The organism is Kitasatospora sp. NPDC058046, assembly GCF_042885595.1.
Classification (GTDB): domain Bacteria; phylum Actinomycetota; class Actinomycetes; order Streptomycetales; family Streptomycetaceae; genus Kitasatospora.
Window position 1 is genome coordinate 165,595 of sequence record NZ_JBHVRS010000019.1, and the last position, 52,584, is coordinate 218,178.

General features: G+C 75.2%; 51 protein-coding genes, 2 tRNA genes, 1 pseudogene and 1 riboswitch. Of the genes and pseudogenes, 25 read left to right on the forward strand and 29 right to left on the reverse strand.

What is annotated here, in order from left to right:
• Positions 1-706: hypothetical protein (locus ACFVU7_RS31995; RefSeq protein ID WP_388048536.1), on the reverse strand; the 706-nt coding region annotated here is incomplete at its 3' end.
• Between ACFVU7_RS31995 and ACFVU7_RS32000 the strand changes: the two genes are divergently transcribed.
• Complete coding sequence (locus ACFVU7_RS32000) at positions 705-1,544, forward strand: TIGR02452 family protein (RefSeq protein ID WP_388048538.1); 840 nt, start codon at positions 705-707, stop codon at positions 1,542-1,544. The genes ACFVU7_RS31995 and ACFVU7_RS32000 overlap by 2 nt on opposite strands.
• 7 nt (positions 1,545-1,551) lie before the next feature.
• Here ACFVU7_RS32000 and ACFVU7_RS32005 read toward each other — a convergent pair whose 3' ends face one another.
• Positions 1,552-1,887, reverse strand: coding sequence for a hypothetical protein (locus tag ACFVU7_RS32005; protein ID WP_387828310.1), 336 nt, complete (start codon positions 1,885-1,887; stop codon positions 1,552-1,554).
• Positions 1,888-1,993: 106 nt separating this feature from the next.
• Entirely contained in the window at positions 1,994-3,088 is a 1,095-nt protein-coding gene (locus ACFVU7_RS32010; protein ID WP_388048540.1) for a hypothetical protein, read from the reverse strand.
• A 146-nt stretch (positions 3,089-3,234) separates the two neighbouring features.
• On the opposite strand from ACFVU7_RS32010, the pseudogene ACFVU7_RS32015 reads away from it, so the two are divergent.
• Positions 3,235-3,693 (forward strand): annotated as a pseudogene (locus tag ACFVU7_RS32015) (RICIN domain-containing protein); the annotation flags it as partial.
• Positions 3,694-3,700: 7 nt separating this feature from the next.
• On the opposite strand, the gene ACFVU7_RS32020 reads toward ACFVU7_RS32015, so the two are convergent.
• Together ACFVU7_RS32020 and ACFVU7_RS32025 are read right to left on the reverse strand one after the other, a co-directional pair.
• A complete protein-coding gene (locus tag ACFVU7_RS32020; protein WP_049651763.1) occupies positions 3,701-4,396 on the reverse strand; it encodes a tyrosine-protein phosphatase in 696 nt (231 codons plus the stop codon).
• 112 nt (positions 4,397-4,508) lie between these two features.
• Positions 4,509-5,270 carry an SDR family oxidoreductase gene (locus ACFVU7_RS32025; RefSeq protein WP_387974352.1) on the reverse strand — a complete coding sequence of 254 codons (762 nt, stop codon included), beginning with the start codon at positions 5,268-5,270 and terminating at the stop codon, positions 4,509-4,511.
• A gap of 193 nt (positions 5,271-5,463) precedes the next feature.
• Between ACFVU7_RS32025 and ACFVU7_RS32030 the strand changes: the two genes are divergently transcribed.
• The 10 genes from ACFVU7_RS32030 to ACFVU7_RS32075 all read left to right on the forward strand — a co-directional run bounded on the left by ACFVU7_RS32030 (position 5,464) and on the right by ACFVU7_RS32075 (position 16,476).
• On the forward strand, positions 5,464-6,243 hold the full coding sequence (locus ACFVU7_RS32030) for a DNA polymerase beta superfamily protein (protein WP_388048543.1): 780 nt from the start codon (positions 5,464-5,466) through the stop codon (positions 6,241-6,243).
• A 47-nt stretch (positions 6,244-6,290) separates the two neighbouring features.
• Positions 6,291-6,363 (forward strand) — tRNA-Lys (locus ACFVU7_RS32035).
• 586 nt (positions 6,364-6,949) lie between these two features.
• Positions 6,950-8,671: an LCP family protein gene (locus ACFVU7_RS32040; RefSeq protein WP_380780994.1), complete on the forward strand. Its 1,722-nt coding sequence runs from the start codon at positions 6,950-6,952 to the stop codon at positions 8,669-8,671.
• Between the two features lie 132 nt (positions 8,672-8,803).
• The gene (locus ACFVU7_RS32045) at positions 8,804-9,295 is read left to right on the forward strand and encodes an SRPBCC domain-containing protein (RefSeq protein WP_049651766.1); all 492 of its coding nucleotides are present in this window, start codon (positions 8,804-8,806) and stop codon (positions 9,293-9,295) included.
• 274 nt (positions 9,296-9,569) lie between these two features.
• Complete coding sequence (locus tag ACFVU7_RS32050; protein ID WP_049651767.1) at positions 9,570-10,370, forward strand: VOC family protein; 801 nt, start codon at positions 9,570-9,572, stop codon at positions 10,368-10,370.
• 132 nt (positions 10,371-10,502) lie between these two features.
• Positions 10,503-11,252 (forward strand): HAD family hydrolase, encoded by a 750-nt coding sequence (locus ACFVU7_RS32055; protein ID WP_388048546.1) that lies wholly within the window; start codon positions 10,503-10,505, stop codon positions 11,250-11,252.
• On the forward strand, positions 11,249-13,657 hold the full coding sequence (locus ACFVU7_RS32060; RefSeq protein ID WP_074002068.1) for a glycoside hydrolase family 65 protein: 2,409 nt from the start codon (positions 11,249-11,251) through the stop codon (positions 13,655-13,657). Before ACFVU7_RS32055 ends, ACFVU7_RS32060 begins: the two co-directional genes overlap by 4 nt.
• A 139-nt stretch (positions 13,658-13,796) precedes the next feature.
• Positions 13,797-15,509 carry a pyruvate dehydrogenase gene (locus tag ACFVU7_RS32065; protein WP_388048580.1) on the forward strand — a complete coding sequence of 571 codons (1,713 nt, stop codon included), beginning with the start codon at positions 13,797-13,799 and terminating at the stop codon, positions 15,507-15,509.
• 89 nt (positions 15,510-15,598) lie between these two features.
• A complete protein-coding gene (locus tag ACFVU7_RS32070) occupies positions 15,599-16,234 on the forward strand; it encodes a helix-turn-helix domain-containing protein (protein WP_049651770.1) in 636 nt (211 codons plus the stop codon).
• A 32-nt stretch (positions 16,235-16,266) separates the two neighbouring features.
• Positions 16,267-16,476 carry a DUF6126 family protein gene (locus tag ACFVU7_RS32075; RefSeq protein ID WP_049651771.1) on the forward strand — a complete coding sequence of 70 codons (210 nt, stop codon included), beginning with the start codon at positions 16,267-16,269 and terminating at the stop codon, positions 16,474-16,476.
• A 98-nt stretch (positions 16,477-16,574) separates the two neighbouring features.
• Here ACFVU7_RS32075 and ACFVU7_RS32080 read toward each other — a convergent pair whose 3' ends face one another.
• On the reverse strand, positions 16,575-18,017 hold the full coding sequence (locus ACFVU7_RS32080) for a PLP-dependent aminotransferase family protein (protein WP_388048548.1): 1,443 nt from the start codon (positions 18,015-18,017) through the stop codon (positions 16,575-16,577).
• A 201-nt stretch (positions 18,018-18,218) separates the two neighbouring features.
• Between ACFVU7_RS32080 and ACFVU7_RS32085 the strand changes: the two genes are divergently transcribed.
• Positions 18,219-19,097, forward strand: a complete 879-nt coding sequence (locus ACFVU7_RS32085; RefSeq protein WP_388048582.1) for a sigma-70 family RNA polymerase sigma factor — start codon at positions 18,219-18,221, stop codon at positions 19,095-19,097.
• A 115-nt stretch (positions 19,098-19,212) separates the two neighbouring features.
• Complete coding sequence (locus ACFVU7_RS32090) at positions 19,213-19,965, forward strand: alpha/beta fold hydrolase (protein WP_380739966.1); 753 nt, start codon at positions 19,213-19,215, stop codon at positions 19,963-19,965.
• On the opposite strand, the gene ACFVU7_RS32095 is transcribed toward ACFVU7_RS32090, so the two are convergent.
• The 3 genes from ACFVU7_RS32095 to ACFVU7_RS32105 all read right to left on the reverse strand — a co-directional run bounded on the left by ACFVU7_RS32095 (position 19,950) and on the right by ACFVU7_RS32105 (position 22,077).
• Positions 19,950-20,873, reverse strand: a complete 924-nt coding sequence (locus ACFVU7_RS32095) for an undecaprenyl-diphosphate phosphatase (protein WP_388048550.1) — start codon at positions 20,871-20,873, stop codon at positions 19,950-19,952. The two genes, ACFVU7_RS32090 and ACFVU7_RS32095, sit on opposite strands and share 16 nt — an antisense overlap.
• Before the next feature lie 98 nt (positions 20,874-20,971).
• Positions 20,972-21,187: a hypothetical protein gene (locus tag ACFVU7_RS32100; RefSeq protein WP_074002072.1), complete on the reverse strand. Its 216-nt coding sequence runs from the start codon at positions 21,185-21,187 to the stop codon at positions 20,972-20,974.
• Between the two features lie 107 nt (positions 21,188-21,294).
• Entirely contained in the window at positions 21,295-22,077 is a 783-nt protein-coding gene (locus tag ACFVU7_RS32105) for an NRDE family protein (RefSeq protein ID WP_388048552.1), read from the reverse strand.
• Positions 22,078-22,232: 155 nt separating this feature from the next.
• Between ACFVU7_RS32105 and ACFVU7_RS32110 the strand changes: the two genes are divergently transcribed.
• Together ACFVU7_RS32110 and ACFVU7_RS32115 are read left to right on the forward strand one after the other, a co-directional pair.
• Positions 22,233-22,745 (forward strand): carboxymuconolactone decarboxylase family protein, encoded by a 513-nt coding sequence (locus tag ACFVU7_RS32110; RefSeq protein ID WP_387828346.1) that lies wholly within the window; start codon positions 22,233-22,235, stop codon positions 22,743-22,745.
• Positions 22,742-23,566, forward strand: coding sequence for an isocitrate lyase/phosphoenolpyruvate mutase family protein (locus ACFVU7_RS32115; RefSeq protein WP_375876779.1), 825 nt, complete (start codon positions 22,742-22,744; stop codon positions 23,564-23,566). Before ACFVU7_RS32110 ends, ACFVU7_RS32115 begins: the two co-directional genes overlap by 4 nt.
• A 112-nt stretch (positions 23,567-23,678) precedes the next feature.
• Here the strand turns inward: ACFVU7_RS32115 and ACFVU7_RS32120 are convergent, their stop codons facing one another.
• The 11 genes from ACFVU7_RS32120 to ACFVU7_RS32170 form a co-directional block, all read right to left on the reverse strand.
• The gene (locus ACFVU7_RS32120; RefSeq protein ID WP_049653159.1) at positions 23,679-23,939 is read right to left on the reverse strand and encodes a hypothetical protein; all 261 of its coding nucleotides are present in this window, start codon (positions 23,937-23,939) and stop codon (positions 23,679-23,681) included.
• Between the two features lie 43 nt (positions 23,940-23,982).
• Complete coding sequence (locus ACFVU7_RS32125) at positions 23,983-25,068, reverse strand: cytochrome P450 (protein ID WP_234348443.1); 1,086 nt, start codon at positions 25,066-25,068, stop codon at positions 23,983-23,985.
• The gene (locus ACFVU7_RS32130) at positions 25,053-26,516 is read right to left on the reverse strand and encodes a cytochrome P450 (protein WP_241852825.1); all 1,464 of its coding nucleotides are present in this window, start codon (positions 26,514-26,516) and stop codon (positions 25,053-25,055) included. Before ACFVU7_RS32130 ends, ACFVU7_RS32125 begins: the two co-directional genes overlap by 16 nt.
• Positions 26,513-27,082: an ATP/GTP-binding protein gene (locus ACFVU7_RS32135; protein ID WP_049653188.1), complete on the reverse strand. Its 570-nt coding sequence runs from the start codon at positions 27,080-27,082 to the stop codon at positions 26,513-26,515. The genes ACFVU7_RS32130 and ACFVU7_RS32135 overlap by 4 nt, the downstream gene beginning before the upstream one ends.
• Positions 27,083-27,152: 70 nt before the next feature.
• The gene (locus tag ACFVU7_RS32140; RefSeq protein WP_049653167.1) at positions 27,153-27,518 is read right to left on the reverse strand and encodes a DUF742 domain-containing protein; all 366 of its coding nucleotides are present in this window, start codon (positions 27,516-27,518) and stop codon (positions 27,153-27,155) included.
• On the reverse strand, positions 27,515-27,928 hold the full coding sequence (locus tag ACFVU7_RS32145) for a roadblock/LC7 domain-containing protein (RefSeq protein WP_049653168.1): 414 nt from the start codon (positions 27,926-27,928) through the stop codon (positions 27,515-27,517). Before ACFVU7_RS32145 ends, ACFVU7_RS32140 begins: the two co-directional genes overlap by 4 nt.
• The gene (locus ACFVU7_RS32150) at positions 27,912-29,171 is read right to left on the reverse strand and encodes a sensor histidine kinase (protein ID WP_074002076.1); all 1,260 of its coding nucleotides are present in this window, start codon (positions 29,169-29,171) and stop codon (positions 27,912-27,914) included. The genes ACFVU7_RS32145 and ACFVU7_RS32150 overlap by 17 nt, the downstream gene beginning before the upstream one ends.
• 232 nt (positions 29,172-29,403) lie before the next feature.
• Positions 29,404-31,623, reverse strand: a complete 2,220-nt coding sequence (locus ACFVU7_RS32155) for a SpoIIE family protein phosphatase (protein WP_388048554.1) — start codon at positions 31,621-31,623, stop codon at positions 29,404-29,406.
• A 125-nt stretch (positions 31,624-31,748) separates the two neighbouring features.
• Complete coding sequence (locus ACFVU7_RS32160) at positions 31,749-32,315, reverse strand: TetR/AcrR family transcriptional regulator (RefSeq protein WP_074002078.1); 567 nt, start codon at positions 32,313-32,315, stop codon at positions 31,749-31,751.
• Positions 32,316-32,374: 59 nt separating this feature from the next.
• Complete coding sequence (locus tag ACFVU7_RS32165) at positions 32,375-33,256, reverse strand: alpha/beta fold hydrolase (protein WP_198959332.1); 882 nt, start codon at positions 33,254-33,256, stop codon at positions 32,375-32,377.
• Between the two features lie 73 nt (positions 33,257-33,329).
• A complete protein-coding gene (locus ACFVU7_RS32170) occupies positions 33,330-33,620 on the reverse strand; it encodes a YiaA/YiaB family inner membrane protein (RefSeq protein WP_049653176.1) in 291 nt (96 codons plus the stop codon).
• 195 nt (positions 33,621-33,815) lie between these two features.
• Positions 33,816-33,974: riboswitch (cyclic di-AMP (ydaO/yuaA leader) on the forward strand.
• 12 nt (positions 33,975-33,986) lie between these two features.
• On the opposite strand from ACFVU7_RS32170, the gene ACFVU7_RS32175 reads away from it, so the two are divergent.
• Positions 33,987-34,835 (forward strand): M23 family metallopeptidase, encoded by an 849-nt coding sequence (locus ACFVU7_RS32175; protein WP_053112130.1) that lies wholly within the window; start codon positions 33,987-33,989, stop codon positions 34,833-34,835.
• A 93-nt stretch (positions 34,836-34,928) separates the two neighbouring features.
• Here the strand turns inward: ACFVU7_RS32175 and ACFVU7_RS32180 are convergent, their stop codons facing one another.
• The gene (locus ACFVU7_RS32180; protein ID WP_049653179.1) at positions 34,929-35,804 is read right to left on the reverse strand and encodes a hypothetical protein; all 876 of its coding nucleotides are present in this window, start codon (positions 35,802-35,804) and stop codon (positions 34,929-34,931) included.
• A 42-nt stretch (positions 35,805-35,846) separates the two neighbouring features.
• On the opposite strand from ACFVU7_RS32180, the gene ACFVU7_RS32185 reads away from it, so the two are divergent.
• From ACFVU7_RS32185 to ACFVU7_RS32200, 4 genes are all read left to right on the forward strand, one after another.
• Positions 35,847-36,416, forward strand: a complete 570-nt coding sequence (locus tag ACFVU7_RS32185; RefSeq protein WP_388048557.1) for a GNAT family N-acetyltransferase — start codon at positions 35,847-35,849, stop codon at positions 36,414-36,416.
• A gap of 120 nt (positions 36,417-36,536) precedes the next feature.
• Positions 36,537-37,277: a sensor domain-containing protein gene (locus ACFVU7_RS32190; protein ID WP_053112132.1), complete on the forward strand. Its 741-nt coding sequence runs from the start codon at positions 36,537-36,539 to the stop codon at positions 37,275-37,277.
• Between the two features lie 90 nt (positions 37,278-37,367).
• Positions 37,368-38,111 (forward strand): class I SAM-dependent methyltransferase, encoded by a 744-nt coding sequence (locus tag ACFVU7_RS32195; protein ID WP_388048559.1) that lies wholly within the window; start codon positions 37,368-37,370, stop codon positions 38,109-38,111.
• A 36-nt stretch (positions 38,112-38,147) separates the two neighbouring features.
• Complete coding sequence (locus ACFVU7_RS32200; RefSeq protein WP_387828364.1) at positions 38,148-38,597, forward strand: GNAT family N-acetyltransferase; 450 nt, start codon at positions 38,148-38,150, stop codon at positions 38,595-38,597.
• A gap of 9 nt (positions 38,598-38,606) precedes the next feature.
• On the opposite strand, the gene ACFVU7_RS32205 is transcribed toward ACFVU7_RS32200, so the two are convergent.
• The 7 genes from ACFVU7_RS32205 to ACFVU7_RS32235 form a co-directional block, all read right to left on the reverse strand.
• The gene (locus tag ACFVU7_RS32205) at positions 38,607-39,746 is read right to left on the reverse strand and encodes a hypothetical protein (protein WP_388048561.1); all 1,140 of its coding nucleotides are present in this window, start codon (positions 39,744-39,746) and stop codon (positions 38,607-38,609) included.
• Positions 39,747-40,171: 425 nt separating this feature from the next.
• Positions 40,172-40,945, reverse strand: coding sequence for a hypothetical protein (locus ACFVU7_RS32210; protein WP_380739942.1), 774 nt, complete (start codon positions 40,943-40,945; stop codon positions 40,172-40,174).
• Between the two features lie 193 nt (positions 40,946-41,138).
• Positions 41,139-41,212 (reverse strand) — tRNA-Met (locus ACFVU7_RS32215).
• 98 nt (positions 41,213-41,310) lie between these two features.
• Entirely contained in the window at positions 41,311-42,669 is a 1,359-nt protein-coding gene (locus ACFVU7_RS32220) for a PrsW family intramembrane metalloprotease (protein WP_388048563.1), read from the reverse strand.
• Between the two features lie 115 nt (positions 42,670-42,784).
• Positions 42,785-43,615, reverse strand: coding sequence for a tRNA (guanosine(46)-N7)-methyltransferase TrmB (gene trmB / locus ACFVU7_RS32225; RefSeq protein ID WP_388048565.1), 831 nt, complete (start codon positions 43,613-43,615; stop codon positions 42,785-42,787).
• A gap of 123 nt (positions 43,616-43,738) precedes the next feature.
• On the reverse strand, positions 43,739-45,316 hold the full coding sequence (locus tag ACFVU7_RS32230; RefSeq protein ID WP_388048567.1) for a TROVE domain-containing protein: 1,578 nt from the start codon (positions 45,314-45,316) through the stop codon (positions 43,739-43,741).
• Between the two features lie 491 nt (positions 45,317-45,807).
• Positions 45,808-47,235: a hypothetical protein gene (locus ACFVU7_RS32235; RefSeq protein ID WP_049658584.1), complete on the reverse strand. Its 1,428-nt coding sequence runs from the start codon at positions 47,233-47,235 to the stop codon at positions 45,808-45,810.
• 832 nt (positions 47,236-48,067) lie between these two features.
• Here ACFVU7_RS32235 and ACFVU7_RS32240 point away from each other — a divergent pair.
• The 3 genes from ACFVU7_RS32240 (at position 48,068) to ACFVU7_RS32250 (ending at position 51,688) form a co-directional block, all read left to right on the forward strand.
• Positions 48,068-50,236, forward strand: a complete 2,169-nt coding sequence (locus ACFVU7_RS32240; RefSeq protein WP_388048569.1) for an asparagine synthase-related protein — start codon at positions 48,068-48,070, stop codon at positions 50,234-50,236.
• A gap of 115 nt (positions 50,237-50,351) precedes the next feature.
• Positions 50,352-50,873: a universal stress protein gene (locus tag ACFVU7_RS32245; protein ID WP_074002090.1), complete on the forward strand. Its 522-nt coding sequence runs from the start codon at positions 50,352-50,354 to the stop codon at positions 50,871-50,873.
• Positions 50,874-50,983: 110 nt separating this feature from the next.
• Entirely contained in the window at positions 50,984-51,688 is a 705-nt protein-coding gene (locus ACFVU7_RS32250; protein WP_375876791.1) for a DsbA family oxidoreductase, read from the forward strand.
• A 122-nt stretch (positions 51,689-51,810) separates the two neighbouring features.
• Here ACFVU7_RS32250 and ACFVU7_RS32255 read toward each other — a convergent pair whose 3' ends face one another.
• A complete protein-coding gene (locus ACFVU7_RS32255; RefSeq protein ID WP_049660457.1) occupies positions 51,811-52,377 on the reverse strand; it encodes an NPCBM/NEW2 domain-containing protein in 567 nt (188 codons plus the stop codon).
• A gap of 7 nt (positions 52,378-52,384) precedes the next feature.
• Between ACFVU7_RS32255 and ACFVU7_RS32260 the strand changes: the two genes are divergently transcribed.
• Positions 52,385-52,584, forward strand: a 200-nt coding sequence (locus tag ACFVU7_RS32260; RefSeq protein ID WP_388048571.1) for a hypothetical protein, incomplete at its 3' end; no start/stop codon positions are given.

Sequence of the window (52,584 nt, forward strand, 5' to 3'; positions counted from 1 at the left end):
GGGCTTCGGCGGCGGTCGTGACCGTGACGACCGTGGTGGCCGTTCGGGTGGCTTCGGTGGCGGCGACCGCGAGCGCGGTGGCTTCAACCGCGACCGTGGCGGCTTCGGCGGCGGTCGTGACCGTGACGACCGTGGTGGCCGTTCGGGTGGCTTCGGTGGCGGCGACCGCGAGCGCGGTGGCTTCAACCGCGACCGCGACGACCGCGGCGGCCGTTCGGGTGGCTTCGGCGGCGGCGACCGTCCGGCCCGCTCCTTCGGCGACCGTCCGTCCTTCGGCCGGGACCGTGACGAGCGCGGCGGCAGCAGCCGTCCGTTCTCGCGCCGCGACGACCACCGCTCCGGTGGCCGTCCGCAGTCCGACCGCGGTGGCTTCAACCGTGACCGTGGCGGCTTCGGCGGTGGCCGTGACCGTGACGACCGCGGCGGCCGTTCGGGTGGCTTCGGTGGCGGCGACGACCGCAAGCCGCGCTGGAAGAACTGACGCCGCACCGGCGGTGACCGACCGCCGGCCGGGCTGAACGTGCGGCCGGGCCGACCACACGGCCGGGCCGACCGCGTGAAACGCACGAAGGGCCCGCTCCTCCCCTGGAGCGGGCCCTTCGCGTTTCCCCCACGCGGACACCCCGCCATCCCCCCGGGGTGTTGTTCTGGAAGTGAGAATAACCTGTGGCGCACGGGCGCGGTAGTCCCGTAGCGTCGCGGCCATGAGCAGCAGACTGCACGACGTGGCACGGGTGAACGAGGAGATCGCCGAGCGCGGGAGCTACCGGACGGCCGGGGGCGAACTCGTGCGGGTGGGGGAGGAGTTGGCGGCGGCGAAGGCCGGCACGGTGTCGTACGCGCCGGAGCGGCTGGACGCGCTGCTGGCGGAGGGCGGCCGCGGGCCGGGGCCGGCGGCCGGGCGGATCGAGGTCACGGCCGAGGGGAGCGTCCAGGCCGCCAGCCGGCTGGTCGACGCCGGGGCGGGGCCGGTCGGGGTGCTGAACTTCGCCTCCGCGCGCAACCCCGGCGGCGGCTACCTGCGCGGCGCCCGCGCCCAGGAGGAGGACCTGTGCCGCAGCGCGCTGCTGTACAGCTGCCTGCTGGAGGCATCGGACTACTACGAGGCGCACCGGGCCTCCACCGACCTCCGGTACAGCCACCGGGTGATCGTCTCGCCGGCGGTGCCGGTGATCCGGGACGGGCGCGGCGAGCTGCTGGCGCGGCCGTACCCGGTCTCCTTCCTGACCTCGCCCGCGCCCAACGCCGGTCAGCTGGAACGGCGTTCACCCGGTACGGACGTCCGCGGCGTGCTCGCCGAGCGGGCCGTGCGGGTGCTCGCCGCGGCCGCCCGGCACGAGCTGCGCACGCTGGTGCTCGGCGCCTGGGGCTGCGGGGTGTTCGGCAACGACCCGGCGCAGGTCGCCGAGGCCTTCGAGGGGGCGCTGGCCCGGTACGGGGCGGCCTTCGACCGGGTGGTGTTCGCGGTCTGGGACCGCGCGCCGGTCTCGGCGAACCGGGCCGCCTTCGAGGCCCGGTTCGGTGCGGAGCGCGCGGTCCGGTGAGGGCCGGCTAGCGCTTGCGGGCGGAGAGCGCCGTCGCGGCCGTGGAGGCCGCCGCGACCACGCCGGTCACCGCGAACACGGACGGCCAGGCGCCGATCTTCTTCGCCAGCGGGTGCGAGCCGCCGAAGGCCGCCACGTACAGGCCGGTCAGCGCCGCCGCGGTGCCCGTGCCCGAGCTCCGGCGCCACTGCGCGGCCGCTCCGGCGCCGGCCACCGCCAGCACCGCGCCGCCCAGTTCGCGCCGGCCGCTCCAGCGGGCGACGCCGTAACCGCCGACCAGACCGCTCGCCGCGGTCAGCGCGGCGGGCGCGGCGGCCGCGAGCACGTTCGGGACCTTCGCCATCGTCGACTCCACTCGTAGGGGGCTGTGTCGGCTTCCGACCCTAACCCGGTGAACGGGCGGGGCCGTCGGGGCCTCCCGGAAACGGGCTTCGGCGGAGCGCCCCGGGCTACCGGAACGCCTCGGCGGGCGTCTGCCCCGGCACCGTGGCGGCCAGCCGACGGGCGGCCTCCACCGGGTCGAGCACCCGCTCCAGCCGCAGGTCGCCCGGAACCTCCTGGATGAACCGCCCGGCCGACCAGCTGCGCTCGTACGGCAGCGGCTCCAGCACCAGGGTGCGCACGCCGTCCACCACCGGGATATCGCCCGGCGTCCCCTCGTTCCAGATCCAGGAGCCGTCCGGCGCGACCAGGTTGAAGGCACCGGTGGCGATCACCCGGCGGCCGTCCAGGAACGCCGTCCGGGCCAGCTCCACCACCTCCCGCTCCTGCGGGGTGCCGGGCAGGTGGCCGCCGCCGATCAGCACGTCCGCGAGCAGGGTGTGCAGCTGGAAGGTGTCGCTCAGGCCGCTCATCCGCAGCAGGTAGCCGGTGCCGGTGGGGCGGTCGAGCACCAGCAGCGGCTCGTCGTCCAGCATCAGTGCCAGGTGGACCAGGCCCTTGAAGTCGTGCTGCTCGCCCTGGTAGCGGTCGAACAGCTCCAGGAGCACCTCGGTCACGCCCGAGGCGCGGGCCTCGGCCCGGACCTCCGCGTGCGCGTACACCGCCCAGGCCGCCTGCTGCCACAGGTGCAGCGTCCACCAGGCGACCACGGCCAGGTGCGCGTGCCACTCGTCCAGGTGCGCCGGGTCGGCGATCCGCTCGTGCGCCTCGGCCGGATCGTCCTCCTCCGCGCTGGGCAGCGGGCCGCCGCCGGTGGAGACCCAGCGCCGGACCAGCAGCTGCGCGCCGGTCAGCGCCCCGCGCAGGCCGGCCAGCACCGGGCCGGAGCAGGCCACCGGGTCGGCGCCGTGCTCCACGCAGGCGCCCACCACCATGGCCAGGTGCGCGCGGGGGAAGGGCGGGGCGTCCGGCAGCAGCGCGGCCAGCCGGGGGCCGGCCGCCACCCGCTCCGCCGGGTCGGCCGCGCCGAACAGCCCGCCGACCAGGCCGAGGGCGGGCCCGAACCGCTCGTCGTCCCCGGCCGCGAGCACGGCCTCCAGGGCGGCCACGGCTTCGGAGAAGGTGGGCTGTTGACGGTGCGACGGTATCTGCTCGGTGGACATTCGCCGCAGCATAGGGGGCGGGGCCGGTCCGGCGGAAACTCCTCCGCGCCCCCGGCTCGGAGCCCTCGGCCGGCGGCCCGCACGGTGGCCCGCACGGTGGCCCGTACGGCGGTGCGGGACGGCCTGTCGGTGCCCGGTGGCAGACTGCGGTCGTGACAGACTCCGCGATCACCGACGGCAGCTACCTCGTCCGCAACGTCGGCAGCGGCCTGCTGCTGCGGGTCGCCGACGGCTCCCGGCGCAGCGGCGCCCGGATCGTCCTCGGCGCGGACGACGGCAGCGACGCCCGGCTCTGGCGGCTCACCGCCGTCCACCCGGGCGGCGCGCTGTTCCACATCGAGAACGTCGGCAGCGGGAAGCGCCTGGACGTCGCCGGCGCCTCGACGGAGGACGGCGTCCGGATCCAGCAGTGGTCGGCCAACGCCTTCGGCGCCCAGGAGTGGCTGCTGGAGGCCCACGTCGACGCCCCGGGCACCTACACGGTGACCAGCTTCATCAGCGGCAAGCCCCTGACGGCGGGCGACACCCCGGAGGCCGACGTCCACCAGCGGGAGGACGCCGACGCCCCGGCGCAGTGGTGGCGCTTCGAGCGCCGGGAGGGCTGACGGCCGGTCAGTCCGAGAGCTTGGCGCGGACGGCGTCGAGTTCGGCGTCCGTCGTGCCGTGGTGGCGCAGGTAGTCGGGGACGGTGCCGTGGTGGTCGTGGATCCAGGCCAGCGAGGAGGCGAGGTGCCCGGCGTCGACCGGGCGGGAGATCCGCTCGGTGCCGGTCTCGTCGACGTACGGGGTGGGGCCCTTGTCGAGGCCGAGGCCGACGTTGGAGCGCAGGAAGTCGGTGGTGATCTCGGCCTCGGAGGCGCCCAGCAGGGACTGGAGGACGGCGATGGTCAGGCCGGTGCGGTCCTTGCCGACGGCGCAGTGGACGACGGCGGCCAGTGAGTCCGGCGCGGCGAGGCGGCGGACCACGGCGGCCAGCGAGGGGCCGGCCGTCTCGGCCATGAAGGGGTAGAGGGCCGCCTGGTCCTCGGGCCAGGGCCGGTCGACGTCCTTGCGGTCGGCGGGCAGGGTCGGCAGGTTGAGGGACTCGTGGTCGAGGCCGTGCCGCTGGTCCGGCCAGGTCTGCAGCTCGAACGCGCTGCGCAGGTCGAACACCGTCCGCAGGCCGAGCGCCTTGAGCCGCCGGGCGCCCTCCTCGGTGAGGGTGTGGAAGGACCCGGAGCGGTACAGCACGCCCCGGCGGAGGGCGCCGATCCCGCCCGCGTCACGGAAGTTGCGCACACCGGGGATGTCGATGAAGGCGTCGGTCATGGCCACCACCGTACGGGCGGGGGCGGACGGGCGGAAGGAAACCGGAGGGGGCCGCTCGGTGGCGGGACGGCGCTGGCCGAAACCGGCCCCCTCCGGTACGGAACCGGGCTGTTCAGCGCCCGCCCGAGACCTCCAGGAACGCCCCCGTGGTGTACGAGGCCGCCGGGGAGAGCAGGAAGAGGACCGCCTCGGCGACCTCCTCCGGCTGCCCGCCGCGGCGCATCGGCAGGTTGGGCGCGACCCGGTCGACCCGGCCGGGCTCGCCGCCGAGCGCGTGGATGCCGGTGTGGATCAGCCCCGGTCGCACCGTGTTGACCCGGATGCCCTCGGCGGCGACCTCCAGGGCCAGGCCGCGGGTCATCGAGTCCACCGCGCCCTTGGCGGCCGCGTAGTCGACGTACTCGTTCGGCGAGCCGATCCGGGAGGCCGCCGAGCCGACGTTGACGATGGCGCCGCCGCGCCCGCCGTACCGGGTGGACATCCGGCGGACGGCCTGGGCCGCGCAGAGGAACGGGCCGGTGATGTTGGCGGCCCAGATCCGGTTCAGCCGGTCCTCGTCGATCTCCTCCAGCCGGCACTGCTTCTCCAGCGTGCCGGCGTTGTTCACCAGCCCGGTGAGCGGGCCGAGTTCGGCGTCCACGGTGGTGAACAGCCGCTCGACCTCGGCGGTGCGGCTGACATCGGCGCGGACCGCGAGGGCGGTTCCGCCGTCGGCCCGGATCTTCTCCACGACGGCGGCCGCGTTGGCCTCGTCCGTACGGTAGTTGACGCAGACCCGGTAGCCGCGGCGGGCGGCCAGCAGGGCGGTGGCGGCACCGATGCCGCGGCTGGCGCCGGTGACGATCAGGACCTCATCGGTCGGGGTGGTCGACATGGCCCGTACGCTACCCGGCGGCCCGGCCGGGGACACCCGCCGCGGCCGCCCGCGGGGCCGCGATCCTCGGGGCCCGGTATCGGCGGCCGGGCCGGCGCCGGAGCGGAATTCGCTCGCCCGGCGCGGCCCGCTCCGGCGAGGATGCCCGGACGAGGATGCGGTGCCCGCCCGTCCGTACGAGAGGAGTCCGCCGATGTCCGCCGTTCCCGCTGCTCCCGTCCCTCCGTCCGTCCCCGGCACGGTGCTGCTCTCCGGCATCGTCGGCTCCACCGCGTACGGCTTTGCCCACGCCGGCTCCGACCTCGACCGGCTGGGCCTGTTCGCCACCCCCACCGAGGAGTTGCACGGCCTGCACCGCCCGGCCGAGTCCCAGGTGACCACCGCGCCGGACCTCACCCTGCACGAGGCCGCCAAGTGGTGCCGGCTGGCGCTGGGCTGCAACCCGACCGCCTCCGAGCTGGTCTGGCTGCCGGACGGGCTCTACGAGGTCCGCACCCCGCTCGGCGACGAACTGGTCGGGCTGCGCACGGCCTTCCTCAGCGCACCGGCCGTACGGAAGGCCTACCTCGGCTACGCCGACCAGCAGTTCCGCAAGCTGCTGACCCGCGACACCACCGACCCGGCCACCCGCCGCCGGGCCGCCAAGCACGCCCGGCACCTGGTCCGGCTGGTCGGGCAGGCCGTCCGCCTGCACGAGACCGGCCGCAACCCGATCCGGCTGCCCGACCCCGAACGCATCCGCGAACTGGGCGAACGCATCGCCGACCGCCCCACCCTCGCGGAGGGCCTGCTGGCCGACGCCGCCGACCGCCTCGCCGGCCCCGGCGTCCTGCCCGCCGCGCCCGACCCGCGCCCCGTCGAGGCCTGGCTCCGCCGGGTCCGCGCCGCCCACTACACACCGCCTCAAGACCCGCTCCACAACCCCGGCACGCCCGCGCAATCCACTGGCGGAGCCCTGGGCCCCACCGGGTAGGATCGCCGTGGTCCTCCCACCCGGAACCCCGGGTGTTCCAGGGCCGCGGGGCGCTAGCTCAATTGGCAGAGCTGCGGACTTTTAATCCGTAGGTTCAGGGTTCGAGCCCCTGGCGCCCCACCGCACCGAGGCCGGATCGGGATGTTCTCCGATCCGGCCTCCGTCGTTCCCGGGCGTGGGCGTTCCGCCGCCCGGAGCCGCGCGCCGTCGCGGGCCGCGGCCGGTCCTGGCGGAAGCCGCCCGGGCCTGCCCCGCGTGCCCAACTCCGGTGCGTGCGAGGGCGTTGGGGTGCCTGGTCCGGGGGTGGGCCGATCCGCTGCCGTCCGTGGCCGGTTCGCGCCCCGCGGCCGGTGCCGATCGCGTGGCGCCCCACCTGCCGTGCCGGTGGCTGGAATTCGGCGTGGACGGGGACCGGTGGAGTGGCATGGGTCACGTCGGAATCGGGCGTTTTCGACTGTTCTGCGGTGGTGTTGCCCGTCGGTCGGCGGGGTTGTCCGAGGGCCGAGGGTCGGTGATCGTGTCGGGCCTAAATATGATCGGAAGCCACGATCGTCGGTTAGTGGTGACGGTCGTATGTGCAACCTGGGAACGGTTCGGGCCGTCTCTCTGTGTGCGGTGCGCCGGATCGTCAGGGGCGTCGCTTCCGTCGGTGAAAGGTACGCGCATGTCAGGTCGGAGGGGCGAGAGCCCGGCTCGGGGCGAGGACATGCCCACGACGGAAGGTGCGGAGAGTTCAGTGCCCGGTCCGCGCAGCGGTGGCCGGGCGGAGGCCCGCCGTGCCGCGCAGGGCAAGGGTGGCGGTTCGGCCACCGCGGGTGCCGCGGCCGCCGCGGGTGGCGGCCGGGCCGCGGCGCGCAAGAGCGCCAAGCCCAAGAAGAACGTGAAGAAGATCGTCGCCTGGTCGACGGCGGGCGTGCTGGTGGTCATCGCCGGTGTCGGCGGCGCGATCTACCTCAAGCTGAACGCCAACATCAAGTCCTTCGACGCCGACGCCATAGCCCGCAACCGCCCCCCGGAGGCGAAGGCCGACGCGGACGGCAACAGGCCGGTCAACGTGCTGCTGATCGGCTCGGACAGCCGCGGCAAGAACAACTCCGACCTCGGCGGCGGCGCCGACGACGGCGGCGCCCGCTCGGACACCACGATCCTGCTGCACGTCTACGCCGACCACAAGCACGCCGTCGGCATCTCGATACCGCGCAACGCCAAGGTCGAGCTGCCGTCCTGCAAGCTGCCCAACGGCAAGTGGACCAAGGGCGGCAACACCGACCTGTTCAACGCCGCGTTCTCGATGGGCGGCAGCGACGACGGCAACCCGGCCTGCACCCAGAACACGGTGGAGAAGCTCACCGGAATCCGCGTCGACCACACCCTGGTCGTCGACTTCAACGGCTTCGCCGCGATGACCAAGGCCGTGAACGGCGTGGACATCTGCCTGCCGAAGCCGATCTACGAGGGGGACATCAACCCCAACCTGAAGAGGAAGGGCGACCTCGTCCTCCCGCAGGGCAAGCAGACCGTCGAGGGCCAGCAGGCGCTCGACTACGTCCGGCTGCGGCACGGCATCGGCGACGGCTCGGACATCGGCCGGATGAAGCGCCAGCAGGCCTTCCTCGGCTCGCTCGCCACCAAGATCAAGAAGGAGGGGATGAACCCCACCACCCTCCTGCCGCTGGCCGACGCCGCGACCAAGTCCCTGGTCGTCGACCCGGGCCTGGACTCGGCCGACAAGCTGGCCTCCTTCGGCCTGTCGCTGAAGAACATCGACATGCACGACCTGAAGTTCGTGACGGCACCCTGGCGCTTCCGCACCCAGGACAAGGACCTCGACCTGGTCCAGCCGGACGCCAACAAGCTCTGGGAGACCCTCAAGGCCGACCAGACCATCGACGGCCAGAACGCCACCGGCCAGCAGCCGGACGCCCCGGCGGACGGCACCGGCCCGGCCCCGCAGCAGCCCGCCGCGCCCACCACCCCGGCCGCCCCGGCCGCGGACACGTCCAACTCGGCGATCAGGGTGGCGGTCTACAACGGGACGATGACCAACGGCCTGGCCGGCAAGGCGACCGAACTGCTGAAGGGCGCCAAGTTCACCGCCAGCACGGCGGGCCAGGCGGCGAGCACCAAGTACAAGACCACCACGATCGAGTACGGCTCCGGGCAGAAGGCGAACGCCGAGAAGGTCGCCGCGCTGTTCCCCGGCGCCAGCCTGGAGTCCAGCACCGCCCGGGGCATCTCGGTGATCACCGGCCAGGACTTCGCGGCCGCGATGGGGATGTCGACCGGTGCCCCCGCCGGCGGCGGCGCGACGGCCGCCACCCCGGGTGTCCCGGCGCCCCCGCAGCCGCTGCCGACCACCATCACCAACGACGCCCGCTCGGCGGACGACGACATCTGCGCGAACACCAGTTACGGCAGCGGCGGCTGACCGCACCGGAACGACCGCACCCACCGGAACGACGGGGACGACCCCCGGGCCGGCGCCCTCCGGGGCGCGCGGGCCCGGGGGTCGTGCCATGGTGGGCGTAAGGGAATCCGGCGGCCACCGAAAGGCGGACCCATGCCCGAGATCGCCCTCCAGCTCGACATCGCCGCGCCCCGGGACGTGGTGCTCGCCGCACTCACCACGCACGACGGGCTGACCGCCTGGTGGACCACCGGCGTGGACCGGGACGGCGACGTCCTGCTGTTCGACTTCCCCGACGTCCCCGAGCCGTTCCGGCTGCGGGTGGAGCGGGCCGACCGGGACCGGGTGGTGTGGACCAACGCCGGGTCCTTCCCGCCGCACTGGGCCGGCACCTGGATCAGCTGGGAACTGTCCGACCAGCCCGTCGCCCCCGACGAGCCCACCGCCTCCGAGCCCGACCGGCCCGCCGCGCCCGGGCGCACCCGGCTGCTGTTTCGGCACGGCGGCTGGCAGCCGGGCAGCGAGGACGGCGTCCCGGCGGTGGCCGGCACCTGGGCCGAACTGCTGGTCCGGCTCAAGGACTACGCGCAGAGCGGCAAGGTGCAGCCGTACTTCGTCACCGGGCACCACCACGACGCCCCGTGAGCAGCCCGGGGAAGAGCTCGGGGAACAGCTCGGGGAACAGCCCCGGTGAACAGCCCGTGAGCACCCCGCCCGAGCCCCGTGACGGTCCGGCCGCCGGTCGCCCGCCAGGGCGCCGTCCGGTGGCGGGATCGCGGCGGCGGACCGAAGGTGGCGGTGTACCGCCGTCGTCCCGGCCGGGCCGTACCCCCACCGGGCCCGGCCGGGACGAGGGCCCGACCGCTCCGACCGTCCCGACCACCACAGCCGGCCACCACCGCCTCCGGGAGGCCCAGCAATGCCCGTAGTCACCGATCCGTACAAGCCCGGCACCCCGTGCTGGGTCGACCTGATGGCGAGCGACCAGCAGGCCGCGCTCGACTTCTACCGCGACCTGTTCGGCTGGCAGGGCGAGGTCGGCCCGGCCGAGTTCGGCGGCTACGCCGTGTGCATGCTCAACGGCCGGCCGGTCGCCGGGATCATGGCGCAGGCGGCGCCCGAGGGGCAGCCGACGCCGCCCGTCGCCTGGACCACCTACCTCGCCTCGGACGACGCCGACGCGGCCCGGGCGTCCATCACCGAGGCCGGCGGCACGGTCCTGTACGACCCGATGGACGTCGGCACGATCGGCCGGATGCTGGTCGCCGCCGACCCGACCGGCGCGGTGTTCGGGGTCTGGCAGGCGATGGACTTCATCGGCGCGGGCGTGGTCAACGAGCCCGGCGCACTGGTCTGGAACGAGCTCAACACCGCCGACACCGGCGCGGCCGGCCGCTTCTACCAGCCGGCCCTCGGGCTGCGCCCGGCCACCATCCAGGGCATGGACGGCTACTTCTCGCTCAACGTCGCCGACCGCACGGTGGGCGGCATGCAGGCGATCCCCGGCTACCTGGCGGCCGGGACGCCCTCGCACTGGATGACCTACTTCTCGGTGGACGGCGCCGACTCCACGGTGGACGCCCTGGTCAAGGCCGGCGGCTCGGTGATCCAGCCGGCCTTCGACATGCAGTCCGGCCGGATGGCGGTGGTCCAGGACCCGCAGGGCGCGGTCTTCGCGGTCATCGAGGCGCCCGAGGCGCAGATGCCCGACTCGCCGTAACGCCGCCCCGGCGCCGTGACGCCGCCCGGTCCGGCCCCGGCCGGCCCCGCCCGGCAACCGGAAGCCGCCCTTCCCGCGACGCGCCGCCGGGAAATGGGCGGCTTCCCCCCGTTCCCGGGTAAGACTGCACCCATGCTGGGGCTACCGGACGACATCCGTGCTTTCCTCTTCGACCTCGACGGGGTGCTCACCCAGACCGCGAAGGTGCACGCCGCGGCCTGGAAGGACACCTTCGACGCCTTCCTGCGCGCCGAAGCCGCCCGCACCGGCGGCCAGTTCGTCCCCTTCGACGCCGTCACCGACTACGACACCTACGTGGACGGCCGCCCGCGCCTGGACGGCACCCGCGGGTTCCTGCGCAGCCGGGGCGTCGACCTGCCCGAGGGCACCCCGGACGATCCGCCCAACTCCCCCACGGTGCAAGGGATCAGCCGGGCCAAGAACGACACCGTGCTGCGGCTGATCCGGGAGCAGGGCGTCCAGGCGTACCAGGGCTCGGTCGACTACGTGCACCGGCTGCGCGCGGCCGGGCTGCCCAGCGCCGTGGTCTCCTCCAGCGCCAACTGCCGGGACGTGCTGCGGGCGGCCGGCATCGAGGAACTGTTCGAGGTGATCGTGGACGGCAACACCGCCAAGGCCGAGGGACTGCCCGGCAAGCCCGCCCCCGACACCTACCTGTACGCCGCCCGCGCCCTTAGCGTCGAACCCGCCCACGCCGCGGTCTTCGAGGACGCGCTCGCCGGGGTCGCCTCCGGCCGGGCCGGCGGCTTCGGCGCGGTGGTCGGGGTGGACCGCACCGGCCAGGCCGCCGAACTGCGCCGGGACGGCGCCACCGTGGTCGTCCAGGACCTCTCCGAGCTCCTGGGGGAGGAGGAGGCATGACTCCCGGGGACAAGAACTTCGCGATCGACCCCTGGCAGATCACCGAACAGGGCCTGGACCTGGCCTCGATGGCCCGCGCCGAGTCGGTCTTCGCTCTCTCCAACGGCCACATCGGCCTGCGCGCCAACCTGGACGAGGGCGAGCCGCACGGCCTGCCCGGCACCTACCTCAACGGCGTCTTCGAACTGCGCCCGCTGCCGTACGGCGAGGGCGGCTACGGCTACCCGGAGTCCAGCCAGAGCGTCATCAACGTGACCAACGGCAAGATCATCCGGCTGCTGGTGGACGACGAGCCCTTCGACCTGCGCTACGGCGAACTCGTCAGCCACAAGCGCTGGTTGGACGTCCGCGAGGGCCTGCTGCACCGCGAGGCGGAGTGGACCTCCCCGGCCGGGCGGACGATCAGGGTGCGCTCCTCCCGACTGGTCTCGCTCACCCAGCGCGCCGTCGCCGCCGTCGAGTACAGCGTCGAGGCGGTGGACGGCCCGGTGCGGATCGTGCTCCAGTCCGAGCTGGTCGCCAACGAGCAGCTGCCCGGCGGTCCCGAGGGCGATCCGCGGGCCGCCGCCGTGCTGGAGGCGCCGCTGCAGCCCGAGGCGCACCACGCCAGCGGGACCAAGGCCATCCTGGTGCACCGCACCCGGTACAGCGGCATCCGGGTCGCGGCCGGGATGGACCACATCATCGAGGGGCCGGAGAAGTCCGACACCGTCGCCGAGGCCGACGCCGACCAGTGCCGGATCAGCGTCACCACCGTGCTCAAGGCCGGACAGCGGCTGCGGCTGACCAAGTTCATGGCCTACGGCTGGTCCGGCACCCGCTCGCTGCCCGCCGTCCGGGACCAGGTGGAGGCCGCGCTGACCGCCGCCCGGTACACCGGCTGGGACGGGCTGATCGCCGAACAGGCCGAATTCCTCCAGGAGTTCTGGGAGACCAGCGACATCGAGATCGAGGGCGACGTCGAACTCCAGCAGGCCGTCCGGTTCGCCGTCTTCCACGTCCTGCAGGCCGGCGCCCGCAGCGAGGAGCGGGCCATCCCCGCCAAGGGGCTGACCGGGCCCGGCTACGACGGGCACAGCTTCTGGGACACCGAGACCTTCGTCCTGCCGGTGCTCACCTACTGCCTGCCCGCCGCCGTCAACCAGGCCCTGCGCTGGCGGCACACCACCCTGCCGCTGGCCCGCGAGCGGGCGGTCCAACTCGGCCTGTCCGGCGCGGTGTTCCCGTGGCGGACGATCCGCGGCGAGGAGTGCTCCGGGTACTGGCCGGCCGGCACCGCGGCCTTCCACATCGGCGCCGACATCGCCGCCGCCGTCGCCCGCTACGTCCGGGCCACCGGCGACGCGGAGTTCGAGCGCGAGTACGGGCTCGAACTGCTCGTCGAGACCGCCCGGATGTGGCGCTCGCTCGGCCACCACGACGTGGCCGGGAGGTTCCGCATCGAGGGCGTCACCGGCCCCGACGAGTACAGCGCCGTCGCGGACAACAACGTCTTCACCAACCTGATGGCGCAGACCAACCTGCGCGCCGCCGCCGAGGCCGCCGTCCGCAACCCGCACGAGGCCGCGCTGCTCGGCGTGGACACCGAGGAGACCGCCGCCTGGCGCGACGCGGCCGCCGCGATGTACATCCCGTACGACGAGGACCTCGGCGTGCACCCGCAGGCCGACGGGTTCACCCACCACCAGGTCTGGGACTTCGAGCACACCCCGCCGGAGAACTACCCGCTGCTGCTGCACTACCCGTACTTCGACCTGTACCGGAAGCAGGTGGTCAAGCAGGCCGACCTGGTGCTCGCCATGCAGGTCCGCGGCGACGCCTTCACCGACGAGCAGAAGGCCCGCAACTTCGCCTACTACGAGCGGCTGACCGTCCGGGACTCCTCGCTCTCCGCCTGCACCCAGGCGGTGATCGCCGCCGAGGTCGGCCAGCTCGACCTCGCCTACGACTACACGGCCGAGGCCGCGCTGATGGACCTGCACGACCTCGGCGGCAACACCCGCGACGGCCTGCACATGGCCTCGCTCGCCGGGGCCTGCATCGCCCTGGTGGCCGGCTTCGGCGGGCTGCGCGACCACGGCGAGGCGCTCTCGTTCCGGCCCCGGCTGCCGTCCGGGCTGATGCGGCTGAGCTTCTCGCTGCTGGTGCGCGGGCACCTGCTCGGCGTCGAGATCACCCACGAGCGGACGACGTACACGCTGCGCCGCGGCGAGGTCCTCCACGTCCGGCACGACGGCGAGGCGGTGCAGGTCAAGTCCGGTGCCCCGGTCACCCTGCCGACCACCGCCCCGCCCGCCCAGGAGCGGGTCGCCCAGCCCCCGGGCCGCGAACCCGGCCGCCGCAAGCCCCAGGCCGGCCTCGCGGCGGGCAAGCTCGGCCAGCAGGACCACCTGGCGGCCGAGTAGCAGCCCGCACCCCGCTCCCGCCGCCTCACCCGTTCGCCCCGCCCCGGCTGCGCCGCCCCCGGCCGCCCCGGAGAGTGCTGGTGTCCCGTGGAGCCGCCCCAGCGAAGGAGTCGCCGCCGTGCCGAGCGTGGCCGAACAGATGGTGGAGGTGCTCCGGCAGGCCGGGGTGGAGCGGGTCTACGGCGTGGTCGGGGACAGCCTCAACCCCGTCGTGGACGCCATCCGGCGGGCCGACGGCATCAGCTGGGTGCACGTGCGCAACGAGGAGGCCGGCGCCTTCGCGGCCGCCGCCGAGGCCGAACTCTCCGGCCGGCTCGCGGTCTGCGCCGGCTCCTGCGGCCCCGGCAACACCCACCTCGTCCAGGGGCTGTACGACGCCCAGCGCAGCGGCCTGCCCGTGCTCGCGCTCGCCTCGCACATCCCGTCCGGGCAGATCGGCACCGGCTTCTTCCAGGAGACCCACCCCGAGCGGGTGTTCACCGACTGCAGCACCTGGTGCGAGATGCTCTCGACCCCCGCCCAGCTGCCCCGCCTGCTGCGGGTCGCCGTCCAGCACGCGCTCGGCTCGCACGGCGTCTCGGTGCTCGCCTTCCCCGGGGACGTCGCCGCGCTCTCCGCCGCCGCCCCCACCGGCACCAGCCACTTCCTCACCGAGCAGGCCGTCGCAGCCCCGCCCTGGTCCCAGGTGCAGGAACTGGCCCGGCTGCTCAACGACGCCCGCAAGGTGGTGCTGTTCTGCGGCGCCGGGGTGCGCGGGGCGCACGCCGAGGTGATGGCCGCCGCGCAGGCCCTGAACGCGCCGATCGGCCACTCCCTGCGCGGCAAGGAGTGGATCCAGTTCGACAACCCGTACGACGTGGGCATGAGCGGCCTGCTCGGCTACGGGGCCTGCCACGAGGCGCTGCACTCCGCCGACCTGGTGGTGCTGCTCGGCACCGACTTCCCGTACGACTCCTTCCTGCCGCAGGCGCACACCGTCCAGGTCGACCACGACGCCACCCGGCTCGGCCGCCGCACCGCCCTCGAACTCGCCGTCCACGGCGACGTGGCCGCCACCCTGCGGGCTGTGCTGCCGCTGCTCGACGCCAAGCGCGACCGCGCCTTCCTGGACGGGATGCTGCGCAAGCACTGCCGGTCGCTGGAGGACGTGATCGGCGCGTACACCCGGGACATCGAGAAGCACCTGCCGATCCACCCCGAGTACGTCGCCTCGGTGCTCGACGAGGTGGCCGCCGAGGACGCCGTGTTCACCGTGGACACCGGCATGAACAACGTCTGGGCCGCCCGCTACCTCCAGCCCAACGGCCGCCGCCGGGTGATCGGCTCCTTCCTGCACGGCTCGATGGCCAACGCCCTCCCGCACGCGATCGGCGCCCAACTCGCCTGCCCCGGGCGGCAGGTGGTCGCGATGGCGGGCGACGGCGGGATCGGCATGCTGCTCGGCGAGCTGCTCACGGTGGCCAAGCACCGGCTGCCGGTGAAGACGGTGGTCTTCAACAACGGCGCGCTCGGCATGATCAAGCTGGAGATGCTGGTCTCCGGCTACCCGGAGTTCGAGATCGACAACGGGGACGTGGACTACGCCGGGATCGCCCGGGCGATGGGCATCCAGGCCAAGCGGGTGACCGAGCCGGCCCGGGTCCGGGAGGTGCTGGTCGAGGCGCTGGAGCGGCCGGGCCCGGCCCTCGTGGACGTGGTCACCGACCCCAACGCGCTCTCCATTCCGCCGCACATCACCGCCGCCCAGCTGAAGGGCTTCGCGCTGGCGGCCGGAAGGACGGTGCTCTCGGGCGGCGTCGGACGCATGATCGACCTGGCCCGGAGCAACCTGCGGAACATCCCGCGGCCGTGAGCGGGGGCCGGCCTGGGGTCCCGCCGGAAGGGTCTTGCCTCTGAGGCAAAATTCTTGCCCGTGCGGCACGGCGGGTGTCCACTGGACACATGACCAGCAGCTCCACCGGCGCCGCAGCAGCAGGCGAACAGCTCGACGACCAGGAGGTCGCCGGCCTCGCCGCCCGTCTCCGTGAGCACCGGCTCAGCAGCCGTCTCACGCTGGAGGTGGCCGCCGGGCGGGTCGGGCTCTCCCCAGCCTATCTGTCCCGACTGGAAACCGGCCGCCGGCAGCCCTCGCTGCCCGTCCTGCTCGGCCTCGCCCGCGCGTACGGGACCTCGGTCTCCGGCCTGCTCGGCGAGACCCTCGCCGAGCCGGACCCGATCGTCCGCGGCGGCGCCATCGAACCCGGCCGGGCCGGTGGCTGGGGCTACCGGCGGGCCGGCGCCCCCGGCCGCGCGATGCAGGCCCTGCGGGTGCACGTCCCGCCGGGCGTGCAGGACACGGTGGTCCGGGTCCACCCGGGCGAGGAGTGGCTGTACGTCCTCAAGGGCGCGCTCCGCGTCACCCTCGGCGACCGCGTCCACCACCTCGCGGTGGGCGACTCCGCCCACTACGACTCGCTCACCCCGCACTGCATCGCCGCAGAGTCGGACAGCGGCGTCGAACTGCTCTTCGTCCACACCCTGCTGCAGAGCCCCGGCGGCGAACTCTGCCTCGGCGGCGGCCCCGCCGCCGTTCACTGACCTGCCGTCAGAACACCCCGGAGGAGATCACCATGGCCGATCCCACCACCACCGTCACCCCGGCCGCCGACGCCGAGAACCCGGCCGCCGGTGCCGACACTCCGGCCGGCCCGAAGACCATGGACGCCGGCAAGTGGGCCAACAAGCGGGTCTACCACCGCCTGGTGCTCTACACCGTCGGCTGCCACCTCTTCGCCGGGTTCATCATCCTCCTGTTCCAACTCGGCAGCCGGAACAAGTAGTTCACACCCCGAACCGTCCGCCCGCCCCCACCCCCGAGGGGGCGGGCGGACCGCCGCTCCCGCACCGGCCCGGCCCACCTGCCTTCTCCCCTTCCCGCTCAGGCCCCGCGCAGCAGTTCGCAGAGGGCCTGGACCGCCGCCGGGAAGGCGTGGTCCGGTGAGGTGGCGTAGCCGATGACCAGGGCGGTCGGGGCGTCGGCGGGGGACGGGGCGGTGCGGTGCCAGGCGAGGCCGTGGAGGGCGAGGCCGGCCTGCTGGGCGCGGGCGAGGAGTTCGGGTTCGGGGGTGGAGCCGGGCGGCAGCCGGATGACGACGTGCAGGCCGGCCGCGATGCCGGTGACCCGGACGTGCGGGGCGTGTTCGGCGAGCGCCGCGACCAGGTGGTCGCGCCGGCGCCGGTAGTGCAGCCGGCAGCGCCGTACGTGGCGGTCGTACGTGCCGGAGGTGATCAGTTCGGCGAGCGTCAGCTGGTCCAGCACCGGGGACATCGTGTCGGCCAGCGCCTTCAGCCGGGCGACCGGCTCGACCAGCGCGTCCGGCAGGGCCAGCCAGGCCAGCCGCAGGCCCGGCGCGAGGCTCTTGGCGGCCGTCCCGGCGTACACCACCCGTTCCGGGTCCAGCGCCTGCATCGCGCCGAGCGGCTGCCGGTCGTAGCGGAACTCGCCGTCGTAGTCGTCCTCGATGACGTACCGGTCCTGCTCCCGCGCCCACCGCACCGCCTCGGCCCGCCGGTCGGCGGAGAGTGCCGCGCCGGTGGGGAACTGGTGCGCGGGGGTGAGGAGGACGGCGCCGGCCCGGGGGTCGAGCCGGTCGACCAGGGCGCCGTCCGCGTCCAGCGGCACCGGGGCGGTGGCGAGTCCGGCGGCCCGGGCGACCGCGTGCTGCGGCGGCAGCCCGTACTCCTCGACGGCGAGCGTGCGGGCGCCGCGTTCCCGCAGGGCGGCGCAGAGCAGGCCGAGGCCCTGGGTGACGCCGGTGCAGACGAGCAGGTGGTCGGGGTCGGTGCGCACGCCGCGGACCCGGGCCAGGTAGTGGGTGAGCGCCTGCCGCAGTTCGATCCGGCCGAGCGGGCTGCCGTAGTCGAGGGCCTCGTGCGGCGCGGTGGCGAGGGCGCGGCGGGCGGCGGCCAGCCAGGCGGTGCGGGGGAAGAGCGAGAGGTCGGGCCGTCCGGACATCAGGTCGTACCGGGCGGTCTGCCGCGCCCGTACCGCCCGGGGGGCCGGCCGCCGGCCCTGGACCGGTTCCGGGACCGTCCGCCGGGCGACGGTGGTGCCGGAGCCCTGCCGGGAGCTGAGCCAGCCCTCGGCGGTGAGCTGGCCGTACGCCTCGACCACGGTGTTGCGGGCGATCCCGAGGTCCTCGCCGAGCGCCCGGGAGGACGGCAGCCGGGTGCCGGGGGTGAGCCGCCCGTCCTGGACGGCCTCGCGCAGCGCGTCCTCCAGGGCGGCCCGCAGCCCGGCGCCGGCGGCCCGGCGCTCGGTGAGGTCCAGGTGCAGGTCGCCGCCGAAGGTGGTCCAGGAGGTGGTCCGGGAGGTGCTCACGGCCTCCATTCTCACCTGTCGCCAGGGGGCGCGGGCGGGGTCACCGGGTGGCGCCGGAGGGCTCCTCCTCATCGTGTCCTCCCGGTCGGTTAGCGTCCGTCACTGGACCGACGGATCCCGACCCGAGGATGTGACAGGGTGAGCGAGGAGAACCTCCCGGCCGAGCCGGCTGAAGCAGTCGAACCGGCCGAACCGACCGAACTGACCGAACTGGCCCGGCGTTTCGAGGCGGAGCGCCCCCGGCTGCGGGCGGTGGCCTACCGGATGCTCGGGTCGCTCGCCGAGGCCGAGGACGCCGTGCAGGAGGCCTGGCTGAAGCTCAGCCGCAGCGATGTGGGCGGGGTGCGCAACCTCGGGGCGTGGCTCACCACCGTGGTCGGCCGGGTCTGCCTGGACCAGTTGCGTTCCCGTGCCTCCCGCCGGGAGGATCCGCTGCCCGAGCAGGAGGGCCGGGTGCGGCTGCCGGACCCGGTGGTCGGCGGGCTGTCGGCGCTGGACCCGGTGCACGAGGTGCTGGTCGCGGACTCGGTCGGGATCGCGCTGATGGTGGTCCTGGAGACGCTCTCCCCGGCGGAGCGGGTGGCCTTCGTGCTGCACGACATGTTCGAGGTGCCCTTCGACGGGATCGCCGAGGTGCTCGGCCGGACCTCCGCCTCCACCCGGCAGTTGGCCAGCCGCGCCCGTCGCAGGGTCCAGGGCGCGACCCCGGCCGCGGACTCCGACGACGCCCGCAAGCGCGAGGTGGTGGAGGCCTTCCTGCGGGCCGCCCGGGGCGGGGACTTCGACGCTCTGCTGACGGTGCTCGACCCGGACGTGGTGGCCCGGTCGGACGGCGGCACGCTGGTGCCGAGCGTGCTGCGCCGCGGTGCGGCGGACGTCGCCTCGCAGGCGATCGCCTTCGCCCGGTTCGCCGCCGACGGCCGGCTGGTGCTGGTCAACGGCTCGCCCGGGGTGGTGTCCTTCGCCGGGGGCCGTCCGCTGTCGGTCATGTCGTTCACCGTCCACGGGGGCCGGATCACCGGGCTGGACATCCTCACCGACCCGACCCGGCTGGCCGCCCTGGGCCTCACCACCGGCTGACCCGGGAACCGCCGGGGGCGCCCGGGTGCGGGCGGGGCGCCCCCACCGTTCCTCCACGTGGTGTTTCCCGTCGCTTTCCGGGCCGCCGTCACACTCGCGCGCTACGGTGCCGCCCATGGCGAACTTTGTGCTGGTGGCGGGCGCCTGGCTCGGCGCCTGGGCGTGGGACGAGGTCGTGGCGGAGCTGCGCGCGGCCGGGCACGGGGCGTACCCGCTGACGCTCTCCGGGCTCGCGGAGAAGCGCGGCGCGCCCGCCGGGCAGCAGGCGCACGTGGCGGACGTCGTCGCGGAGGTGGAGCGGCTGGACCTGCGCGAGGTGGTGCTGGTCGGGCACAGCTACTCGGGCATCCCGGTGGGCCAGGCCGCCGAGCGGATCGGCGGGCGGCTGGCCGGGCTGGTCCTGGTGGACGCCAACGTGCCGGTGGCGGGGGAGTCCTTCGCCGACCAGCTGCCGGAGCCGGCCGCGCTGCGGGCCGACCTGGCCGCGCACGGGGGCTGGTGGCCGCCGCTGCCGCCGGCCGAGTTCGCCGAGCAGGGGCTGACGGTCGGGCAGATCGCCCGGATCGCCGCGGGGGCGACCCCGCACCCGGGCCCCTCGCTGACCGAACCGGCCTTCCTGGAGGGCCCGTTGAGCGGGCTCCCGGCGGTGTACGTGAAGTGCCTGATGGACTGGCCGGAGCCGCCGCCGGTGGTCGCCGGGCTGGTCGCGGACGGCCACTGGCGGCTGGTGGAGCTGGACACCGGGCACTGGCCGATGTTCTCCCGGCCGGCCGACCTCGCCGGGATCCTGGGCGAGGCGGCCCGTACGGCGAAGAGCGGTGGCCGGACGGCCCGGAGCGGCGGCCGGACGGCTCAGAGCGACAGGTAGACCGCGCTGCCGACGCCGGCCAGGAAGCAGTACAGCGCGAACGGCGTCAGGCTGCGGGTCTCGAAGTACCGGGTGAGGAACCGCACCGAGACGTAGCCGGCCACGAAGGCGGCGACGCTGCCCGCGAGGACGGGGCCGAGCACGCCGGAGTTCTCCGGCCTGAACAGCTCGGGCACCTTGAGCACCGAGGCGGCCAGGATGACCGGGGTGGCGAGCAGGAAGGAGAACCGGGCGGCGTCCTCGTGGTGCAGTCCGCGCAGGATGCCGGCGCTCATGGTGACGCCGGAGCGGCTGATGCCCGGGAACAGCGCGAGGATCTGCGCGGCGCCGATCCAGGCGCCCTGCCCGTAGCCGAGCCTGGTCAGCCGGTGGTCGGAGGCGATCGCCGGGTCCAGGCCCGGCTCGTCGGCGGCGTGTCCGGCGGTGTGTCCGGCCCGGCGGCGGCCGGTGCCGCCGCGCTTGAGCCGCTCGGCGCCGAGCAGCACGAGCCCGTTGAGGGCGAGGAAGACCGCGGCCGGGACGGGCTTGCCGAGCGCGTTGCGCAGGGCCTTCTCCAGCGCGAGGCCGGCCACGCCGACCGGGATGGTGGACAGGACGAGCAGCCAGGCGAGCCTCTCGTTGCGGGTCTCCACCCGGCGGTGCCGGATCGAGCCGAACAGCCCCTCGACCACCCGGACCCAGTCCTTGCGGAAGTAGACCACCAGGGCGAGCGCGGTGGCCAGGTGCAGGGCGACCAGGGCGGCGAGGTACGAGGAGCCCTCGGCGGTCATGTCGAGGTCGTGCTGGATCCGCCCGCCGATCAGGGCGGGCAGCAGGATGCTGTGGCCGAGGCTGGAGACCGGGAAGAGTTCCGTCACGCCCTGGAGCAGGCCGACGCCTATCGCTTCCGGGTAGGTCAGGGTCGACATCGCGCACCTTCGCTCGGGGGTCGGTGGCCGGCCGGGTCGGGGGCCCTCGCGAAGCTACTACGCGCATGTAGACGTTCGGCAGCCCCGCCGTCGGAAGTTCACCGACCGTACGGCTGCGGGACACCGGGGGCGAGGTGCCCGATCAGCGCCGCCGCCACGGAGGCCAGGACGGTGGCGGACGGGACGGCCCGGTGCGCCGCGTCGCCGAGCAGGACGACGGCGGTCACCGCGGCCGGCATGCCGGCCAGCGGCAGGGCGACGGTCAGGACGGCGAGCAGGCGGCGGGGGCGGCGCGGGGGGTCCGGGCGGGTCACGGCGGTCTCCTTCGGGCTCGACCCGGGCCACGATGCCGCCTCCCGCAGCGTCAGGTGCAAGCCCTTTTTCCGGCGCCGCCCGCAGCCGCCCGCCGCGACCCGGCGGGTCAGCCCGTCGCCACCCGCCGCCACCCCGGCCTGTCCGCGGCCACCGGCGCGGCCGCGAAGTCGTAGCGCAGCAGGTCCGGCCCGAGCGCGAGCAGCGAGATCGACGAGGACCCCCAGATCCGCCCGTCGCCGAAGTCGCGCCGCTGGATCAGCGCGGCGTCCGCGTCCGGCGCCAGCCCGTCCCCGGCGACGATCGGCAGCCATCCGCCCCAGGCCGCGGCGGCCGGCCCGTCGGTGGTCGGTTCGGGCCGGGGTTCGGCGGTGAGGCGGGACCGGAAGTGGGCGGCCCGCGCGGCCATCAGGTCGCGGATCCGCTCGGAGGTGGTCCGGTCGGCCGCCCGGCCCTCCAGCCCGTCGTTGAGCACCACGCTCAGGCCGGACGGCAGTTCGCGCTCGTCCAGCCGTCCGCCGCTCCAGCTGGACACCCGGGCCCCGTCGGCCCGGACCAGGACGAGGTGGAACGGGTCGTACGGGGTGAGGTCGAGGTGGCCGATGCCGCCCTCCCGGACGGCGGTGAGCGGCAGCCGGCCGCGGGTGCGCCGGGCCTCGGCGGGGGCGAGCGGGCCGAAGCCGTTCAGCAGGCAGGCGGCGGTGCGCCGGGCCGGGTCGACGGCCAGCCAGGTGCCGCCGGCCGCGAGGTCCAGTCCGCCGAGCAGGTCGGGCCGGTCCGGCCAGTGGTGGTCCGGCGGCAGCCAGGCGCGGCCCAGGTACTCGTCCCGGACGGACAGCAGCAGCACCGGCACGGCCGCTTCCGGCTCGATGCTGACGAACGCCGTGCACACGACCGGGCCCCCTGACCTCGTCCTGTCGGAGACCCCCTGGCGGTGATCTCCTGCCGGCGATCCTCGCACGGTCGTTCGCACGCCGGAAGTGGCCCAAGGAACGCGTGGCCGAACGCACCAGGACGGCAGGCCACCCCGCTCCTAGGCTGGCGACCATGACGACGAACGAGACCACGCGCGCGACCGCGGACGGGACGGCCGGTACGGACGGCGCCCCGGTGCCCGCCCCCGAGCAGCGCCTGCTGATGCACAAGCTCGCCCCCGCCTACTACCAGGCGATGGTCGCCGTGGACCGGGCCTCCCGGGAGGGCGTCGACCCGGTCATCGCCGAGCTGGTCAAGGTGCACGCCTCGATGATCAACGGCTGCGCCTTCTGCATCGACATGCACGCCACCGACGCCCGTAAGCACGGCGAGCAGGACCACCGCCTGGTCTCCCTCCCGGCCTGGCGCGAGACCCCGTGGTTCACCGCCCGTGAGCGCGCCGCCCTGGCCCTCACCGAGTCCGTCACCCTGCTGACCCAGGGGCACGTGCCGGACGCCGTGTACGCGGAGGCCGCCGCGCGGTTCGACGAGACCGAGCTGGCCCAGCTGATCGCGCTGATCGCCACCATCAACGCCTGGAACCGGATCGGCGTGTCCACCCGCATGAGCCCGGCCGCCCGGTGAGCGCCGCGGACCCCGCCGTCCGGCGGGAGCGGGCCCGGCTGCTGCGGGAGCTGCACCGCCCGGGCGAGCCGCTGGTGCTGGCGAACGCCTGGGACGTGCCGAGCGCCCGGCTGGTGGCCGCCGCCGGGGCGCGGGCGGTGGCGACGGCCAGCGCGAGCGTGTCCTGGTCGCTCGGCAGCGCGGACGGCGGCGGCGCCGACCCCGGGCAGGTGCTGGCCCGGACCGCCCAGGTGGTCCGCGCGGTCGACCTGCCGGTCACCGCGGACCTGGAGGGCGGCTACGCGGACACCGCCGCCGGGGTCGGGGAGACGGTCGCCGCGCTGCTCGCCACCGGTGCCGTCGGGGTGAACCTGGAGGACGAGGGGCGCCCCCCGGCGGAGGCCGCCGAGCGGATCGCGGCCGCCCGGGCCGCGGCGGACGCGGCCGGCGTGCCGCTCTTCGTCAACGCCCGGACCGACGTGTTCCTGCGCGGGATCGGCGCCCCGGAGGGCCGGCTGGACGACGCGGTGCACCGGCTGCGGGCGTACGTCGAGGCGGGCGCGGACGGGGTGTTCGTCCCCGGGGTGTCCGACCCGGAGACCATCGCCGCCCTGGTCGAGGCCGTCCCGGCGCCGCTGAACGTGCTGGCCGGCCCCGGCTCCCCGGCGGTCGCCGAGCTGGCGAAGCTCGGCGTGGCCCGGATCAGCCTGGGCCCGGGCCTGGCCGAGGTGGCGTACGCGGCGGTCCGCCGGGCCGCCGAGGAGGTGTACGGGAGCGGCACGTTCACCGCGCTCGCGCAGGGGCTGGGCTACCCGGAGCTCAACCGGCTGTCCGCGCTCTGAACCCGGCGGCCTGAGCGCCGCGGGTCGAGCGGTCGTCGTGCGTCGGGTGGCGTGGGCGGCCGGCCGTTCGGGGGTCGGCCGGCCGCCCGCGCTCCGGTGGCGGAGCGCCGGGTCAGTTCAGGATCTGCCCGCTGAGCCCCGGGTGGGCCATCTGGTTGGTCCCGATCGCCTCGATCTCGTTGGCGGGCTTGCCGAGCAGCGGGAGCTTGCCCACGGTCCGCAGGGCGAGGTCGCCCGGGGAGACTTCGAGGCCGTCGGTGAGCCCGCCGGTGGCGTCCGGCGAGGAGGCGGTCTGGGAGGTGGCGGAGGCCGCCGGGACGGCGAGGGCGAGGCCCGCCATGGTGAGGGCGGCCAGGGTGGCGAGTTTCTTCATGCCCTGCCGAACGACCCGGACCGCCCTCAGGTAACCGGTCGGCTCAGACCGTCACCCACAGGGTGCGCACGCTGTTGCTGACGAACGAGGCGATCGGCTCGTCGGTCCGGCCCTCCGCGAGGGCCAGCCCCGGGAAGCGGGTGAACAGGTGCCGCAGCGCCGTCTCGGCCTCCATCCGGGCGAGCCCGGAGCCGAGGCAGAAGTGCGGGCCGTGGCCGAGCGACAGGTGCTTGGCGGGCTGCCGGGTGAGGTCGAAGCGGTCCGCGTCCGGGTGGTGCCCGGAGTCCCGCCCGGCCGCCGCGTAGGAGGCCAGCAGCGCCTCGCCGCGCCGGATCACCACGTCGCCGACCGCGATGTCCTCGCTCGCGTAGCGCAGCGGGAACTGCCCGACCGGGGAGTCGTAGCGCAGGGTCTCCTCGACCACCGCCGACCACGGCTGCTCCCCGTCCAGGACGAGCCGCAGCTGGTCCGGGTGGGCGAGCAGGGCGCGGACGGCGTTGGTGATCAGGTTGAGCGTGGTCTCGTGCCCGGCGACCAGCATCAGCAGCAGGGTGCCGACCAGCTCGGCCTCGCTGAGCCGGTCGCCCGCCTCGTGGACGGCGATCAGGTCGGTGGTCAGGTCGTCGCCGGGCTCGGCCCGCTTGGCCGCCACCACCGAGGCCAGCAGCGCGTTCAGGCCCCGCTGCGCGGCCAGCGCCGCCGCCGGGGTGGCCGAGCTGGAGACCATGGTGTCGGACAGCTCGTGCAGCTCGTCCTGCTCCGCCAGCCCGAGGCCGAGCAGTTCGCCGATCACCTGCATCGGCAGCGGGTAGGCGAAGTGCCGCCGCAGGTCGAACTCGCCCTCCAGCTTCGCGACCCCGTCCAGCAGCGCGACCGTCCGGGCCTCGACGGCGGGGGCCAGGTCGGCTATCCGGCGCGGGGTGAAGGCCTGCGAGACCAGTCCGCGCAGCCGCCGGTGGTCCTCGCCGTCGGCGGTGACCATGCCGGGGACGACGATGAAGTTGAGCAGCGGCCAGCCCTCCGGCAGCCGCCCCTCCCGGAAGGTCGTCCAGAGCCGGGCGTCCTTGCCGACCCGGGGGTCGGACAGCAGCGACTGGAGGGTGTCGTGGTGGGTTACCGCCCAGACCACCACCCCGCCAGGGAGCTCCACCAGGACCGCGGGGCCGGCTTCGCGGAGTCGGGCGTTCTCGCCGTGCTGGTCGCGGCCGAAGGGGTCGAGTCTGACGGGCTCGGCGCGGGTTCCGGATTCGGTGGTGGTGTCCATGCGGGCCTCTCGGGGGCGGGCGGGCGGGGCGGGGTGAAGGCGCTGTAGAGCACCGGGAGGGCGGTCAGGGCCCGGGACCACGGGGACGGGCGCCAGGCCAACTCGCCGGGCGGTACGGCCAGTTGGAGGTCCGGCAGGCGGTGCAGCAGGGTCTCGACGGCGGTCTCGACGATGATCCGGGCCGGGTGCTGGGCGGGGCAGACGTGCCGGCCCGCGCCCCAGGCGAGGTGGGCCCGGTTGCCGCCGAGCGAGCCCTGCGCGGCGGCCGAGACGCCCTGCGCGGCCGGGTCGGCGTTGGCCGCGGCCAGGCCGAGGACGAGCATGTCGCCGGCGCTGATGTACTGGCCGCCGAGCACGGTGTCGCCGGTGGCCCAGCGGCCGGGGAAGTTCTGGGTGGGCGGGTCGCGCCAGAGCACCTCCTCCAGCGCGTCGGAGACGGTCAGCCGCCCGCCGGTGAGGGTGGCCCGGAAGCGCCGGTCGGTGAGCAGCAGCCGCAGCGTGTTGCCGGTCCAGTTGATGGACGTCTCGTTGCCCGCGACCATCAGCACCACCAGGTGGTGCACCGCCTCCTCGTCGGTCAGCCCGGCCGGGTGGGCGAGCAGCCAGGAGGTGAGGTCGGCGCTGGGGGCGGCCCGGCGGCGGCGCACCAGGTCGACGAGCAGTGCCTGGAACTCCAGTCCGGCGCGCTGCGACTGCGCGCTGCTGTCCACGAAGTGGCTGATCAGCTCGACCACCCGGGGCCCGCTCTCCACCGGCAGTCCGACCAGCTGGGTGAAGACCAGCAGCGGCAGCCGGCGCGCGTACTGGGCGACCAGGTCGGCGGTGCCGTCCGGGCCCCAGCCGTCGATCAGCCCGTTGGCGGCTGCCTCGGTGGTGCCGCGCAGCTGGCGGTGGTCGATCTGGGCGAGGGTGTCGGAGACGGCGGCGCGCAGCCGCTGGTGCTCGGCGCCGTCCAGGTTGAGCAGGGTGGGCCGCCAGGAGGTCATCGGCAGCAGCCGGGAGTCGGCCGCCAGCCGGCCCTCGGCGGGCACCCGCCAGCGGCGCGAGTCCTTGGAGAACAGCGCCTCGTTGCGGGTGAGTTCGAGCAGTTCGGCGTAGCCGAGGACGAGCCAGGCCTCGACCCCGGGCTCCAGCTCGATCGGGGCGACCGGCCCGTAGCGCTCGCGCAGCCGGGCGTACAGGCCGTGCGGGTCCTCGGCGACGGCCGGGCCGTACAGCGGCGTCAGCGGCACGCCCACGGGCAGCCCGCCGGGCCGTCCGCCGCCGTGGGCGACGGGGCACCCGGGGGCTCCCGGGTGTTCGGGGGAGGTCATCCCTGGAGCTCCAGGATCGAGTTGCGGTGCAGGTGGTCGACGAAGTCGATCAGCAGGTCGTAGGACTGCCGGCGGTCGCGCGCGTCGCAGTGCAGGATCGGCACCTCCGGCAGCAGGTCCAGCGCCGAGCGCAGCTCCTCCTCCGGGTAACTCGGCGTGTCCGGGAAGGTGTTGACCGCGACCGCGAACGGGATGCGCTGCTCCTCCAGCCGGCCGAGCACGTCGAAGCTCTCGTCCGGGCGGCGCAGGTCGACCATGGCGATGGCGCCGAGCGCTCCGCGCGACAGGTCGTCCCAGAGCGGCCAGAACCGCTGCTGCCCGGGCGTGCCGAACAGGTACAGCGCGAGCCGCGAGTTGAGCGTGATCCGGCCGAAGTCCAGCGCCACCGTGGTGGTGGTCTTGCCGGCGCGACCGGTGAGGTCGTCGATGCCGGCGCTGGCGGCGGTCATGGTCTCCTCGGTGCGCAGCGGGGTGATCTCGCTCAGCGAGCCGACCAGGGTGGTCTTGCCGACCCCGAACGGACCGGTGACCAGGATCTTGACCGCGCCCTGCACCGAGGAGGGCAGGTACTGCGGCCCGGCGGCGGACCCGGCGGTGTCCGTGGCGCCCGGTGCGTCCGGGGCGTCGGGGACGGCTTCAGCGGAGTTGGCGGAGGCCAACGAGCACCTCCTCCAGGAGGGTTGCGGGCAGGCGTTCGGCCTGGGGGACGGGCGGGAGCACCTGCACGGCGCCGAGGTCCCAGAGGTCACCGACCAGTACCTTGACGACGCCGAGCGGCAGCCCCAGGTGGGCCGCCACCTCGGCGACGGACAGCAGGCTGTGGCAGAGCGCGAGGATGCGCCGGTGCTCACGGTTGATCAGCTCGTGCTCGGGCAGGTCCGGCGGCTCGGGCAGTCCTAATGGTCCGGGCACGGCGCTGACCAGGCTCTCCACGGCCAGATCGGACCGGGTGGGGCGGCTGCGCCCACCGGTGATGACGTACGGCCGGACCGGGCCGCTCACCGGTGGCCCCCCGCCGCGTGGTCGACGCGCGGCGGGCTGGTGAGGTGGGTGCCGATCCGCTCGACCAGGACCTGCATCTGGTAGGCGACCAGGCCGGCGTCGACCGCCTCGCCGGCCACCACGGCCAGGTGCGCGCCGGCCCCGGCGGCGACGACGAAGAGGTAGCCGCCGCCGTACTCGATGATGATCTGGCGGGTGGCGCTGCCCGGTCCGCCGAAGCCCGTCGCGACGCCGCGGGCCAGCGACTGCAGTCCGGAGCAGGCGGCGGCGAGCCGTTCGGCGTCGTCGCGCGGGATGCCCGCGCTGCGGCCGATCTCCAGGCCGTCGTTGGAGACGACGACGGCGTGCTGGACCTGCGGGACGGCGATGATGTCGGCGAGCAGCCAGCCGAGATCAGGGGTGGTGGTCATGGAACTCTCCGGAGCGCTGGGGAAGTCGGGGGGAAGCGGGAAGGGAAGGGGTGGACTGGGCCCGGGCGGCGGAACGGCCGCTGGCCGTCCCGGCCTGGAACATCGCCATGAACGCCTGCGCGTCCCGGGCCGAGCGGTACGGCGGCGCGGGCGGCGGTGGGGGAGCGGCGTGCTGGGCGGGGCGGCCCGTGCGGCCGCGCCGGTGGCTCCGGCGGGGCAGCGGGGGAGGGGTGTCACCGGTCGCGGCGTGCCGGCCGGGCGGCGGGGTCTCCACCAGGGGGTGGCCGGCGGGAGAGGCCGGCCGGGGGCCGGGGTTGAACGCCCGGTCGTCCGGCCCGAGGCCGGGGACGGTGGGCGGCAGCGGCTCGGTGAGCAGCGCGTTCGGCAGCAGCAGGACCACCCGCACGCCACCGTACGGCGAGGGCGCCGAGCTGAGCGTGACCCGGAAGCCGTACTGCTCGGCGAGCCGGCCGACCGCGGCGAGGCCCAGCTGCGGCACCTCGCCGAGCCGGGAGACCTCCAGGGTGCTGCCGCCGGCCAGCGCGGCGGCGGCCTTGGCGACGGCCTGTTCCGGCATGCCGACGCCGCCGTCGTCGATCTCGATGACGGCGCCGTTGTGGACCGGCATCAGGGTGACGAACACCTGGGTGCTGGGCGGGGAGTAGCGGGTGGCGTTGTCCAGCAGCTCGGCGATCGCGTGGATCAGCGCCTCGGCGGCGGCGCCGACCACCGCGGTCTCGGTCCGGCTGCGCACCACCACGCGCTGGAACGGCAGGATGCGCGACTGGGCGCCGCGGACGACGTCCTCCAGCGAGACCGGTTCCGGCCAGTGCCGGCCGGCCCGCGCGCCGCACAGCACGGCCAGGGTCTGGGCCAGCCGGGCCTGTTGGGCGGCCGCGTGGTCGGCCTTGAGCAGGCCCTCCAGCAGCGTCGGGTCGTCGTGGGTGCGCTCCATCTCGTCCAGCAGCGCCTGCTGGTCGTGGGCCATCACCAGGATCCGGCGGGCGACGCTGAGGAAGGCCCGCTGGGTGGAGGCGGTGTGCTCCTGCTCCTGCTGGACGGCGGCGAGTTCGGCGCCGCGGCGGGAGAGCTCGGTGGCCAGCTGTTCCTGGACGGCGAGGAGTTCGCCGCGCAGCCGGTCGGCGCGGCCGCGCTGGGTGACGGACACGGCGCGGTACCGCGCGGCGGCCACGAGGGCGAGGACGGCGAGTACGCCGGTTGCCGTTACGGACCACTGAGTCATCGTCACGCCGCGAATTCTAGGGTGATGATCCTACGAAGGTGTGAACGGATCTCGCCAAGTGACCGGATCTCGTCAATATCGAGTCAATTCGGCGTCAATCGGCAATCGTTCGACCCCGATCCCACCGCCTGACGAGGTATCGGAGCGGCCCGATCGGCACCGCCGGGAACGTCGGGATCGAGCCGCCCGGCCGGATCGCGTCCGGTGATGTGTGGGGCCTGTGCGCACGGTGTTACGGAAGGGGCGCCGTCCGGTGCAGGAGCAGCAGCGCCACGTCGTCCGGCCGGGACCGCCGCTCGGTCACGTTCAGGGTGAGCAGATCGGCCAGCCGCTCCAGCGCCGGCGCCGGGCCGATCCGCCCCGGACCGGTCTGCCGCGCCCACAGTTCGAGCCCGCCGAGCATCCGCTGCACCGACTCGTCGTAGTCCTCCTCGCGGTCCTCGACCAGCCCGTCGGTGTACGCCAGCAGCGTCTCGCCGACCGCCAGCCGCTCCACCGCCAGCGGGTACGGCCGCTCCGGGGCCACCCCCAGCGGCGGCCCGCCCGGCAGCTCCAGCTCGACGGCCGCGGCGTCGGCGGTGATCCGCACCGGCGCCGGGTGCCCGGCCCGGGCCGCGGTCAGCACGCCGTCGGCCGGGTCCAGGGTCAGGTAGAGGCAGGTCGCGAACAGCTCGGTGTCCAGCTCGGCCAGCAGCCGGCTGGTGCGGGTCAGGGTGGCGGCCGGGTCGTGCCCGTCCGTCGCGTACGCCCGCAGCCCGCTGCGCAGTTGGCCCATCACCGCGGTGGCCTCCGCGTTGTGGCCCTGGACGTCGCCGATCACCAGCCCGATCCGGCCGTCCGGCAGCCGCAGCAGGTCGTACCAGTCGCCGCCGATCTGCATCCCCTCGGTGCTCGGCAGGTAGCGGGCGGCGCTGGCGATCCCGGCCAGCCGCGGCAGGGTGCGCGGGAGCATCGCCCGCTGCAGCTCGGAGGCCCGGTGGTGGTGGGTGTCGTACAGCCGGGCCCGCTCCAGGGACTGCGCCAGGATGCCGGCGAAGGCCGAGTACAGGGTGCGGTCCTCCCGGCTGAACACCCGCTCGGCGGCGAAGGTGATCAGGCACGAGCCGACCTGCTGCCCGGAGGCGACCAGCGGCAGCACCGCCCAGGCGGCCGGGGTGAGCGGGTCGCGCCGGGTGCGGGCGGCGGCGGGCTCGCTGAACAGCGGGGCGGAGCGGGCCAGCGAACGCTGCATCACGGACTCGGACAGGTCCGCCAGACGGGTGAGCTCGGTGCGGCGCGGGCCCCCGTACACGGTGTGCGAGACGGGCAGCAGCCGGCCCTCGTCCACCAGGTCCAGGACGATGCCGGCGGCGCCGAGCGCCGGGAGGGCGACGTCGGTGACGGCGGTGGTGACGTCCCGGACGGTCACCGCCCGGGACAGCGCCCGGGTGAGCGTCAGCAGCAGCGCCGTCCGGGCGGCGGCCGGGGAGTTCCGCCCCTCGGCCGGCGGCGGCTCCCGGTGCCCGGCCTCGGCCAGCAGCCCGGCGATCCGCACCGGCCGCCCGTGCACGTCCAGCATCACCTCGCCGGACTCCTCGACCCGGGCGACCTTGCCGCCGGGCCGCAGCACCCGGTAGCCGATCCGGTAGCGGCCGCCGGCGGCCAGCGCCTCGGCGAGCGCCGCGTGCACGTCCGGCAGGTCCTCCGGGTGGACCAGCCGGTCCAGCTCGGGGGCGGCACCGTCCGGGGCGGGCGGGCGGCCCGCCAGCCGGAACGCCTCGGCGTCCCAGTAGCTCTCCCCGGTGACCAGGTCGCGCTCGAAGGCCCCGTGCCCGGCGGCCCGCACGGCCAGCGACAGCAGCGGGTGGGCCAGCCCGGCGGGGCGGCCGTCCGCCGCCCGCGGGTCCTCGGGTAACCGGACGCCGTACGGTGCCCGGGTGCCGTACGGGAGGTGGGCGTCGGCGTGGTCCAGCAGGTGCGCCAGCCGGTGGGCGCAGGCCTCGGCGAGGGTCTCCAGGACGTCCAGGTCGCGGCGCGGCACGGTGCCCCGGTGGGCCAGCGCCAGGGCCAGCACACCGATCGGCCGCTCGTCCACGACCATCGGCAGGGTGATCACGGCGACCATCCCGGTACCCATGCCGGTGTTCCGGTTCGGGTAGTCGACGCTGGTGTGCTCGGGACTGAGCAGGTACGGGCGGCGCAGCCGCAGGGCCATCGCGGCGGGCAGCTCACCGGCCGGGTCGACCACGCTGTAGCGCTCGTGCGCCCAGTCCGGCAGCCCGTGCGAGGCGGTCAGCCGGAGCATCCCGGCGGAGTCCAGCAGGTACAGCGCGGACCCCTCGCCGGTGATCCAGCTCGGGCCCTCGGCCAGGACGGTGCCGAGCAGCTCGGCCGCGCTGGTGCAGCCCAGCAGCAGCCGCACGCAGCGCATCGCACTGCGCGCGGTCGGACTGCCGGCGGGCTCCAGGGGCACTGGTCCTTGATACCCCATTTCCCCCACCGGCGAAGGCCGACCGAAGCGCCGCACCAGCACCACCGCCACCGCGGGAAGTCGGCCGGGCCGACTTCCTGTGCAGTGCCCGGTGCCGGGCCGGCCGCTTACGCGGGCCAGGCGCGGAGACCGGTGGTGAGGGTGGCGATGAGGCGGTCCTGGGTGGTGGCGAGGTCCTCGGTGAGCTGGAAGGCGCCGGCCGTGGTGAGGGAGGCGAAGCCGTGGGCGACGGAGCGCACGGTGCGGGCGGCGTGGACCGCCTCGGAGCCGTCGAGCCCGTACTCCCGCAGCACGGCGATGATCACGCCGACGAGCCGGGCGGCCGCCCGGGCCAGGTCGTCGTCGGGCTGCGGGGCCTGGGGGAGGGCGTTGTAGCGGTGCGGGTGCTCGGTGGCGTACGCGTGGTAGGCGCGCAGCACGGCGGCGACGGCGTCGTCCCCGCTGCGTCCGACGGCCGCCTCGGCCAGCCGGTCGGCGAGGTCCCCGGTGACCCGGACGGCGATCAGCCGCCGCAGTTCGGCGAGGCCGCCGCTGACGTGCTTGTACAGCGAGGGGGTGGCGACCCCGGCCCGGGCGGCGACGGAGGCCAGGGTGAGGGCCTCGGCGCCCTGCTCGTCGATGAGGGCGAGGGCGTGGTCGACGACCTGGTCGGGGGTCAGTCCTACGCGGGGCATGGGTTCGGGCTCTCCGTACGGATCAGGTCGGGCAGGGGCGGGCAGCGGGCGGGCGGGGCTCAGCCGAGCTCGGCGAGGAACGGCAGCAGGGCGTCCGCGGTGGCCGCCGGGTTGTCGGCCATCGGGTAGTGCCCGGACCCCTCGATCATCGCCTTCCGCGCGCCGAGCGCGGCGGCCTGCCGGTCGGCGACCAGCTCCGGCTTCGGGAAGTCGGGGTCCTTGCTGCCCATGACGACCAGGGCCGGGCACCGCACCGCGGCCGTCCAGCCGACCGGCGCCGAGTCGCCGTGGACGTACCCGCGGGTGGCGGTCTTCCGGCCCGGGGTGCGCAGCGCGGCGACCAGCCCGTCCACGTACGCGTCGAAGTCGGCGGGCCTGGCGCCGGGGAAGGCCATCCGGCGCAGGTAGAAGCCCCAGGCGGCCGGCCAGTGGACGAGGGCGGCGCCCATCAGGCCCATGGCGCCGCGCATCAGGGCGCCCTGCGGCGGGTTCTCGACGAAGGCGTTGAGCAGGACGATCCCGGCGACCCGCTCGGGGGCGTCCCCGGCGGCCTTGACGACGGTGGCCCCGGTGTACGAGTTCCCGGCGAGGACGGCGCGCTCGATGCCGAGGTGGTCGAGCAGGGCGAGGACGTCGCCGGCGAGGGCGGCGGGGCCGTAGTCGTCCCAGGTGATCGAGGATTCGCCGAAGCCCCGCAGGTCCATGGTGACGACCCGGTGGCCGGCGGCGACGAGCAGCGGGCGCAGGTGCCGGTACGCGGCCCGGCTGTCGAGCATGCCGGGGAGCAGGACGACCGGGGTGCCGTCGCCCTGCCGGGTGTCGTCGTAGGCGATCCGGCCGCCGGGGACGGTGAGGTACTGGGTGCTCGGGGTGATGGTGCCGTTCATGGGGTCCTCCTCGGGCCGCCGGTGCGGGGCATCGGCGTTGCTGCCGATAGCCATAAAGCTAAGGCTAATAGCCTTAGCCGTCAAGCGGTCGGGCGTCGGAGGCGTCGGAGAAGAGGGGGAGGGGTGGTCAGACCCCTTCGACCTTGAACGGGTCGTGCTCGCTGAGCAGCTTCTCCAGCCGGGCCTGGTCCACCCGGGTGACCATGTCGTTGGACTCCTGCCGGTCCCGGATCACCTTCGCCAGCGTGAACGCGGAGCTGACCGTGAAGAGGAGGCCGAGTCCGAGGAAGGCCCGGGTCCACCCGCCGACCGGCAGGTAGACGATCCCCACGGCGAGGGCGGTGCCCGACAGGGCGAAGGACAGGACGGCCTGGAGGTAGTAGGCGGCCGTGGTGCGGGTCTGCATCGGTGCGCTCATGGCGTCAGGATGCTGCGGCCCGGCCGGGCCGCACATGAGTAGGCGTACTCAGATGGGGCCGTGCATGAGGGACCGTTCGTTGACGTCCGATCACCTGCCGCGGGGCTGCTCCGAACGGATGGCTTGGAATCAGAGCCTCCTAGGATTAACGTTTGATAACGCAGCGCGGTTGTCAACGCCGTACCCAGACGGCACCGTGCGCCGTCGCCTAATCCCACCGACCGGCCTCCGGGCAGGTCAGGGAGCCGGGGAACCACGTTCCTTGGGGTGAATCGGCGGGGCTCCGGCCCGGCCGTAGGAGACCTTCCTGCTCCGAACCCGTCAGCTAACCCGGTAGGCGCGAAGGAAGGAAAGGAGCGCGCCTCCGTGGCGTCGACGCACACCCCGGCACACCCGGCCGGCTTCGCAGCCGGTACCCAGCTCCTCGACCACCCCGGTCCGGACGGCCCCGAGGCCTTCGGCCCGGAGGACTTCGCCGCGGAGGCCGAGACCAACCGCCACCGGATGCCGCGTCAGACCCGCGGAACCTCCCCGCTGCTCGGCGTCACCGCCGTCGCCGCCACCCTGGGTGCCACCGGCTTCACCTCGGCGACCCCGGCCGCCGCCCCCGCCATCGAGGCCCCGGACGAGACGGCGGTCGCCCTCTCCGCCGACCCCGGCCTCGCGCTCGCCGCCCGCATCCAGAACCAGGCCGACAGCCAGCGCACCGCCGCCGAGGAGACCGCCCGGCTCCAGGCCGCCCAGGAGGCGGAGGCCAAGGCCGCCGCCAAGGAGGCCGAGGCCAAGCGCGCCGCCGAGGAGGCCGAGCGGGCCAAGGCCGCCGCCCTCACCCTCCCGGTGACGGACTACCGGCTCTCCGCCCACTACGGCCAGAGCGCCCGCTACTGGGCCAACCTGCACACCGGCCTGGACTTCGCCGCCGACACCGGCACCCCGGTCCACGCGCTCGGCCAGGGCACCATCACCTCGGCCGGCTGGGCCGGCTCGTACGGCTACCGGATCGTCGAGACCCTGCCCGACGGCACCGAGATCTGGTACTGCCACCTCTCCGCGATCACCAAGGGCTCCGGCAAGGTCGCCGCCGGTCAGCAGATCGGCAAGGTCGGCGCGACCGGCAACGTCACCGGCCCGCACCTGCACATGGAGGTCCGCCCCGGCGGCGGCGCCCCGGTCGACCCGGAGCCCTGGCTCCAGCAGCGCGGCCTCAACCCCTGACGCACCCGCCCTGAGGCACCCGCCCGGGCGGACCCAGCGCGAAGCCCCCGGCCCGGAGCACCAGCACCGGACCGGGGGCTTCCGCGCGGCGTCTCACTCCTCGGCGGGCAGCTGCGCCAGGTACGCCTCGATCTCCTCCTGGCCCGGCTCCGGCGCCAGCTCCGGGAACTCCGTCACCAGCAGCCGCGGCAGCCCCGGCACCGTCCACCCGCCGAACAGGTCGAGCGCCGCCTCGACCGCCGCCTCCTCGAACCGCCCGAAGTCCCCGGCCAGTTCCTCCGGCATCGGCCGCCCCAGCGCGGTCAGCTCCGCCAGGTTGCGGTAGCTGCGCCGCATCAGGCCCTGCTCCAGCAGCCGCCGCGCGCCGTCCGTGGCCATGCCGACCGACAGCACCCGGCCCGGGCCCCAGCCCTGCTCGTCCGGCTCGTCCAGCCAGCCGGCCGGTGCCAGCGCCTCGTACGCGGCCAGCCGCTCCTCCTCCGGGAGCTCCCCGAAGCCGGCCAGCCAGTCCCGCACCGCCGCCGGGTCCGTGACGTCCACCCCGTACGCGTGCAGCAGCAGCGCGTACAGCCGGGGCCAGGTCACCAGGTCGGCGCGGCGCAGCAGCCCGGCCGCGACCTCGCCCTGCCACTCGGCCTCCGCGTGCAGCCGCTCCTGGCGCTTGGCGTTCAGCCGCCGGGACGCCCGCTGGTGGTCGACCAGCAGCCGGACGGCGTCGCCGTAGGCGAACGGGTCCTCCTCGGGCGCGGGTTGGACGTACAGGTGGAGCCGCTCGTACAGCAGGTGCTCCACCGCGTCGGAGGTCAGTTCGGGCCAGCCGTCGTGCATCCTGCCCTCGCCCAGCTCCAGCAGCGCCAGCACCGCGCGCAGCGGCCCCTCGGCCACCGGCGCGCGGCCCTGCTCGGCCGCCCAGGCGAGCAGGTCGGCGGCCTTGGTGCGCGGGGCGAGCCGCAGGTCTTCGTCGTTCATAGTCCGAACGGTAGCCGCCGGGCGGGGATAGGGTCGGCAGCCATGGTCCCCGTACGACTCACCGGCCCGCGCCTGGCCGTCCGCGAGTACCACCACACCGAGGAGGAGGTGGACGCGCTGCACGCGCTGTTCGGCGACCCCGAGGTCACCCGCCACCTGCCCTTCGGGCCGAGCGGCCGGGAGGACTGCGCCGACCAGATCGAGCTCTACCTGGAGGAGGCGATGGCCGAGGAGCGGGACACCTACCGGCTCGCCGTCACCAGGCTCGCCGACGCCGAGGAGCCCGGGGACGCGACGCCGATCGGGCAGGCCGCGCTCACCCTCGACGGGCACGGCGCCGCCGACCTCGGGTGCGTGCTGGCCCGCGGGTCCTGGGGCCGGGGCTACGCGGGCGAGACCGTCGGCCTGCTCCGCGACTTCGCCTTCGGCACCCTGGGCCTGCACCGGCTGACCGCCCGGACCGCCGCGGCCAACCCGGCCCCCGGCCGGGTGCTCACCCGGCTGGGCTTCCGGCCTGAGGGGCGGCCGCGGTCCGACGGGTCCGACGCGTACCTCTTCACGCTGCTCGCCGAGGAGTGGCCGGGCCCGGCCGCCCGGGTGGAGGGGGGTTAACCCCACCCCGGATCCGCCAGGCCTCCGGATCACGGTCGGGCGGCGCGTCCACCAGACTGGACGCAGTCAGCGGGACGAACGAGCGACAGACGACAGCACGAGGGGCCGGGGGCCGGGAACATGAGCAGCAGCCGCAGCGTGGAGGACCGGGAGTGGGACGTTCTGGGCGGTCGCGGTGACGACCCGCGCCCCGTCCGGGCCCGGCGGACCGAGCGGCGTCCGGCCCTGTGGCGGGCCCCGTTCTCGGCGTACTACTACCGCGAGGTCGGCTACGCGCTCACCGGTCTGCCGGTGGCGATCCTCGGCTTCGCCGTCGCGGTCACGATGTTCTGCTTCGGCCTCGCCACCTTCGTCACCGCGCTCGGCCTGCCCGTGCTGGGCGCCCTGACCGCCACGGCCCGCGGCTTCGGCCGGCTGGAGCGGGCCCGGGTGCGCGGCATGCTGGCCCTGGACGTCCCCGGCCCGGAGCCGGTGCGCCGGGTCCGCCAGGGCAGCTGGGGCGCGGTCACCGCGCGGCTGGCGGACGGGGCCGGCTGGAAGGCCGTGCTGTACCAGGTGCTGATGCTCCCCTGGGCGGTGTTCAGCTTCGCGGTGACGCTGGTGTTCCTGCTGCTCGGCTGGGCGGCGGCGCTCTACCCGCTGTACCACTGGGTCTTCCCGACCTACACCTCCTGGCACGGGTACCGGGTGTTCGACTTCTACGACAGCCACGACATCCGGCACGTGTACGACATCGAGGCGCCCTGGCAGATCGCCGGGCTCTCGCTCCTCGGGGTGCTGCTGGTCCTCCTCACCACCCAGCTGGTCCGCGGCCTGACCAACGTCAACCGGGCCGCCGCCCAGGGCCTGCTCGGCCGCTGACCGCCCGGCTCCACCCAGGCCCGACGGCCCCGCCCGCGTCCCGGACCCCTCCCGGATGCGGGCGGGGCCGCTCCGTGTTCGGATGGCCGGGTGTCCGCCGGCCCTCACCCCGCCCTCCCGGACGTGCTGGTCACCTCCCGTCCGCTGGACGAGTACTGCGCCCTGTTCGGCCTCACCCGGGCCCGGCTCGCCGCCCCGCCCGGGCCGCTGCTGGACTGCCCCGGGGGCGCGGCCGGCCTGGCCGCCGAGGCGCGCGAGCTGGGCTGCCGGGTGGTCGCCGTCGACCCGGCGTACGCGCTGCCGCCGCCGGTGGTCGCCGACCTCGCCCTGGCCGCCCGGGCGGCGATGGCCGCCTCGATGACCGCCCGCCCGTGGCTCCACCCCTCGCCCCGCCCGTACCGGCCCGAGCGGTACCTGCGCAGCTGGGACCGGGCCCGCCGGCTGTTCGCCGCCGACTCGGCCGCCCACCCGCAGCGGTACGTGGCCGCCGCGCTGCCCCGGCTGCCGTTCGCGGACGGCGCCTTCGCCCTCACCCTGAGCGGCTATCTGATCTTCGCCTACCCCGAAGTCTTCGGCCCGGAGCACCAGTTGGCGGCGCTGACCGAGCTGGTCCGGGTCACCTCCCCGGACGGTGAGGTCCGGGTCCAGCCGCTGAACGACGGGCACGGCCACCGCTGCGGCCACCTCGACCCGCTGCGGTACGCGCTCGGCGAGCGCCGGATAGCCAGCGAGATCCTCCGCTGTCCGGGGCCGGTGGACGGCCGCACCGTGCGGGTCCTGGTGCTGCGGGCCGCCGACCGACGCCGCCGGGCGGCCGGGCCGCCGGTCATGTAATAGTCACTACTCCGGTTTGCCCCTATACTCGCCGCCATGATCGAGACGACTATCCGGCGCGCAGAGGCGACCGACGCCGACCGGCTCACCGACCTGATCCAGGCCTCCTCCGCCTACCACGGCGAGTACGCGCCGATGATCGACGGCTACCGGGTGACGCCCGACTACATCGCCGGCCACGAGGTGTTCCTCGCCCTCGACCCGGCCACCGACCAACTGCTCGGCTTCTACGGGCTGATCCGCGAACCGGCCGAACTGGACCTGATGTTCGTCGCCGACGAGGCCCAGGGGCGCGGCACCGGCCGCGTGCTGATCGCGCACATGCTGGAGCAGGCCCGCGCGGCCGGCATCGCCAGCGTGCTGGTGGTCTCCCACCCGGACGCCGAGCGCTTCTACCTGCGGGTGGGCGCCGAACGCGTCGGCACCTTCCCCGCGCACGGCAGGATCACCTGGGACCGTCCCGAACTACGCTTCACCATCCGGTAGTTCCCCCGGTCAGGAGGTCCCCGCGGCCGACGGCCCGCCCGGCCCGCCCGGCTGGGCCGGTACGGCCTGCGGGGCGGGCTGGGCCGGCCGCTCCGGCACGAGGGCCGTCCCCTGGAGCCGGGACAGGATCTTCTCCGCCAGCCAGCTGCGGTCCGACCCGTACGGGATGCCCCGCGGGTCCACCAGCTGCGTCGCCACCGCGTCCCGCAGCCGCTGCGCCCCGGCGGCGGGCAGCCAGGAGAGCAGCCCCCGGGCGGCCAGCAGGGCGTGGTACTGCTCGAAGTCCGAGCGCGGGTGCTCGATCGCGTCCAGCACGCTCGGCAGGTCCGCCAGCGCCGGGTCGCCCTGCATCAGTGCGAGCGCCTGGATCCGCCGGCCCTCGGAGCCGTCCGCGAAGAGGGCCCGCACCTGGTCGGCGGTCAGCGCCGAGCGCCGCGCGGTCGAGCGGACCTCCGCCACCACGCCCTCCGGCCCGGCCGGCGCACCGGAGGCGGGCGGCAGCTGCCCGGCCAGGGCGGCCTGGCGCTCCGCGCTGCCGCCCAGCAGCCCGAGCTGCTGCATCGCGCGGACCCGCAGGTCGTCCGCGCCGACCTTGTCGCCGTGCCGGTCGCGGTCCTGCCCGGCGAGGAAGAGGTCCAGCGCCTGGTCGGTCTCGGTCAGCACCTGCGGCAGCGCCAGCCTGGTCACCAGCCAGCCGGCCAGGAAGCCGAAGACCAGGAAGTACAGCACGAGCGCCGCCGCGAACGGCACCGCCTCCGGGCCGCCGCCGAGGGCGGGCGCCAGCGCCGTACCGAGGTCGTGCAGCCGCTCGCCGAGCGAGCCGAGCTGGGTCAGCCCGACGCCCAGCAGCACCTTGGTCAGCCAGTCCGAGACCTGCTCCAGATTGGTGTTCGGCGCGTACGAGCCCTGCGGCTCACCGGTGCCGCCACCGCGGACCCGGGGCACCCCGAACAGGAAGCCCAGCCCGCCGCCCAGCACCACCGAGGCCCCGACCACGACCAGTCCGCCGCCGAGCGCCTGCCAGGCGTGCTCCCGGCCGAGCGCGAACAGCAGCAGTCCGAGCAGCCCCGTCCCGGCCAGCACCCCGGTGGCGCACCACCGCGCCGTCCGCAGGGCCGCCCCGCCGTCCCGCCGCCGCGCCTTCGCCATCGCCTACCCCCTGTGCCCGCGCCGCTCCGCTCCGGAACCCGCGCAGACTCTAGCGCCGCGGCCCCGCCCCGGACACGCGACGGCCCTCCCCGGACACGCCACGGGGAGCCTCCGGCGCAGTGCCGGAAGCTCCCCGGGAACGCAGACGACCCGCGGGCTGCTCCTCTACGCCGGCCCGTGCACTGGCCAGGCGCCGAGGCACCGGGGATGTACCGGTGAGCCCGCGGGCCGGGTGACTGCTGTGGATTTCGCCTGCCGGAGGCCTGGGGCCTCACCCTGCGCAGGCAGGGGCGGCTCTAGCGAGCAGCCACCTCACGCATCCTGACGGTACTCAACTCAGGATCACCTCCCTTCAGTGTGCTGCCAGCCTAGGCAGCGCTCCGGCCGGAGGCAACGGATTATTTCGCGGTCCCCGCGTCCGCCGCTCAGGCGGTCTTGAGCTGGTCCTTGAACTTGGTGAAGTCGATCGTGCTGTCGGCCGACGGGACCTGGACGGTCAGCGGCTTGTCGAACTCGCTGAAGTCGATCTTGCCGTTGCCGTCCTTGGCGCCGGCGTGCTCGATCCGCACCGGGTAGGGCTTGCCCTCGGTCGCGATCTGGAGGGTCGTGACCTCGCCCTTGGAGTCGGTGCTCTTCAGACTGAAGGTCTTCACGCCGTTGACGTCGCCGGCGGAGCCCTTCTCGACCTTGTCGCCGCTGCTCTTGCTGTCGGTGATCTTCTTGCTGAAGTCGGCCAGGTTGCAGACCTTGGTGAGGGAGCCCATCGACGGGTCGCTCTCGAAGCCGGTCAGGTAGCGGCCCTTGAACAGCTCGGCGGCCTTGGCGCCGTTCGGGCCGCCCACGGCGGTCCAGAAGGCGGTGTCCGGCTTGACGTACGAGGTCTTGCCGTCGCTGATGATCTCGAACTTGCCCATGCCCGGCATCGCCATGGTGCCGGTGCACTGGCTCTTGTTGTCCATCGTCAGGTTCAGCTCCATCGCACCGTCGCCGGTGTCGACGGTGCCCGCCATCTTGAGGGAGGTCGCGGAGGCCAGGGCCTCCTTGGCCTGCTTCTCGATGTCCTGGGCGCTGAGCTTGCCGGTGTCGAGCTTCTGCGCGGAGCCCGCCTTCCCGTCGCTCGTGGCACTGCCGCACGCGGCGGTGCCGGCGGCCAGGACGAGGCATATCGCGGCGGTGCTGACCAGGCGCTTCGACAGCATGTGGTGATTCCTGTCCGGGGTGGCCCGTGCGGCCCCCCAATTGGATGAATTTTTCCTCAGTATGGTTCAGGTCCCTGACAGGTGATCGTCGGACGGGCCGCTGTTACAGCTTCGTGGCAGGACCGTGCCGCGCCCGTACCCGGACATGCGAAAGGCCCGGAGGAAGAATCCTCCGGGCCTTTCCGCTACTGAGTAGCGGGGACAGGATTTGAACCTGCGACCTCTGGGTTATGAGCCCAGCGAGCTACCGAGCTGCTCCACCCCGCGTCGGTAAACACAACAATACGTGGAAGTCGCCGAGATGGGAAATCGGTTCCCCGAGCACCTCTTGAAGGCACCGCTCGAGCTCCTTTGCAGGCACCTGTTCAGGGCACCCGGGCGGCCCGCCGCCGGGCGGGCGCCGCGTGCCGGCCCGTGCGGCACCTCGCCCAGGCCGCGAAGCAGACCAGCGCGGCGAAGCAGGGCACCATCAGCGCCCCGTACACCACCAGGAAGCCGTCCGTGCCGAGGTCGGCGGCGGCGTTCCAGGTGCCGTGCAGCGCCATCGCCAGCAGCAGCCCGGCCGGGACCGCCAGCCGGGCCAGCCAGCGGCGTGCGGTGGTGAGGGCGAGGGCCAGGCCGATCCCGGTGAGCGCGGTGAACAGCGGGTGGGCGAAGGGGGAGAGCAGGGCGCGCAGCACGAAGGTCTGCACGGTGCTGTCGAAATCGCGCAGGCTGGGCGGGTCGCCGAGGCCGATGCTGTCCAGCCGCTGGCGCTGGTCGCTGGTGAAGGCCCGGCCCAGGTAGAGGGCGTTCTCGGTGAACGCGAAGCCGCAGGCGGTCATCCCGCCGAGCACCACCCCGGCGGCCAGGGTGCGCGGCCGGGAGCGGCGGTGCGGCGCACCGGAGGGCGGGGCCGGGCGCAGGTAGGGCAGCGGCCGCAGGTACGGGCGCAGCCGCAGCCGGCCGCGGGCGTGCGGCCCGACCGGGTGGCGCGGGTACGGGCGGGGGCTCCGGGGCGCGGGCGACCGGCGCAGCAGCGGCGCGCAGGGGCGCCCGGTACGGCGGCCGTGGCAGCGCAGCCGCTGGCCGAGCGGGAGCAGGAGCACCAGCAGGGCGGTGGCCTTGGCGGTCTCCTCGATCACCGGGGTGGCGATCCCGGCGCCGAGCAGCTCCCCGAACGGGCCCCGGTACCGGGCCAGGTAGTTCGCCGTCCAGTTGTTGGCCAGGATGGCGACGGTGGTGGCCGCGCAGGCGCCCCAGCCGAGGCAGAACACGGTGTGCCGCAGCGGCACCCGGGCGGTGAGGTTGAGCCAGGCCAGGCCGCCGAGCACGAACGGCAGCGGCACCATCGCCAGGCCCAGGCCGACCAGCAGGCCGACGGTGCCGGTCTGCCGCTGGACGAGGTGCAGGATCAGCACCCCGCAGCCGATCAGGGTCAGCACGGCGGTCGCGGTGACCGAGGAGAGCGCCACCGAGCGGCTGCGGCCCGGCGGGGCTCCGGGGGTGGCGGGGGCTCCGGGGGCGGCGGGCGTCCGGGTCGCGGCGGGGGTGACGGCCGGGGGCCGGGCCGCTACCGGGACGGCGGCGGTGCCAGGAGCGGGCAGCGGGCGGTGGGCCCGGTGCCTCCGGGGCCCCGGGATGGTCCGGGTGTCGCCGGTGCGCGGGACCGTCTCCGGTGCGCCGGCGGCGGCGACCGTCGTCCGACCGTTCGCCCGGAACCCGCCGCCGGACGGGCTGCCCATGCGGCACAGGGTAGGCCACGGCGGCGGCCCGCCGGGAGGACTCGGGACGAACCGTCCGTCCCGGTCCCGCCCGTACGGCCGCCGCGCGGTGGCCCGTTCGAACCGGGCCGGTGGGTCAGCGGCGGCGGAACAGCAGGTCGTGGACGGCGTGGCCCTTGGCGATCCCGGCCCGTTCGAACTTGGTGACCGGACGCCAGTCCGGCCGCGGGGCGTAGCCGGGGACGCTGCCGTCCGGGTGGTCCGCGGGCTCCAGCCAGCCGGTCCCGTCGCCCTCGGGGTGCAGGTTCTCCAGCTCCGGCGAGGCGGACAGCACGGCCAGCATCTGCTCCGCGTACGGCTCCCAGTCGGTGGCGCAGTGCACCAGGGCGCCGGGGGCGAGCCGGGGCAGCACCAGGTCGAGGAAGGAGGGCTGGACCAGCCGGCGCTTGTGGTGCTTCGGCTTGGGCCACGGGTCGGCGAAGTAGACCCGCAGACCGGCCAGCGAGGCGTCCTGGAGCATGTCGCGCAGCAGGATCACCGCGTCCCCGGCGGCCGTCCGGACGTTGCGGGAGCCGTCGCGCTCCAGCATGCCCAGCAGGTTGCCGTGGCCGGGGGTGTGCACGTCGGCGGCGAGGATGCCGGTGGCCGGGTCGGCGGCGGCCATCGCGGCGGTGGTCTCGCCCATGCCGAAGCCGATCTCCAGGGTCACCGGCAGGCCGCCGAACAGCTCCGGCAGGTCCAGCGGGGTGCCGTCGATGGGGATGCCGTACGTCTCCCAGCTCCGGTCCAGGGCGCTCGCCTGGGCGTTGGTCATCCGGCCCCGGCGCGGCTGGAAGCTGCGGATGCGACGCTCGCGGTGCTGGGCCTCGGTGGCCTTGTGCGGGTACATCGGCGCGGGGTAGGCGGCCGGCGCGGCGGACAGCCGGGCGGACGGCGAGGGCTGGGGGATCGGGGCGGTGGCAGTCACAATCAACCGAGTCTACGGGGCTGCCGGGGCGCCCCGGCCGGGCCTGTGACCGGGCTCATCCGGGCCCGTCCGCCCGCCCTCCGTCCGGTGCGCCGACCCGCCCCCGAAGCCTCCGCCGCCCCGCTACTCCTCCCAGGGCCAGCGGGCGTTCGCCCCGGCTTCCAGGAGGGGGACCAGCCGGAAGGCCGCGTCGCTCAGGCCGCCGAAGGTGTGCCGGTGGGCGCCGCCGCTGGGACCGTGGCCCGGGGCGTAGCCGGCCAGGTTCCAGGTGTAGACGGGCACGTGGGCCGGGACGGCGGCGAGCGGGTCACCGCCCCGGTGGCCCGGGCCGGTCTGCTCGTCGGTGACGATCACCACCCGGTCGTGGCCCCGGTAGCGGGCCCGGACCGCGTCGGCGGTGTTGGTGCCGCCGAGGCTGGAGAACCGTTCCAGCACCCGCAGCACCGCCTCGCCCCGGCCGACCTCGACGACCCGGCTGGTGGTGCCGAACTCGACCAGGTCCGCCTCGGCGGCCCGGAGCTTCAGCGTGGTGCCGAAGATCGCCGCGGAGTCCGCCCGGTTGAGCTCGGTCGGCCCGCCGGAACGGTCGAACATCGAACCGGAGCGGTCCACCAGGATCAGCGTCCGGCCGGGCAGTTCCGGCACGTTGGCCAGCGAGTGGCCGAGCGCGGTCTCCAGCGCGTGCCCCCAGCGCAGCGAGGGGACGTTGCGGTACGCGGCCAGGTAGCGGAACGGGAACTGGCGCGAGCGCCGTACCTCGTCCTGGTCGGAGATCCGCCGGGCGACCTCGGCCGCGACGGCGTCCGGGACCCCGGCCCGGTCGAAGTTGCGCAGGTTCCGCACCAGCGCCATCGGACCCATGGACGGGATGACCGCCTCCCAGACCGCCGCGTCCAGCGGGCCCTGCAGCCAGCCCGCCAGGGCCTCCCAGGTCAGCCCGGCGGCGGCCAGCCGTTCCGCGCCGCCCTCGGCGGTCACCGCCGCCCGGCGCTCCTCGACGGGCAGCGCGAGCAGTTCGCGGTTGGCGGTCAGCACCCGGTCGGCGGCTGGCGGGACGGCCTCCTCCGGCCGGTGCCGGCGGTCCAGCGCGTGGGTGAACAGCGCGCCCTGCCAGTGCTTCCGCGGGTCCGGCGAGGGGTGGGTCAGCTCGATCACGTCGCCGAAGCGGTAGCCCTTGCCGGCGGTGTCGTACTTGAGCAGCGAGCGGGCGTCGTAGAGGTGCCGGACGGCGTCCGCGACACCGCGCTTGAGCGGCTTGGGCAGCGCCCGGCCGTAGCGCGAGGTCCAGTAGGCGAGCAGCTCGCCGGGCTCGTCGGCGCGCCGCAGCACCGCCGCGACGGCCTGCCGGGAGTGGCCGTGGGCGCCCGCGTCCAGCCGGGCGCGGGTGAACTCGGCGGCGCCGACCAGGGCGGCGGTGCGCAGCTGGGCGGCGTGGCGCAGCCAGCGCAGCAGTCCGAGGGTCCACTCCGGGTCGGCGACGGCGAGTTCGCGCACCAGCGCGGTGTAGCGGTCGTCGCGCTCGCCGCCGCGCTCGTGGAAGGTGTCCTGGCCGACCATGTTGGCCACCGCGAGCAGGAAGAGCTCGGACTTGCGGTCCCGGACGAAGCCGGGGCCGCCGTTGTGGTTGACGGTGCGCGCGCCGGTGGTGGTCACCGGCGAACTCGGACCGGACTTGGCCCCGCGGACGTTGAACCTGGACATGCGGCAGCCCCCCTCGGCGTGCTGGTGTCGGTGGGAGGGAGGCGTGCTGCGGCAGCGGTGCCCGGGTCCCGTCACGGCTGACGGGACCCGGGCACCACAAGGAGCCGCCTCCCGAGATCAAAGGTGGCGGCGGTGTTTCGCGGGCTCGAACCGCAGCGCCCAGGGGGCGCCTCACCAAGAAGTAACCGCTGCCGTCGCACCGGGAGGTGCGGACGAACTGTTCACGTGTGGGTGTCCAGAGATCGAGGACGGCTGAGGTGACATAGCTGCTCTACCGACTGAGCTACACCGGCCCGAAGCCGGTGACGGGACTCGAACCCGCGACACGCCCATTAAGAGTGGAAGTAACCTCTGCCTGCGCACCTGGACGGGAGAAACCCTAGCCAGGCCCCTCCCGCCGGCGCACCTCAATTACCGCCGGGCCCTCTCGCCGTTCCGGTCGCCGTTCCGGTCGCCGTTCCGATGACCAGCCTGAGTCGCCGCTCCGGCGCTCACGCCGGGGCGACGATCACCGCGCGCGCCCGCTCGGTCAACTCCCGTACCCGGCGTTCACCCTGGAAGGGCTCCAGCCGCCGGAGCATCTCCACCACGTACTCCCGGCTGCGCTGCGAGGAGATCCGGCCGGCCACCTCGACGGCGCGTTCGCCGGCGGCGACCGCGGCGTCCAGGTTGCCCGCCTCCGCCTCGGCCATCGCCGAGACCACCAGCCGCAGGCCGTGCGAGCGGACGAAGCCCTCGGTGGGCGTGGCCAGCGCCTCGCGGGTGAACTGCCGGACCTTGGAGGGCACTCCGAGGTCGCGGAAGCACTCGGCGGCGTCGGCGGCGAGCCGGTCGTAGGCGTAGAAGTCGATCCACGCCGGATCGGGATCCCCGGCGCGCGCCCGTTCGAGCGCGCTCTCCGCGGCGCCGAGCGCCGTCGCGCACGCCGCCGCGTTGCGGGCCTTGGCCTGGGCCCGGGCCTCCACCAGGTGGAAGAAGCTCATGGTGCGGGCGGTGGCCAGGCCCCGGTTGCGCTCCAGCGCGGCCTGGGCGAGGTCGACCGCCTCCTCGGCGAAGCCCCGGTAGCCGGCCTGGAGGCTCATCGAGGCCAGCACGTAGCCGCCGAGCGGCACGTCGGCGGCGGCCCGGGCCAGCCGCAGCGCCTGGATGTAGTAGCGCTGGGCGGCCTCGTGCTGCCCGGTGTCGAAGGCCATCCAGCCGGCCAGCCTGGTCAGTTCGGCCGTCGCGCCGAACAGCGCCCGGCCGACCGCGTCGCTGTACGAGGCGAGCAGCAGCGGTGCCGCCTCCACCCGCAGGCACTCCGGCACCATCGACGAACGCCAGTCCCCGCCACCGTACTTGGAGTCCCAGCGGCGGGCCTCCTGGGCGGCCTCGCGGAGCTTGGCGGCGTCCGAGTGGCCGACCCGGTAGGAGGAGGTGTCGGTGGGGGAGCGCGGCACCTCGCGGGCCACCGAGCCGTCCGCCGGGGTGATCAGCCAGCGGGAGACCGGGGTCGCGTAGGCGGCCACCGAGAAGGTGCCGGCCAGGCTGTCGCTCCAGCGGCCGCCGCCGGGGCCCCGGCGCAGGTCGAGGTCGACCCGCCACAGGTCGGTCGCGGAGCGGACCGCGTCGGCGACCTCGCGCGGGAAGGCCAGGCCGAGTTCGGGCGCCGGGTCGGTGTCGCCCAGGCCGATCTCCTCCAGCGGGACGGGCCGGCCGAGCTTGCCGCCGATGGCGGTGGCGATCAGGTGCGGGACGGGCCCCTGCGGCACCATGCCCTTGCTGACCCAGCGGGCCACCGAGGTCTTGTCGTACCGCAGGGTCAACCCGCGCTGGGCGCCGAGGTCGTTGACCCGGCGGGCCAGTCCGGCGTTGCTGATCTGGGCGAGGGTCAGGAGCGTGCCGAGCCGTTCGTTCGGTCCACGTGGGCTGACGGTCATGGTGGCGGCGGCACCTCCTGCGGCCTTGTGCGCGGGGCCCGGGCGGCACCGGGCCGTAGCTGCTGTACCTAGCGTAGTCGGACGCGTTCCGACGGTTAAGAGGTCGCATTCCGGATGGCGGGATCGCGCACTCGGCGGTGCCGCACCGGAGTTGGTCCGGACCACTCGGATCCGGCCGACCGCGCGGCGCTCCGGAGCGTCGTGCTCCGGTCCCGTGTACACGTGCGCCCGGCCGTGCCCCCTGGCCCGACCGGCAGGTCGGCGATTCGCTGGTGGTCGTGGGTCGGCCTGCCGTCGAGGACCCGGCGGGCCGGGGGACGCCGCCGCCTCAATCCCCGCGGGCGGCGGTGGAGTCCGGGAGGGCGTGCGGATGCCCTCCCGGGCCGGGCGACGCCTTTCGGCCATCTCGCGATGCCCATGCCAAAGGCGTTCGTCGGCGGTCCGGGCCGGGGAGGGGGAGGCCCGGCCCGTCCGCCCCCCGGGAGCGCCCGGGCGATCGAACTCCCCTCCGAAGCACGGAACTTGCCCACCCGGGGTGATCGGGCGCCGCCCGGGCCCCGGCGGAACCCCGGGCCCTTGAACGCACCCCCGAGCGCACCCGGGCCGGGCCGCCCCGCCGCCGCGGCCGTCGAACGGGCGGTCCGAACGGAAGCGGAACCCGAAACACCGACCACGGCGACCGCCCGCGGTGGCACGATGTCCACTGACGGCGCGTCGAGCTGCGGGGGCACGCCGGGACGCGCACGGGCCGCCACGGCACACCACCCGGCCGCCCGGCGGGCGGCGAACGAACGCACCGCACGGATGCAGGTCCTCGTCCGGTGGAGGCGCGATGCGGTGGCTGACGGGCTGGTGCACGGGCGCGTCGAGCGCGGGCACCCCGGCGTACGAGGCGCTGGCCAGGGTCGAGCCGATCGCCGCGCGCCCGCTCTGGGCCGGACCGGACCCGCTCTGGGCCGTGGGCGACTGGCGCCCCGGGGAGATCCGCCTGGTCACCCTCCGCCCCGGCGCCCCCGCCGTGGTCAGCACCGGCCCCACCGCCCCCGACCAGGTCGAGGACACCCCCGCCACCTCCCGGCTCGCCGTCCTCGGCCACTGCGGCGCCACCGACGCCGAACTCGCCGCCGGCCTCGCCGCCGCCCGCGGCGGCGCCGTCCGCCACCTGACCGCCTGGCCCGGCAGCTACACCGTCGTGCTGCGCTCCGGCACCCGGTCCACCCTGCTGCTCACCGACCTCGCCGGCGCCCAGCCGGTCTTCCACACCCCGTGGGCCGGCGGCACCGCCTACGCCACCGCCGCCCTGCCGCTCGCCGACCTGGTCGGCGCCCCGCTGGACACCGGCCACCTCGCCGCCCGGCTCGCCTGCCCCGAGTCCCCCGAGGCGCTCGGCACCGGCACCCCGTACGAAGGCGTCCAGGGGGTGCCGCCCGGGCACGTGCTCGGCATCCGCGGCGGCCGCCCGTACCTGTCCGGCTACGACGACCCGGCCGGCGCCGAGCAGCCGCGCGACGAGGCGCCCGCCGTCCGCGAACTCACCCGCGCCCTGCTGGAGTCCGTCCGCTCCCGGGTCCGCACCACCTCGCCCGCCCCCGTCCCCGACCCGGCCGACCCGGCCGACCCGGCCGACCCGGTCGGGCGGGCCCGGCTGGGCGTCGACCTGTCGTACGGGACGGCCTCCGCGACCGTCGCCCTGCTCGCCGCCGCCGTCCCGCTGCCGTCGGCGACCGCGTCCACCGCGGTGGTCCGGGCGGCCGCCGCCGGGGCCAGGAGCGGTGCGGTCAAGGGCTCCTGGGCCCGCGCCGCCGCCCAGGAACCCGCCGCCCCCGAGCAGTTGGCCGCCGTCACGCTCGGCGAGACCGGGCCCCCGGCCGGCCTCGCGCTCGCCCCCAACACCCCGCGGCTGCGGCACACCGTGCTCGACCCCGGCCCGGACACCCTCCCGTACGCCGGGCCGGGCGCCGACCCGCGGTCCGGCCGGCTCACCGACGAGCCCGGGCCCGAACTCGTCGCCGCCGCCCGGGCCGAGGCCCGCTTCGACGCCGGCGGCACCGACCACCTCACCGGCTACGGCGCCCGGCAGGTGCTGGACGGGCACCCGGCCCGGCTCGCCGACCTCCTCCGGGCCGGCCGGCCGCGCGAACTGCTCTCCCCGGTGGTCGCGTTGGCCGGCGCCGACCGGGCGGCCGCGGGCGTCCTCACCGGCACGCTGCGCACCCCGCTCACCGTGGTCCGGGCCGCCCACCGGCTCTCCCGGGTCCGCTACGCCGAGGCGCTGGACGAGGCGGCCGCCAGGCTGACCGCCCGCCACGTCCCGGACGGCGCCGGTACGGCCGGGGCCCGCTCGGCCGCCGACCTCGCCTGGTGCGTGCCCGGTCCGGCCGCCCGCTGGCTGTCCGACGAGGCGCTCTCCGCGGTCGCGCTGCGGCTCCGCCTGGCGGCGCGCAGACCGGCGCCCGGGGAACACCCTGGCGCGCACCGGGCCCGGCACGCCCTCTACCGGCAGGCGCGCGGGTTCCGCACGCTCGTGCACGCCGCCGAACAGCCCGGCCAGCGGCTGCACGCGCCCTTCCTCGACAACCAGGTGGTGCGCGCCGCCCGGCTGCTGCCCGACGACGTCCGCCTCCAGCCCGGCGCCCGGCACGCCCTCCTGCACGCCGTCCTCACCGGCGCCGGCCGCACCGACCTGCCCCCCGACTGGGGCCGCGTCCCCCGCCCCGACCGCGCCGCCCCCGCCCGCACCGGCCTGCGCCTCGCCGCCGACGGCCTCGCCGAACTCTTCGACGCCCCGCTGCTCGCCGACGCCGGCCTCATCGACCTCCCCGCCGTCCGGGCCGGCCTCGCCCAGTCCGCCGACCCCGCCACCCCCCTCTCCCCCGCCGCCCTCGCCGGCCTCGCCGACCTCGTCTCCACCGAACTCTGGCTCCGCCGCATCCGCGCCCGCCGCCACGGCGCCTGCTGGACCGGCCTCCCCACCCCCCGCCAACCCGCCCTCACCTCCTGAACCCCCGCCGGCGCCCGGGCCCGCCCCTCCCCGCCCTGCGGCGCGGTTGCCGGGTCCCGATCGGCGGGGCGGTGATGATGGCGGGGGTGTGGATCCGGGGTGAGGAGGACGTGCGGTGGCCGGTGGGAGCGCGGGGCGGGAGGTCCCGGTCGTGCTGTCGGTGCTCGGGCGTCCGCCGGCGGGGCGGCCGCCCGGGGTGCTGGCGGCGTGCGACGGGTCGGACGGGTCGCTGTGGGCGCTGGACCGGGCGATGACGGAGGCCGAGCTGTTCGGGCTGCCGCTGTACGTGCTCGCCGTGGTCAACCCGGCGCCGGCCGGTTACCCCCCGGGGATGGCGGAGCTGGTGCAGGAGAGCGTGGAGACGCTGGTCGAGAGCATGGCGGACGGGCTGCGCCGCTCGGTGGCCGCCGTGCAGCGCCGGCGTCCCGTGCCGTACGCGGGGGAGCTGTCGCTGCACGTGGTGCTGGGCAATGTGATCGAGGTGCTGCTGGAGGCGGCGACCCGGCAGCACACGCTGGTGATCGGCACCCGGGGCAACGGCGGCTTCGCCCGGTTGCTGATGGGTTCGGTGAGTTCGGCGGTCGTGCACCACGCGGCCTGCCCGGTGCTGGTGGTTCCGGCGCCGCCCGCAGCCTGACCTGGAGCGGAGCGGGAAAGACGCCCGCGGGGTGCCGGGAATGTACCGAGATGGTTCATCGTTCATCCATCTTGTCCCCATCCCACAAGACGCCCCCTGGAGCCCCCCGCATGAAGGTCGAGATCTGGAGCGACATCGCCTGCCCCTGGTGCTACATCGGCAAGCGCCGTTTCGAGCAGGCCCTGGCGGACTTCCCGGGCAAGGAGCAGGTCGAGGTCGTCTACCGTCCGTACCAGCTGGTCCCGGACGCCCCCGCCACGGCGAGCCCGCACCGCGCCTGGCTGGCCGAGCGCTACGGCCCGCAGTCGGTGGCGATGGACGCGCGGGTGGCCGAGCTGGGCCTTGCCGAGGGCATCGCGTACGACTTCGACGCCGCGCTGCACGCCAACACCTTCCTGGGCCACCGCCTGCTGCACCTCGCGGAGTCCGAGTACGGCCCGGCCGTCCAGGGGCGGCTGAAGGAGGCGCTGCTGAAGGCGCACTTCACCGACGGCGTCGACGTCGGCGACCGTGCCGCGCTGACCGACGTCGCCGTGGCGTCCGGCCTGGACCGGGACCGGGTGACCGCCTACCTGGCGGGCGACGAGGGCACCGCCGAGGTCAACGCCCAGCTGGCCGAGGGGCGGGAGCTGGGCATCAACGCCGTGCCGACCTTCGTCTTCGAGGGCAAGTGGGCCGTCCAGGGCGGCCAGGACGCCGCGACCTTCGGCAAGGTGCTGGAGCAGGTCGCCGCCGAGATCGGCGAGCGCCGCCCCGCCCCGGTGCAGGTCGCCCCGGCCGGGGAGGCCTGCGCGGACGGCTCCTGCGCCATCTGACGGCCGACCGGGCCCAGGCCGCCCACCCCGGCGGCCCACCCGGGCACGGCACCGCGGACCCGAGGCCCGCTCCAGCACCCCTGGAGCGGGCCTCCGTCATGCCCGCCCGGAGCGCGCCCGGGTCACGAGCAGCGGAAGCGGGCCTCGGCCCAGTCCGCGACGTTCAGCGCCGACCAGATCCCGCTCACCGGCGTGACCGACAGCTTGATCGCCTTCTGCCCGGCCAGCGACACGTGCACCGGCACCGCGTCGTCGCCGACGGCCAGCGCGCGGGAGCGCCACAGGACGGTGCCGTCGGTGCCCTGGACGGTGAAGACGACCCCGCCCGGCGAGATCGTGGCGTCGTCCACCCCGGCCAGCGCGTCGAAGGACGTGCACGTGCGGTTGAGGTCGATCACGGTGGCCGCCGGGGCGTGCACGGTGATCACGTGCGGGTGGTAGTCGCCGCCGATCCAGCCGCCGTCCCGCTGCCAGAACTTGTCGCTGTCCTTCTGCCGGATGCTCGGCTCGGGCGGCGGCACCCGGTTGTTGCCGGGCTTGAGCACGGGCAGCGAGTTGCCCCAGAAGTCGCTGAGCACGGGCGGCGTCGGCGTGGGGACGGTCGGGGTCGGCACCGGCGGCAGGGTGGGTGTCGGGACGACCGGCACGTCGGGGGTGGGCAGCGGCGGCAGGCTCGGTACGGGCACCACGGGGGGAGTGAAGGCCGGCGTCGGCGTCTTCGGGCTGCCGGACGTGGGCGTGCCGGACTCCGGCGCCCGGGTGGTGGCGGGAGGCGGGGCGGGCGTGGACGCGGCGGCCGGCTTGGTGTCGGCGCTCGACGCGGGCGCCTCCGGGGCCGGAGCGGCGGCGCCGGGCGCCGGGGCCGCGGCGGGTGCCGCTGGGGCGGCGGACGCGGC

What these genes read in the sequence shown, in the direction of transcription:
- ACFVU7_RS32000 (WP_388048538.1), top strand. Translation starts at nt 705, where the DNA reads ATGAGCAGCAGACTGCACGACGTGGCACGGGTGAACGAGGAGATCGCC.
- ACFVU7_RS32005 (WP_387828310.1), bottom strand. Translation starts at nt 1,887, where the DNA reads ATGGCGAAGGTCCCGAACGTGCTCGCGGCCGCCGCGCCCGCCGCGCTG.
- ACFVU7_RS32010 (WP_388048540.1), bottom strand. Translation starts at nt 3,088, where the DNA reads ATGTCCACCGAGCAGATACCGTCGCACCGTCAACAGCCCACCTTCTCC.
- ACFVU7_RS32020 (WP_049651763.1), bottom strand. Translation starts at nt 4,396, where the DNA reads ATGACCGACGCCTTCATCGACATCCCCGGTGTGCGCAACTTCCGTGAC.
- ACFVU7_RS32025 (WP_387974352.1), bottom strand. Translation starts at nt 5,270, where the DNA reads ATGTCGACCACCCCGACCGATGAGGTCCTGATCGTCACCGGCGCCAGC.
- ACFVU7_RS32030 (WP_388048543.1), top strand. Translation starts at nt 5,464, where the DNA reads ATGTCCGCCGTTCCCGCTGCTCCCGTCCCTCCGTCCGTCCCCGGCACG.
- ACFVU7_RS32040 (WP_380780994.1), top strand. Translation starts at nt 6,950, where the DNA reads ATGCCCACGACGGAAGGTGCGGAGAGTTCAGTGCCCGGTCCGCGCAGC.
- ACFVU7_RS32045 (WP_049651766.1), top strand. Translation starts at nt 8,804, where the DNA reads ATGCCCGAGATCGCCCTCCAGCTCGACATCGCCGCGCCCCGGGACGTG.
- ACFVU7_RS32050 (WP_049651767.1), top strand. Translation starts at nt 9,570, where the DNA reads ATGCCCGTAGTCACCGATCCGTACAAGCCCGGCACCCCGTGCTGGGTC.
- ACFVU7_RS32055 (WP_388048546.1), top strand. Translation starts at nt 10,503, where the DNA reads ATGCTGGGGCTACCGGACGACATCCGTGCTTTCCTCTTCGACCTCGAC.
- ACFVU7_RS32060 (WP_074002068.1), top strand. Translation starts at nt 11,249, where the DNA reads ATGACTCCCGGGGACAAGAACTTCGCGATCGACCCCTGGCAGATCACC.
- ACFVU7_RS32065 (WP_388048580.1), top strand. Translation starts at nt 13,797, where the DNA reads ATGGTGGAGGTGCTCCGGCAGGCCGGGGTGGAGCGGGTCTACGGCGTG.
- ACFVU7_RS32070 (WP_049651770.1), top strand. Translation starts at nt 15,599, where the DNA reads ATGACCAGCAGCTCCACCGGCGCCGCAGCAGCAGGCGAACAGCTCGAC.
- ACFVU7_RS32075 (WP_049651771.1), top strand. Translation starts at nt 16,267, where the DNA reads ATGGCCGATCCCACCACCACCGTCACCCCGGCCGCCGACGCCGAGAAC.
- ACFVU7_RS32090 (WP_380739966.1), top strand. Translation starts at nt 19,213, where the DNA reads ATGGCGAACTTTGTGCTGGTGGCGGGCGCCTGGCTCGGCGCCTGGGCG.
- ACFVU7_RS32095 (WP_388048550.1), bottom strand. Translation starts at nt 20,873, where the DNA reads ATGTCGACCCTGACCTACCCGGAAGCGATAGGCGTCGGCCTGCTCCAG.
- ACFVU7_RS32110 (WP_387828346.1), top strand. Translation starts at nt 22,233, where the DNA reads ATGACGACGAACGAGACCACGCGCGCGACCGCGGACGGGACGGCCGGT.
- ACFVU7_RS32120 (WP_049653159.1), bottom strand. Translation starts at nt 23,939, where the DNA reads ATGAAGAAACTCGCCACCCTGGCCGCCCTCACCATGGCGGGCCTCGCC.
- ACFVU7_RS32130 (WP_241852825.1), bottom strand. Translation starts at nt 26,516, where the DNA reads ATGACCTCCCCCGAACACCCGGGAGCCCCCGGGTGCCCCGTCGCCCAC.
- ACFVU7_RS32145 (WP_049653168.1), bottom strand. Translation starts at nt 27,928, where the DNA reads ATGACCACCACCCCTGATCTCGGCTGGCTGCTCGCCGACATCATCGCC.
- ACFVU7_RS32150 (WP_074002076.1), bottom strand. Translation starts at nt 29,171, where the DNA reads ATGACTCAGTGGTCCGTAACGGCAACCGGCGTACTCGCCGTCCTCGCC.
- ACFVU7_RS32160 (WP_074002078.1), bottom strand. Translation starts at nt 32,315, where the DNA reads ATGCCCCGCGTAGGACTGACCCCCGACCAGGTCGTCGACCACGCCCTC.
- ACFVU7_RS32165 (WP_198959332.1), bottom strand. Translation starts at nt 33,256, where the DNA reads ATGGCTATCGGCAGCAACGCCGATGCCCCGCACCGGCGGCCCGAGGAG.
- ACFVU7_RS32170 (WP_049653176.1), bottom strand. Translation starts at nt 33,620, where the DNA reads ATGAGCGCACCGATGCAGACCCGCACCACGGCCGCCTACTACCTCCAG.
- ACFVU7_RS32180 (WP_049653179.1), bottom strand. Translation starts at nt 35,804, where the DNA reads ATGAACGACGAAGACCTGCGGCTCGCCCCGCGCACCAAGGCCGCCGAC.
- ACFVU7_RS32185 (WP_388048557.1), top strand. Translation starts at nt 35,847, where the DNA reads ATGGTCCCCGTACGACTCACCGGCCCGCGCCTGGCCGTCCGCGAGTAC.
- ACFVU7_RS32190 (WP_053112132.1), top strand. Translation starts at nt 36,537, where the DNA reads ATGAGCAGCAGCCGCAGCGTGGAGGACCGGGAGTGGGACGTTCTGGGC.
- ACFVU7_RS32200 (WP_387828364.1), top strand. Translation starts at nt 38,148, where the DNA reads ATGATCGAGACGACTATCCGGCGCGCAGAGGCGACCGACGCCGACCGG.
- ACFVU7_RS32205 (WP_388048561.1), bottom strand. Translation starts at nt 39,746, where the DNA reads ATGGCGAAGGCGCGGCGGCGGGACGGCGGGGCGGCCCTGCGGACGGCG.
- ACFVU7_RS32210 (WP_380739942.1), bottom strand. Translation starts at nt 40,945, where the DNA reads ATGCTGTCGAAGCGCCTGGTCAGCACCGCCGCGATATGCCTCGTCCTG.
- ACFVU7_RS32220 (WP_388048563.1), bottom strand. Translation starts at nt 42,669, where the DNA reads ATGGGCAGCCCGTCCGGCGGCGGGTTCCGGGCGAACGGTCGGACGACG.
- ACFVU7_RS32230 (WP_388048567.1), bottom strand. Translation starts at nt 45,316, where the DNA reads ATGTCCAGGTTCAACGTCCGCGGGGCCAAGTCCGGTCCGAGTTCGCCG.
- ACFVU7_RS32235 (WP_049658584.1), bottom strand. Translation starts at nt 47,235, where the DNA reads ATGACCGTCAGCCCACGTGGACCGAACGAACGGCTCGGCACGCTCCTG.
- ACFVU7_RS32240 (WP_388048569.1), top strand. Translation starts at nt 48,068, where the DNA reads ATGCGGTGGCTGACGGGCTGGTGCACGGGCGCGTCGAGCGCGGGCACC.
- ACFVU7_RS32250 (WP_375876791.1), top strand. Translation starts at nt 50,984, where the DNA reads ATGAAGGTCGAGATCTGGAGCGACATCGCCTGCCCCTGGTGCTACATC.